At 66.3% G+C, this 57,246-nt stretch carries 46 protein-coding genes and 7 tRNA genes (2 of these 53 only partly in view); 36 read left to right on the plus strand and 17 right to left on the minus strand.

All coding sequences use genetic code 11. The features are described from left to right. The 3 genes in view from AC1Q7O_RS02480 to AC1Q7O_RS02490 are tightly spaced (at most 4 nt apart) and all read right to left on the minus strand, a layout consistent with a single transcriptional unit that may run on beyond the window. Positions 1–108, minus strand: the 5' portion of a protein-coding gene (locus AC1Q7O_RS02480) for a DUF3106 domain-containing protein (RefSeq protein ID WP_492658573.1). The gene continues 714 nt to the left of window position 1, outside the view; the window shows 108 of its 822 coding nt (coding positions 1–108); the start codon lies at positions 106–108; its stop codon lies off the left edge, out of view. Positions 109–112: 4 nt separating this feature from the next. Further along, positions 113–592 (minus strand): DUF3619 family protein, encoded by a 480-nt coding sequence (locus AC1Q7O_RS02485; RefSeq protein ID WP_492658572.1) that lies wholly within the window; start codon positions 590–592, stop codon positions 113–115. Next, positions 589–1,155: an RNA polymerase sigma factor gene (locus AC1Q7O_RS02490; RefSeq protein WP_492658571.1), complete on the minus strand. Its 567-nt coding sequence runs from the start codon at positions 1,153–1,155 to the stop codon at positions 589–591. Before AC1Q7O_RS02490 ends, AC1Q7O_RS02485 begins: the two co-directional genes overlap by 4 nt. A gap of 230 nt (positions 1,156–1,385) precedes the next feature. Here AC1Q7O_RS02490 and AC1Q7O_RS02495 point away from each other — a divergent pair, with 230 nt between their 5' ends. From AC1Q7O_RS02495 to pbpG, 7 genes are all read left to right on the plus strand, one after another. Then, positions 1,386–3,173 (plus strand): acetolactate synthase 3 catalytic subunit, encoded by a 1,788-nt coding sequence (locus AC1Q7O_RS02495; protein WP_492658570.1) that lies wholly within the window; start codon positions 1,386–1,388, stop codon positions 3,171–3,173. A gap of 163 nt (positions 3,174–3,336) precedes the next feature. Continuing rightward, positions 3,337–3,828: an acetolactate synthase small subunit gene (ilvN, locus tag AC1Q7O_RS02500; RefSeq protein ID WP_268168339.1), complete on the plus strand. Its 492-nt coding sequence runs from the start codon at positions 3,337–3,339 to the stop codon at positions 3,826–3,828. A gap of 47 nt (positions 3,829–3,875) precedes the next feature. After that, positions 3,876–4,892 carry a ketol-acid reductoisomerase gene (gene ilvC / locus AC1Q7O_RS02505; RefSeq protein ID WP_492658569.1) on the plus strand — a complete coding sequence of 339 codons (1,017 nt, stop codon included), beginning with the start codon at positions 3,876–3,878 and terminating at the stop codon, positions 4,890–4,892. 77 nt (positions 4,893–4,969) lie between these two features. Next, entirely contained in the window at positions 4,970–5,794 is an 825-nt protein-coding gene (gene pssA, locus AC1Q7O_RS02510; protein ID WP_492658568.1) for a CDP-diacylglycerol--serine O-phosphatidyltransferase, read from the plus strand. Between the two features lie 204 nt (positions 5,795–5,998). Next, positions 5,999–7,687: a 2-isopropylmalate synthase gene (gene leuA / locus AC1Q7O_RS02515; RefSeq protein WP_492658567.1), complete on the plus strand. Its 1,689-nt coding sequence runs from the start codon at positions 5,999–6,001 to the stop codon at positions 7,685–7,687. Beyond that, positions 7,684–9,225: a 2-isopropylmalate synthase gene (locus AC1Q7O_RS02520; protein WP_492658566.1), complete on the plus strand. Its 1,542-nt coding sequence runs from the start codon at positions 7,684–7,686 to the stop codon at positions 9,223–9,225. Before leuA ends, AC1Q7O_RS02520 begins: the two co-directional genes overlap by 4 nt. A 359-nt stretch (positions 9,226–9,584) precedes the next feature. Next, the gene (gene pbpG, locus AC1Q7O_RS02525; protein WP_492658659.1) at positions 9,585–10,562 is read left to right on the plus strand and encodes a D-alanyl-D-alanine endopeptidase; all 978 of its coding nucleotides are present in this window, start codon (positions 9,585–9,587) and stop codon (positions 10,560–10,562) included. An 85-nt stretch (positions 10,563–10,647) separates the two neighbouring features. Here pbpG and AC1Q7O_RS02530 read toward each other — a convergent pair whose 3' ends face one another. Beyond that, the gene (locus AC1Q7O_RS02530; RefSeq protein WP_492658565.1) at positions 10,648–11,415 is read right to left on the minus strand and encodes an IclR family transcriptional regulator; all 768 of its coding nucleotides are present in this window, start codon (positions 11,413–11,415) and stop codon (positions 10,648–10,650) included. Between the two features lie 34 nt (positions 11,416–11,449). On the opposite strand from AC1Q7O_RS02530, the gene AC1Q7O_RS02535 reads away from it, so the two are divergent. Continuing rightward, positions 11,450–12,550, plus strand: a complete 1,101-nt coding sequence (locus AC1Q7O_RS02535) for a TIGR03790 family protein (protein ID WP_492658564.1) — start codon at positions 11,450–11,452, stop codon at positions 12,548–12,550. On the opposite strand, the gene hpnE is transcribed toward AC1Q7O_RS02535, so the two are convergent. Genes hpnE through hpnC form a run of 3 tightly spaced genes read right to left on the minus strand, consistent with a single transcriptional unit; the run spans position 12,487 to position 15,430 of the window. Then, complete coding sequence (gene hpnE / locus AC1Q7O_RS02540) at positions 12,487–13,797, minus strand: hydroxysqualene dehydroxylase HpnE (RefSeq protein ID WP_492658563.1); 1,311 nt, start codon at positions 13,795–13,797, stop codon at positions 12,487–12,489. The two genes, AC1Q7O_RS02535 and hpnE, sit on opposite strands and share 64 nt — an antisense overlap. After that, entirely contained in the window at positions 13,761–14,609 is an 849-nt protein-coding gene (hpnD, locus tag AC1Q7O_RS02545) for a presqualene diphosphate synthase HpnD (RefSeq protein WP_492658562.1), read from the minus strand. Before hpnD ends, hpnE begins: the two co-directional genes overlap by 37 nt. Further along, complete coding sequence (gene hpnC / locus AC1Q7O_RS02550) at positions 14,606–15,430, minus strand: squalene synthase HpnC (protein WP_492658561.1); 825 nt, start codon at positions 15,428–15,430, stop codon at positions 14,606–14,608. The genes hpnD and hpnC overlap by 4 nt, the downstream gene beginning before the upstream one ends. A 143-nt stretch (positions 15,431–15,573) precedes the next feature. Between hpnC and AC1Q7O_RS02555 the strand changes: the two genes are divergently transcribed. The 17 genes from AC1Q7O_RS02555 to AC1Q7O_RS02635 all read left to right on the plus strand — a co-directional run bounded on the left by AC1Q7O_RS02555 (position 15,574) and on the right by AC1Q7O_RS02635 (position 32,532). Continuing rightward, positions 15,574–16,701 (plus strand): efflux RND transporter periplasmic adaptor subunit, encoded by a 1,128-nt coding sequence (locus AC1Q7O_RS02555; RefSeq protein WP_492662659.1) that lies wholly within the window; start codon positions 15,574–15,576, stop codon positions 16,699–16,701. Positions 16,702–16,714: 13 nt separating this feature from the next. Then, on the plus strand, positions 16,715–19,900 hold the full coding sequence (locus AC1Q7O_RS02560) for an efflux RND transporter permease subunit (RefSeq protein ID WP_492658559.1): 3,186 nt from the start codon (positions 16,715–16,717) through the stop codon (positions 19,898–19,900). 287 nt (positions 19,901–20,187) lie between these two features. Further along, a tRNA-Leu gene (locus AC1Q7O_RS02565) sits at positions 20,188–20,274 on the plus strand. Between the two features lie 28 nt (positions 20,275–20,302). Further along, the gene (tig, locus tag AC1Q7O_RS02570) at positions 20,303–21,616 is read left to right on the plus strand and encodes a trigger factor (protein WP_492658558.1); all 1,314 of its coding nucleotides are present in this window, start codon (positions 20,303–20,305) and stop codon (positions 21,614–21,616) included. A gap of 107 nt (positions 21,617–21,723) precedes the next feature. Beyond that, positions 21,724–22,332: an ATP-dependent Clp endopeptidase proteolytic subunit ClpP gene (gene clpP / locus AC1Q7O_RS02575; protein ID WP_492658557.1), complete on the plus strand. Its 609-nt coding sequence runs from the start codon at positions 21,724–21,726 to the stop codon at positions 22,330–22,332. Between the two features lie 124 nt (positions 22,333–22,456). After that, positions 22,457–23,725, plus strand: coding sequence for an ATP-dependent Clp protease ATP-binding subunit ClpX (gene clpX, locus AC1Q7O_RS02580; RefSeq protein ID WP_394397098.1), 1,269 nt, complete (start codon positions 22,457–22,459; stop codon positions 23,723–23,725). Between the two features lie 69 nt (positions 23,726–23,794). Continuing rightward, positions 23,795–26,209 (plus strand): endopeptidase La, encoded by a 2,415-nt coding sequence (gene lon, locus AC1Q7O_RS02585; RefSeq protein WP_492658556.1) that lies wholly within the window; start codon positions 23,795–23,797, stop codon positions 26,207–26,209. Between the two features lie 116 nt (positions 26,210–26,325). Next, positions 26,326–26,401: transfer RNA gene (locus AC1Q7O_RS02590), tRNA-Gly, on the plus strand. A 72-nt stretch (positions 26,402–26,473) separates the two neighbouring features. Next, positions 26,474–26,547, plus strand: a tRNA-Cys gene (locus AC1Q7O_RS02595). A gap of 10 nt (positions 26,548–26,557) precedes the next feature. Further along, positions 26,558–26,633: transfer RNA gene (locus AC1Q7O_RS02600), tRNA-Gly, on the plus strand. A 49-nt stretch (positions 26,634–26,682) separates the two neighbouring features. Beyond that, positions 26,683–26,758, plus strand: a tRNA-Gly gene (locus AC1Q7O_RS02605). Between the two features lie 75 nt (positions 26,759–26,833). Then, positions 26,834–26,911: transfer RNA gene (locus tag AC1Q7O_RS02610), tRNA-Leu, on the plus strand. 80 nt (positions 26,912–26,991) lie between these two features. Then, positions 26,992–27,077, plus strand: a tRNA-Leu gene (locus AC1Q7O_RS02615). A gap of 32 nt (positions 27,078–27,109) precedes the next feature. Further along, the gene (locus tag AC1Q7O_RS02620; protein ID WP_492658555.1) at positions 27,110–28,540 is read left to right on the plus strand and encodes a site-specific integrase; all 1,431 of its coding nucleotides are present in this window, start codon (positions 27,110–27,112) and stop codon (positions 28,538–28,540) included. Then, positions 28,537–30,228, plus strand: a complete 1,692-nt coding sequence (locus tag AC1Q7O_RS02625; protein WP_492662660.1) for a hypothetical protein — start codon at positions 28,537–28,539, stop codon at positions 30,226–30,228. The genes AC1Q7O_RS02620 and AC1Q7O_RS02625 overlap by 4 nt, the downstream gene beginning before the upstream one ends. Then, a complete protein-coding gene (locus tag AC1Q7O_RS02630; protein WP_492658553.1) occupies positions 30,225–32,162 on the plus strand; it encodes a hypothetical protein in 1,938 nt (645 codons plus the stop codon). Before AC1Q7O_RS02625 ends, AC1Q7O_RS02630 begins: the two co-directional genes overlap by 4 nt. After that, the gene (locus AC1Q7O_RS02635; protein WP_492658552.1) at positions 32,155–32,532 is read left to right on the plus strand and encodes a hypothetical protein; all 378 of its coding nucleotides are present in this window, start codon (positions 32,155–32,157) and stop codon (positions 32,530–32,532) included. The genes AC1Q7O_RS02630 and AC1Q7O_RS02635 overlap by 8 nt, the downstream gene beginning before the upstream one ends. A gap of 275 nt (positions 32,533–32,807) precedes the next feature. Here AC1Q7O_RS02635 and AC1Q7O_RS02640 read toward each other — a convergent pair whose 3' ends face one another. Both AC1Q7O_RS02640 and murI read right to left on the minus strand, forming a co-directional pair. Further along, positions 32,808–33,023 carry a putative motility protein gene (locus tag AC1Q7O_RS02640; protein WP_492658551.1) on the minus strand — a complete coding sequence of 72 codons (216 nt, stop codon included), beginning with the start codon at positions 33,021–33,023 and terminating at the stop codon, positions 32,808–32,810. A gap of 43 nt (positions 33,024–33,066) precedes the next feature. After that, positions 33,067–33,867, minus strand: coding sequence for a glutamate racemase (murI, locus tag AC1Q7O_RS02645; RefSeq protein ID WP_492658550.1), 801 nt, complete (start codon positions 33,865–33,867; stop codon positions 33,067–33,069). Between the two features lie 173 nt (positions 33,868–34,040). On the opposite strand from murI, the gene AC1Q7O_RS02650 reads away from it, so the two are divergent. The 5 genes from AC1Q7O_RS02650 (at position 34,041) to AC1Q7O_RS02670 (ending at position 40,761) form a co-directional block, all read left to right on the plus strand. Continuing rightward, positions 34,041–34,790 carry an electron transfer flavoprotein subunit beta/FixA family protein gene (locus AC1Q7O_RS02650; protein WP_492658549.1) on the plus strand — a complete coding sequence of 250 codons (750 nt, stop codon included), beginning with the start codon at positions 34,041–34,043 and terminating at the stop codon, positions 34,788–34,790. 78 nt (positions 34,791–34,868) lie between these two features. Next, a complete protein-coding gene (locus AC1Q7O_RS02655) occupies positions 34,869–35,801 on the plus strand; it encodes an electron transfer flavoprotein subunit alpha/FixB family protein (protein ID WP_492658548.1) in 933 nt (310 codons plus the stop codon). Between the two features lie 75 nt (positions 35,802–35,876). After that, complete coding sequence (locus AC1Q7O_RS02660; RefSeq protein ID WP_492658547.1) at positions 35,877–37,664, plus strand: acyl-CoA dehydrogenase; 1,788 nt, start codon at positions 35,877–35,879, stop codon at positions 37,662–37,664. A gap of 60 nt (positions 37,665–37,724) precedes the next feature. Next, positions 37,725–38,684 (plus strand): NAD(P)H-dependent flavin oxidoreductase, encoded by a 960-nt coding sequence (locus AC1Q7O_RS02665; protein ID WP_492658546.1) that lies wholly within the window; start codon positions 37,725–37,727, stop codon positions 38,682–38,684. Positions 38,685–38,997: 313 nt separating this feature from the next. Continuing rightward, entirely contained in the window at positions 38,998–40,761 is a 1,764-nt protein-coding gene (locus AC1Q7O_RS02670; RefSeq protein WP_492658545.1) for a beta-1,3-glucanase family protein, read from the plus strand. A gap of 21 nt (positions 40,762–40,782) precedes the next feature. Here the strand turns inward: AC1Q7O_RS02670 and AC1Q7O_RS02675 are convergent, their stop codons facing one another. From AC1Q7O_RS02675 to AC1Q7O_RS02705, 7 genes are all read right to left on the minus strand, one after another. After that, entirely contained in the window at positions 40,783–41,430 is a 648-nt protein-coding gene (locus tag AC1Q7O_RS02675; protein WP_492658544.1) for a trimeric intracellular cation channel family protein, read from the minus strand. 23 nt (positions 41,431–41,453) lie between these two features. Next, on the minus strand, positions 41,454–43,400 hold the full coding sequence (locus AC1Q7O_RS02680; RefSeq protein WP_492658543.1) for a UvrD-helicase domain-containing protein: 1,947 nt from the start codon (positions 43,398–43,400) through the stop codon (positions 41,454–41,456). A 58-nt stretch (positions 43,401–43,458) separates the two neighbouring features. After that, entirely contained in the window at positions 43,459–45,024 is a 1,566-nt protein-coding gene (locus tag AC1Q7O_RS02685) for an ABC transporter substrate-binding protein (RefSeq protein WP_492658542.1), read from the minus strand. Continuing rightward, the gene (locus AC1Q7O_RS02690) at positions 45,021–46,589 is read right to left on the minus strand and encodes an ABC transporter substrate-binding protein (RefSeq protein WP_492658541.1); all 1,569 of its coding nucleotides are present in this window, start codon (positions 46,587–46,589) and stop codon (positions 45,021–45,023) included. Before AC1Q7O_RS02690 ends, AC1Q7O_RS02685 begins: the two co-directional genes overlap by 4 nt. A 70-nt stretch (positions 46,590–46,659) precedes the next feature. Then, the gene (locus tag AC1Q7O_RS02695) at positions 46,660–46,950 is read right to left on the minus strand and encodes a hypothetical protein (protein WP_492658540.1); all 291 of its coding nucleotides are present in this window, start codon (positions 46,948–46,950) and stop codon (positions 46,660–46,662) included. Between the two features lie 21 nt (positions 46,951–46,971). Further along, positions 46,972–47,406, minus strand: coding sequence for a hypothetical protein (locus AC1Q7O_RS02700; RefSeq protein WP_492658539.1), 435 nt, complete (start codon positions 47,404–47,406; stop codon positions 46,972–46,974). A 200-nt stretch (positions 47,407–47,606) separates the two neighbouring features. Next, on the minus strand, positions 47,607–48,449 hold the full coding sequence (locus tag AC1Q7O_RS02705) for a 2OG-Fe(II) oxygenase family protein (RefSeq protein ID WP_492658538.1): 843 nt from the start codon (positions 48,447–48,449) through the stop codon (positions 47,607–47,609). Positions 48,450–48,818: 369 nt separating this feature from the next. On the opposite strand from AC1Q7O_RS02705, the gene AC1Q7O_RS02710 reads away from it, so the two are divergent. The 5 genes from AC1Q7O_RS02710 to AC1Q7O_RS02730 all read left to right on the plus strand — a co-directional run bounded on the left by AC1Q7O_RS02710 (position 48,819) and on the right by AC1Q7O_RS02730 (position 56,295). Continuing rightward, positions 48,819–51,674 (plus strand): 2-oxoglutarate dehydrogenase E1 component, encoded by a 2,856-nt coding sequence (locus AC1Q7O_RS02710; protein WP_492658537.1) that lies wholly within the window; start codon positions 48,819–48,821, stop codon positions 51,672–51,674. A gap of 88 nt (positions 51,675–51,762) precedes the next feature. Next, a complete protein-coding gene (odhB, locus tag AC1Q7O_RS02715) occupies positions 51,763–53,016 on the plus strand; it encodes a 2-oxoglutarate dehydrogenase complex dihydrolipoyllysine-residue succinyltransferase (RefSeq protein WP_492658536.1) in 1,254 nt (417 codons plus the stop codon). Between the two features lie 18 nt (positions 53,017–53,034). Further along, on the plus strand, positions 53,035–54,456 hold the full coding sequence (gene lpdA, locus AC1Q7O_RS02720; RefSeq protein WP_492658535.1) for a dihydrolipoyl dehydrogenase: 1,422 nt from the start codon (positions 53,035–53,037) through the stop codon (positions 54,454–54,456). A gap of 52 nt (positions 54,457–54,508) precedes the next feature. Then, the gene (gene zapE / locus AC1Q7O_RS02725; protein WP_492658534.1) at positions 54,509–55,609 is read left to right on the plus strand and encodes a cell division protein ZapE; all 1,101 of its coding nucleotides are present in this window, start codon (positions 54,509–54,511) and stop codon (positions 55,607–55,609) included. Beyond that, complete coding sequence (locus AC1Q7O_RS02730) at positions 55,606–56,295, plus strand: hypothetical protein (protein ID WP_492658533.1); 690 nt, start codon at positions 55,606–55,608, stop codon at positions 56,293–56,295. Before zapE ends, AC1Q7O_RS02730 begins: the two co-directional genes overlap by 4 nt. Before the next feature lie 5 nt (positions 56,296–56,300). Here the strand turns inward: AC1Q7O_RS02730 and AC1Q7O_RS02735 are convergent, their stop codons facing one another. After that, the gene (locus tag AC1Q7O_RS02735; RefSeq protein ID WP_492658532.1) at positions 56,301–57,074 is read right to left on the minus strand and encodes a PP2C family protein-serine/threonine phosphatase; all 774 of its coding nucleotides are present in this window, start codon (positions 57,072–57,074) and stop codon (positions 56,301–56,303) included. 62 nt (positions 57,075–57,136) lie between these two features. Between AC1Q7O_RS02735 and AC1Q7O_RS02740 the strand changes: the two genes are divergently transcribed. After that, positions 57,137–57,246 carry the 5' portion of a YdcH family protein gene (locus AC1Q7O_RS02740; protein WP_492658531.1) on the plus strand. 94 nt of this gene lie beyond the right edge of the window, so 110 of the gene's 204 nt are visible here — the first part of the coding sequence; the start codon lies at positions 57,137–57,139; its stop codon lies off the right edge, out of view.

The raw sequence follows: 57,246 nt of genomic DNA on the forward strand, positions 1-57,246 counted from the left end.
GTCTGTCGCCTGCGCAAAAGCAGAAAGCCCCGCTGCGCTGAGCAGCAGGGCGATCAGCAGGCGGGGTGGTCGGGCGGGCAGCGTGGTCGCGGCTCGGATCATGAACATCCGGTCATTCTTCACCATCTCTCAGGAATTCCGCGAAGCCGGGGTCGCTGAAGGCGGCAGGGGGCAGGTTGTCGCTGAGCAGCGCGGTGTCGACCTCGGCCTGCGCGGCGATCTGCTGGTTGAAGTGGCTTTGCTGCATGAGCAGCAGGCCGGCCAGCAGCAGCAGCAGGGGCAGCGCCGACACCAGCTTGGCCCACAGGCCGCCATCGCCACCACGCGGGCCGCCGTTCAGGGCCAGTGTGCTGCCACCGGCCTGCACCACCTGGGTGCTGGCCGGGGCCGTGGCGGTGCTGGCGGCCCGAGCCGCGGCGGCGCGGGCGAGCGCCTGCTCACGCGCGAAGCGCAGTCGCTCGGACACGTCGTGCGGCAGTGCAGCGCTGCGTTCGGTCAGGCCGGCCGCCACGCGCAGGCCGAAGCGCGTGACGCCGGCCTCCAGGCGGTCGTCCAGATCAGCGGACGGAGCGGAAAAATTCGGCGACTTCATAGCGTGATCCCCTTGGCCTTGAGCGCCTTGGCCAATGCATGAACGGCTCGGGAGCAGTGCGTTTTCACGCTGCCCTCCGAGCAGCCCATCACGGCAGCGGTCTCGGCAACATCCAGTTCCTCCCAGTAACGCAGCAGGAAGGCTTCGCGTTGACGCGTCGGCAGTGTTTCGACCTCGGCCTCGATTCTTTGCAAGATCTGCGCCCGGCTGACCTCGTCGGCAGCACTCAGCGCGCCCAGGGCGCCGTCCTGCGACTCGAGGATCTCCAGCAGGTCGAAATCGTCGTCGGACGAGGCGCCTTCGAAGTCCGACATGTTGGTCATGACCGCGTTGCGCGTCTTCTGGCGACGGAAATAGTCCATCGTCGCGTTCGACAGGATGCGCTGGAACAGCAGCGGCAGCTCCGCCGGGGGGCGGTCGAAGTAGTTCTCGGCCAGCTTGATCATGGCGTCCTGCACGATGTCCAGGGCGGCATCGTCATCGCGGACGAGGTAGGCCGTGCGCTTGAAGGCGCGGCGGTCCACGGTACGCAGGAAATCGTTGAGTTCTTTGTCGGTGGCCAAGGCGTGGGCGGGTCCGGACAGCAGCGCGGGATTATGGCATTCGTCTTATACGAAGGCTCAGGCGTTTTAGCCCGGCATAATACGGCTTCGCAATAGCGTTACTGGGTCTTTCGGTGGCTGCCCGACTCGGGCCCCATCTGTTGATCGCGCAGGTTCCGAATCCGCCTCACGAGGGTGCGAAGAGGAGCACCAATGGTTTTTCGTTAGAGAAATTCACAAAGGTTCTAAAAATGGACATGTCTGCCGCGGAAATTAAGCGCGCCGCCCTGGCGCAGCCGCACACCTCCTCCCCCAATTCCTCCACCGCGGAGCTCAACGGCTCCGAGATCCTCGTTCGCTGCCTGCAGGCCGAAGGGGTGCGCCATCTCTGGGGTTACCCCGGCGGCGCGGTGCTCTACATCTACGACGCGCTCTACAAGCAGGACAGCATCCAGCACGTGCTGGTGCGTCACGAGCAGGCCGCCGTGCATGCCGCTGACGGTTTTGCCCGCGCGAGCGGCGAAGTCGGCGTGGCGCTGGTCACGTCGGGCCCGGGCGTCACGAATGCCATCACCGGCATCGCGACCGCCTATATGGACTCGATCCCGATGGTCATCGTCACGGGTCAGGTTCCCACGCCGGCGATCGGCCTGGATGCCTTCCAGGAGTGCGACACGGTCGGCATCACGCGTCCCATCGTCAAGCACAACTTCCTCGTGAAGGACGTGCGCGACCTGGCGCTGACGCTGAAGAAGGCCTTCCACATCGCCCGCACCGGCCGCCCCGGCCCGGTGGTCGTGGACATCCCCAAGGATGTGTCCCTGGCCCGGACGACGTTCAGCTACCCGGACCGCGTCGAGATGCGGTCCTACAACCCGGCGAAGAAGGGCCACAGCGGCCAGATCCGCAAGGCCGTGCAGCTGCTGCTGCAGGCCAAGCGGCCCTACATCTACACCGGTGGTGGCGTCATCCTGGGTGAAGCGACGGCCGAGCTGCGCCAGCTGGTCGACATGCTGGGCTTCCCCTGCACGAACACGCTGATGGGCCTGGGCGCGATGCCCGGCACCGACCCGCGCTTCCTGGGCATGCTGGGCATGCATGGCACGTACGAGGCCAACATGACCATGCAGCACTGCGACGTGCTGCTGGCCGTGGGCGCGCGCTTCGACGACCGCGTCATCGGCAACCCCAAGCATTTCGGCTCGGTGGAGCGCAAGATCATCCACGTGGACATCGACCCGTCGTCGATCTCCAAGCGCGTGCGCGTCGACATCCCCATCGTGGGCGACGTGAAGGACGTGCTGCAGGAACTGATCGCCCAGCTGAAGGAGGCGCAGGCCAAGCCCGACGCGAACAGCGTCAACGCATGGTGGGGCCAGATCAACGAATGGCGCCGCCGCGACTGCCTGGCCTACAAGGGCTCGGACGAGGTCATCAAGCCGCAGATGGTGGTCGATACGCTGTGGAAGCTGACCCGCGAGCGCGACACTTACATCACGTCGGACGTCGGCCAGCACCAGATGTGGGCCGCGCAGTTCTACAAGTTCGACGAGCCGCGCCGCTGGATCAACTCCGGCGGCCTGGGCACGATGGGCGTGGGCCTGCCGTACGCGATGGGCATCAAGCTGGCCAAGCCGGAGTCGGATGTGTTCTGCATCACCGGCGAGGGCAGCATCCAGATGTGCATCCAGGAGCTGTCGACCTGCTTCCAGTACAAGACGCCGGTCAAGATCGTCTCGCTGAACAACCGCTACCTGGGCATGGTGCGGCAGTGGCAGCAACTCGACTACGAGGGCCGCTACTCGCACAGCTACATGGATGCGCTGCCCGACTTCGTGAAGCTGGCCGAGGCCTATGGCCATGTCGGCATCCTGGTCGAGAAGCCCAGCGACGTGGAACCCGCGCTGAAGGAGGCGATGCGTCTGAAGGACCGCACCGTGTTCCTGGACATCCGCACCGATCCGACCGAGAACGTCTGGCCCATGGTCAAGGCGGGCAAGGGCATTTCGGAAATGCTGCTGGGGTCGGAAGACCTGTGATCGGCTGACGCCGCAGGTGCTGGCGAGGGTTACCGCCCTCGCTGATGCCGACGGCAGATGGCGAACACAGCCGACGAAGGCAGACCTCCCTTTTTATCGAACCCGCCGCCAAGGCTCGCCGGTTACCGCCGGCGGCGCTGAAGAGCGCGAAGGACGAGATCCCATGAAACACATCATTGCTTTGCTCATCGAGAACGAGCCCGGTGCGCTGTCGCGCGTCGTCGGCCTGTTCTCCGCCCGCGGCTACAACATCGAGAGCCTGACCGTCGCGCCGACCGAGGACGCCTCGCTGTCGCGCATGACCATCGTGACCACCGGGTCCGACGAGGTCATCGAGCAGATCACCAAGCACCTGAACCGCCTCATCGAGGTCGTCAAGGTCGTCGACCTGACCGAGGGCAACTACACCGAGCGTGAGCTGATGCTCATCAAGGTGCGCGCCGTCGGCAAGGAGCGCGAGGAGATCAAGCGCACCGCCGACATCTTCCGTGGCCGCATCATCGATGTGACCGAGAAGACCTACACCATCGAGCTGACCGGCGACGCCGGCAAGCTCGACGCCTTCATCGACGCGATCGACCGCGCGGCGATCCTGGAAACCGTCCGCACCGGCGCCAGCGGCATTGGCCGCGGCGAGCGCATCCTGCGCGTTTGATCCGTCTTCACCCCCAACACCACCCTTTTTTCCTGGAGCGACCCATCATGAACGTCTACTACGACAAGGACGCCGATCTCAGCCTCATCAAGGGCAAGAACGTCACCATCATCGGCTACGGCTCACAAGGCCACGCCCACGCGCAGAACCTGAACGACAGCGGCTGCAAGGTCACCGTGGCGCTGCGCCGCGGCGGCGCGTCCTGGGCCAAGGCGGAAGGCGCCGGCCTGAAGGTCGCCGAGATCGCCGAGGCCGTGAAGTCGGCCGACGTCGTCATGATCCTGCTGCCCGACGAGCAGATCGCCGACGTCTACAACAAGGAAGTCGCCCCCAACCTGAAGGCCGGCGCCTCGCTGGCCTTCGCCCACGGCTTCAACGTGCACTACGGCCAGGTGCAGCCGCGCGCCGACATCGACGTCTGGATGGTCGCCCCCAAGGCCCCCGGCCACACCGTGCGCGGCACCTACCGCCAGGGTGGCGGCGTGCCCCACCTGATCGCCATCTACCAGGACACCACCGGCAAGGCCCGTGACCTGGCCCTGAGCTACGCTGCGGCCAACGGCGGCGGCAAGGCCGGCATCATCGAGACCTCGTTCCGTGAAGAGACCGAGACCGACCTGTTCGGCGAGCAGGCCGTGCTGTGCGGCGGTGCCGTGGAGCTGATCAAGGCGGGCTTCGAGACGCTGACGGAAGCCGGCTACGCGCCCGAGATGGCCTACTTCGAGTGCCTGCACGAGCTCAAGCTCATCGTGGACCTGATCTACGAAGGCGGTATCGCGAACATGAACTACTCGATCTCGAACAACGCCGAGTACGGTGAGTACGTGACCGGCCCGCGCGTCGTCACCGAGGACACCAAGAACGCGATGCGCCAGTGCCTGAAGGACATCCAGACCGGCGAGTACGCCAAGTCCTTCATCCTGGAGAACAAGGCCGGCGCCCCGACGCTGATCAGCCGCCGCCGCCTGACCGCCGAGCACCCCATCGAGCAGGTGGGCGCCAAGCTGCGCGACATGATGCCGTGGATCAAGGCCAACAAGCTGGTCGACAAGTCCAAGAACTGATCCTTCCGGCTCAGACACGAGGCCGCGCCCGCGAGGGCGCGGCCTTTGCTTTTTGCCGCTGCGCTATCCTGCCGCCCATGACCCCTGATCCCATCGAGGACGACGAGCCCAGCCTCGCCGTCCGCCCGCGCCGCAAAGGCATTTACGCGCTGCCCAACGCCATCACGCTGGGCGCACTGTTCAGCGCCTTCTACGCCATCGTCATGGCCATGAACGGCCGCTTCGAGGTGGCCTGCGTGGCCATCTTCGCCGCCGCCATCCTCGACAGCCTGGATGGCCGCGTCGCGCGCATGACCAACACGCAGTCCGCCTTCGGCGAGCAGATGGACAGCCTGTCCGACATGGTGGCCTTCGGCGCCGCGCCGGCGCTGATCGTCTACATGTGGGCGCTGAAGGACATGGGCAAGCCGGGTTGGATCCCGGCCTTCGTCTACATCGCCGGCGCGGCGCTGCGCTTGGCGCGCTTCAACGTCAACATCGGCGTGGTCGACAAGCGCTACTTCCAGGGCCTGCCGAGCCCCGCCGCGGCGGCGCTGGTCATCGGACTGATCTGGGCGGTCGTCGACCAGGCCAGCTACACCGGCGTGCAGCCGGGCAGCTGGGTCGCGTGGGCGGCCTACGGCATCACGCTGTTCGCCGGGCTTTCGATGGTGACGAACGCTCCCTTCTACAGCTTCAAAGTGTTCGACAGAAGGCGCTCCGTGCCTTTCTTTGTGCTGGTCGTGATCATGCTCGGCATCGGTCTCGCCGCACTCGATCCATCGCGCGTTCTCTTCGGTGTCTTCTGTGTTTACGGGCTGTCGGGCTATGTCATCTATGCCTGGCGCAAGGCCAAGGGCAAGCCCGTCAGCGTCATCTCCACGAGCACCGACGAGCCCGACGAGCGCGGCTTGCACCAGTAGGCTTTCGTGCTAGATTCCAGCCCCATGAGCCGCGTCACGCGAATTGAACTGCTACTAGCCCTAGAGGAACCACGGGTTCGCTAGTCAGTCGCGCACGCACCACGCTCACACCTGACCCCAACGGCCCGTTTGCAACCGCAGCGGGCCGTTCGTGTTTTCCAAGGCTGCCGGTTGCCCCCACTCCCCCCGGATGGAACAAGCACCATGTTGAAGCAACCGCAGCTCAAGTACCGCCCCTTCGCACCGATCGCACTGCCGGACCGCACCTGGCCCGATGCCGTGCTGACCCGCGCGCCGATCTGGCTGAGCACCGACCTGCGGGACGGCAACCAGGCGCTCATCGAGCCCATGGACATCGCGCGCAAGCTGCGCATGTTCCAGCAGCTCGTGAAGATTGGCTTCAAGGAGATCGAGGTCGGCTTCCCGTCCGCGTCGCAGACCGAGTTCGATTTCGTGCGCCTGCTCATCGACGGCGGTCACATCCCCGACGACGTGACCATCCAGGTGCTGACACAGGCGCGGTCCCACCTGATCGAGCGCACCTTCGAGGCGCTGGACGGCGCCAGGCGCGTCATCGTCCACGTCTACAACGCGGTGGCGCCCATCATGCGCCGCGTCGTGCTGGGGCAGGACGAGGACGGCATCGTCGAGCTGGCCGCCTCGCACGCCCGCCAGATCAAGGACCTGGCCGCCACGCGGCCGGGCACGGACTGGCGCTTCGAGTACTCGCCCGAGATGTTCTCGGGCACCGAGCTGGCCTTCAGCAAGCGCGTCGTCGATGCGGTCACCGCCGTGTGGGCGCCGACGCCCGAACGCAAGTGCATCATCAACCTGCCGTCCACGGTCGAGCACAGCACGCCCAACATCTTCGCGGACATGATCGAGTGGATGCACCGCCACCTCGAGCGGCGCGACAGCATCGTGCTGTCGGTCCATCCGCACAACGACCGCGGCACGGGCACGGCGGCCGGCGAGCTGGCGCTGATGGCCGGCGCCGACCGCGTCGAGGGTTGCCTGTTCGGCAACGGCGAGCGCACCGGCAACGTCGACCTCGTCAACATCGCACTGAATCTCTACACCCAGGGTGTGGACCCGCAGCTGGACTTCTCGGACATCGACGAGGTGCGCCGCTGCGTTGAGCACTGCACGCAGATCCCGGTCCACCCACGCCATCCGTACGTGGGCGATCTCGTGTACACCTCCTTCTCGGGCTCCCACCAGGACGCCATCAAGAAGGCCTTTGCGGCCCGCCAGCCCAGCGACATCTGGGACATGCCCTACCTGCCCATCGACCCCAAGGACCTTGGGCGCAGCTACGACGCGGTCATTCGCGTCAATAGCCAGTCGGGCAAGGGCGGCATCGCCTACCTGCTGGAGACCGAGTACGGGCTGGAACTGCCGCGCCGGCTGCAGATCGAGTTCAGCCAGGTCGTGCAGCGCGTCATGGACGACGCCGGCAAGGAGCTGACGGCTGCGGACATCCATGCCATCTTCGAGCGCGAGTACGGCATCGGCAGCGCTGCCGCCGCCGTCGTGCAGCCGCAGATGACCGAGGTGGCGGGCGGCGCGATGCGGCTGTCGGCCGAGGTCGTGCTGGGCGGCTGGATGGGCCACGTGCAGGGCGAGGGCAACGGGCCCATCGACGCCTTCGTCAACGCGCTGTCCGCCCGCCTGGGCCAGGAAGTCCGCGTGCTGGACTACCACGAGCACGCCATCGGCAGCGGCGCCGACGCGCGCGCGGTGGCCTACCTGGAGCTGCGCGTGGGCGACGTGACGCGCCACGGCGTCGGCATTGATGGCAGCATCGTGCGTGCATCCATGCAGGCCATCCTGTCCGGCCTGTCCCGCGCACCCGTCACGGTGCCCCAGATTCGAGAGGAAAACGTGCGATGACCGACAAGCTCATCATCTTCGACACCACGCTGCGCGACGGCGAGCAGTCGCCCGGCGCGTCCATGACGCGCGAGGAAAAGCTGCGCATCGCGCGCCAGCTGGAGCGCATGAAGGTCGACGTCATCGAGGCCGGCTTCGCGGCGTCCAGCAACGGCGACTTCGAGGCCGTGAAGGCCATCGCCGCGGCCATCAAGGACAGCACCGTCTGCTCGCTGGCCCGCGCCAATGACCGCGACATCTCGCGCGCCGCCGAGGCGCTGGCCGGCGCCAGCAGCGCGCGCATCCACACCTTCATCGCCACCAGCGAACTCCACATGGAGAAGAAGCTGCGCATGACGCGCGAGCAGGTGCTGGACCAGGCGACGCTGGCGGTGCGCTTCGCGCGCAACCTGTGCGGCGACATCGAGTTCTCGCCCGAGGACGGCTACCGCTCCGACATCGACTTCCTGGCCCGCGTCTGCGAGGCGGTGATCCGCGAGGGCGCCGGCACCATCAACATCCCCGACACGGTGGGCTACGCCATCCCCGAGCTGTACGGCGACTTCATCCGCCGCCTGCGCGAGAAGGTGCCCAACAGCGACCAGGCCATCTGGAGCGTGCACTGCCACAACGACCTGGGCATGGCCGTCGCGAACTCGCTGGCCGGCGTGAAGCTGGGCGGCGCGCGGCAGATCGAGTGCACGATCAACGGCCTGGGCGAGCGGGCCGGCAACTGTTCGCTCGAAGAGGTCGTCATGGCCGTGCGCACGCGGCGCGACTACTTCGGCCTGGACGTCGGCATCGAGACGGCGCAGATCGTGCCCGCATCCAAGCTGGTCTCTCAGACCACCGGCTTCGTCGTGCAGCCCAACAAGGCCGTCGTCGGCGCCAACGCGTTCGCGCATGCCAGCGGCATCCACCAGGACGGCGTGCTCAAGGCGCGCGACACCTACGAGATCATGCGCGCCGAGGACGTGGGATGGGCGGCCAACAAGATCGTGCTGGGCAAGCTGTCGGGCCGCAACGCGTTCAAGCAGCGGCTGCAGGAACTGGGTATCGAGCTGGAGAGCGAGGCCGAGGTCAACGCCGCCTTCGTGCGCTTCAAGGACCTGGCCGACCGCAAGAACGAGATCTTCGACGAGGACATCATCGCGCTCGTCATGGACGAGTCGGTGACGGCCGAGCAGGAGCACTTCCGGCTGCTGTCGCTGTCGCAGCGCAGCGAGACCGGCGAGCGCCCGCATGCGGCCATCGTCTTCGCGATGGGCGCGCAGGAGCACCGCGCCGAGAGCGACGGCAACGGCCCGGTGGACGCGACGCTGCAGGCCATCGAGTCGGTCGTGCAGTCCGGCGCCGAGATGCTGCTGTACTCCGTCAACGCCATCACCGGCGGCAGCACCGAGTCGCAGGGCGAGGTGACGGTGCGGCTGCAGCATGCCGGCCGCGTCGTCAACGGCGTGGGGGCCGACCCGGACATCGTCGTGGCCTCGGCCAAGGCCTATCTGTCGGCGCTGAACAAGCTGCAGAGCAAGGCCGAGCGGGTCGCGGCCCAGGGGTAGCCGCCGCCCGGGCGCTGTAACCGGCGTGACCCGCGTCACGCCGGCCGCAATCGTTACCTGCCGGTGTGGAATCTGGCGCGAATTCGCCCCGCTGCTCGCGCTTCCCGCACCGGGCGCCGGCCACAGAATCGCGCCAAGGCCACCCGCGGGCAGCGTGCGGGACGGGCCGGTGGGCCATCTGGGGCTGATCCTGATACACGTCGTCTGTCAGCCCAGGCCTACTTGCGAACGTTGGACCCGCTGCAACGCGATGGGACCGGCACGAGACCTCACTTGAGGTATCTGGCCTAAGTTCTTATCTTGTCAGTGATTTTGGCGTCACGTACACTGCCGCCCTGCCGTTGGGGACCCCGTTGAAGATTCCATTCGCCGCCGTATTCCTGAGCCTCAGCCTGCTGGCCGTGACCGGCACGGCCGAGGCCGCCGCCAGCAAATCCACCAAGGCCAAGGCGTCCGCCACGCAGACGCGCAAGGTCAAGTCCGTCGTGCTGCGCAAGCAGGCCGCGCCGGTGGTGCGCGCCGTGCCCACGTTCGGTCAGGTGGCCGGCCTGCACGAGGCGGACGACCCGCTGTCGCTGAAGTCCAGCGTCGCCTACGTGCTGGACCAGAACACCAACGAGGTGCTGTTCTCCAAGAACCCGCAGGCCGTGCTGCCCATCGCGTCCATCACCAAGCTGATGACGGCGCTGGTGGTCGTCGAGTCCGGCCTGCCGCTGGACGAGAAGCTGACGGTCACCGACGAGGACAAGGACACCGAGAAGAACACGGGCTCGCGGCTGGCCTTTGGCACCACGCTGACGCGCGGCGAGATGCTGCACCTGGCGTTGATGTCCAGCGAGAACCGCGCTGCCCACGCGCTGGGCCGCAACTATCCCGGTGGCCTGTCGGCCTTCGTCACGGCCATGAACGCCAAGGCCGTGGCCCTGGGCATGACGGACACGCACTACGTGGAGCCCACCGGCCTGTCCAGCAGCAACCAGAGCAGCGCGGCCGACCTGGCCAAGCTCGTCAACGTGACCAGCCAGGTGCCCATCCTGCGCGAGCTGTCCACGTCGCGCGAGGCGCGCGTGTCGCTGGGCAAGCGCCTTGTGCAGTTCCGCTCCACCAACGGCCTGCTGTCCAACCCGCTGTGGGACATCGGCCTGCAGAAGACCGGCTTCATCAACGAGGCCGGCAAATGCCTGGTTATGCAGGCCAGCATGGCGGGCCGCAAGTTGATCATGGTGTTCCTGGATTCCAGCGGCAAGGCGTCGCGGATCGCCGATGCCGAGCGCATGCGCAAGTGGCTGGCGTCCCAGCCGGGCGAGCAGGCGGCGACGGTGTCGACCAAGTTCTGACGGTTGATCCGTCCATGAAAACGGCGCCTCACGGCGCCGTTTCTGTTTCCGAAGCGCGGGCTGAACGGGTCGAGAGGCCCCTGTTTCAGGCCCGGTAGCCCAGCGCCGTGGAGATCTGCGCGGCCGTCTCCTTCAGTCGCACCACCCAGCCTTCCTCCAGCCGGTCGGCCGGGGCCGAGATGGACAGGCCGGCCACCAGCTTGGCCTGGTCGTCGTAGATGCCGGCGGCCATGCAGCGCACGCCCAGCTCCAGCTCCTCGTCGTCGCGGGCGATGCCGCGCTGGCGCACCATGGCCAGCTCGCGCTCCAGCGCGCCGATGTCGGTGAGGCTGTTGCGCGTGTGGCCCGACAGCCCCGTGCGCGTCGCGTAGGCGCGCACGCGCGGGCTGTCGTCGCTGGCCAGGAACAGCTTGCCCACCGACGTGAGATGCAGCGGCGCGCGGCCGCCGACGGCGCGCACGACCTGCATGCCCGAGCGCTCGGAGTAGGTGCGCTCGATGTAGACGATCTCGTCGCCCTGGCGCACCGACAGGTTGACCGGCTGGTGGGTGAACTTGTGCAGCTCGCGCATCGCGGGCAGCGCGGCGTCGCGCACGTCCAGCCGTGCCTTCACGAGGTTGCCCAGCTCCAGCATGCGCATGCCCAGGCGGTAGCTGCCGGCTTCGGGGCGGTCGACGAAGCGACCCAGCGTCAGGTCATTGAGAATGCGGTGGGCCGTCGACGGGTGCAGGCCGGTCGACTCCGACAAGGCCTTCAGCGACACCGGGTCCTGGTGCTGGGCCAGCACGTCCAGCAGCGCAAACATGCGCTCCAGCACCTGGATCGCCGGGGTTTGCGCTTCTTTGGATTTCATGCCGTCATTGTGGGGGAGATTGCTGGTGTTTTGTATGGCGAAAGCGGGCTTCAGAACGTGGCAAGCCCTGGGGGTGCTGCTGCTGTGCGCCGGCGCGGGCCTGGCCCAGGCGGCCGACGCGTCCGCGGCGTGGCTGCGCATGCCCAAGCTGTACGGCCGCATCACCGCGGCGGAACTGGGCCTGGTCATCAACACGGCCGACCCGTACTCGGTGACCATTGGCGAGTACTACGCCCGGCGCCGCGGCATCCCGGACGCCAACGTCGTGCGCGTGCAGCTGCCGCAGCGCGCCAGCCTGACGCGTGACGAGTTCACCGCGCTGAACGACGCCCTCCGCAGCCAGTTGCCCGAGAGCGTCAACGGCCTGGCGCTGGCCTGGGTGCAGCCCTACGCGGTGGACTGCAATTCGCTGACCAGTGCGCTAGGCCAGGGGCTGCAGCCCGACGTCTGCGCCAACAGCTGCGCGCCCACGCGGCCCAGCGCCTACGTGAGCTACTTCGGCGCCCGGCCGTGGGTGGTGCTGGGGCTGAGGCCGGCCATGCAGCTGGCGGCGCGCTCGGTGCCGGCCGCGATGGCGATGATCGAGCGCGGCATCGCGTCGGACCACCTGCTGGCCGCCGGCGCGGTGCAACCCGTGGTGGCCTACCTCGCCGCCACGCCCGACGCCAACCGCAACGTCCGCGAGCGGCTGTTCCCGCCGGCGGGCCCGGTGCCGGGCGTGGCCGGCTTCGAGGTCGCACGGGTCAGGAGCGACGCGCTGCCGGCCATGCGCCGCACGCTGGTCTACCAGACCGGCCTGGCCCGCGTGCCGGCGCCGCTGGGTGGCGAGTGGCTGCCCGGCGCGCTGGCCGACCACCTGACGTCGTTCGGCGGGCAGCTGGACCGCCCGGTGGGCGAGGGCCAGATGAACATCCTGGACTGGATCGACGCTGGCGCCACGGCCAGCTACGGCACGGTCAGCGAGCCCTGCAACCACCTGCAGAAGTTCCCGCACCCGCAGGTGCTGATCCAGGCCTACGCGCAGGGCGTCAGCGCGCTGGAGGCCTACTGGCACAGCGTCGCCTGGCCGGCTCAGGGCGTGTTCGTCGGCGAGCCCCTGGCTGCGCCGTTCGCGCCGGTGCCGGCGACGCCCTGAGCGGCGTCGCGCCCCGCGCGCACAGCGCCTTCCAGCGTGGCCGGGTAGGGGCCGTCGACGTAGTCCCCGGCCGCCCACAGGCCCGGCGCGATGAAGGCCGGCGGCCGTGCGAGGCCGGGCGTGCACGCGAAGGTGGCGCGCTTCTCGGTCAGCACCTTGTCGACGACGGGTGGCGTGGCCCAGGCCAGCTCGCGCGTCGCCTGCGCCAGCACGGCGTCGGCGCAGCCGCCGCGCGCCACCCACGGCGCGGCGCCGCTGACGACGAAGGCGAAGCGGCCCGGCGCGCCGCCTAAAGCGCCATGGTCGAAGACGAACTGGGCCGGTGAGTCCGCGCCCTCGCGCAGCGCCAGCATCGGCGAGGGCAGGGCGCTGCCGGGGCTGTGCAGGTAGACGGTGATGATGGGCTCGAAGCCCAGGCCTTGTGCCGTGGCCGACCAGGCGGGCGCGATGCCTGCAGTCAGCCGCGCGGCCTCCACGCTGGTGCAAGCCAGCACGACCGCATCGAAGGCCTCGCCGTCCACGCGCCAGCCGGGTTCGAGGGCGTGCACCCGCGCGCCCAGCCGCAGCCGCTCGCCCAGCCATGCCGTTGCCGGGCCGGCCAGCAGCTCGGACAGCGGTCGCCGCGGCAGCAGCAGGTCGGCGCTGCCGGCGCCGCTGAACAGCGCGTCCTTCAGCACGCGCAGGAAGACACGGGCGCTGGCCTGGGATGCCGGCGTGTTCAGTGCCGCCACGCACAGCGGTTCGATCAGGTCGCGCTTGACCGGCCCAGGCAGGCCTGCGCACAGCTGGGCGACGCTCAAGGCCGCGTCGCAGCGGAAGCCTCGCGCCAGCCAGCCGCCGGCCGCCAGCAGCAGCCCCAGCCGCGCGCCGAGCGGCCAGCCGCCGTGCGCCAGCACGCCGCGCGTGAAGGCGACGAGTGGCGGGCCCGGCGGCAGCCGCAGTCCCGGCTCGCCGGGATAGGGCAGGGCCAGCGGCAGGCGCTTCAGCACCGCGTTCGGGTCCACGCCCAGGCGGCGCATCAGCGCGAGGCTGTCGCGGTAGGCGCCGATGAGAATGTGCTGGCCGTTGTCGTAGTCAGGCGCCCCGGCCACGCTGCGCGCGCGGCCGCCGAGCTGCGGCGCCATCTCGAAGACGGTGGTGTTATGGCCCGCATCGGCCAGCGTGACGGCGGCCGAGATGCCGGCCCAGCCGCCTCCGACGACGGCGACCTTCAACGTCCGCGCCAGTTGGTTTTCATCGCGATCCACAGCTTGCGCACCGGCGTCAGCGAGATGCGCTGGTGCAGCACCTGGAAGTTCTCGCGCTCGATCTCGACGAGCAGCGCGCGGTAGATGTTGGCCATCATCAGCCCGGGCTTCTGCGCGGCGCGGTCGGCGGCGGGCAGCAGCGCCAGCGCCTCGTCGTAGAGCTGGTGCGCGCGCTGGGCCTGGAACTGCATCAGCGCCGTGAAGCGCTCGCTGTAGCCCCAGGGCTTGCTGCGCAACAGGATCTCGTTGGCCTTCACGCCGAACTGCTGCAGCTCGTTCACCGGCAGGTAGATGCGGCCGCGGCGCGCGTCGTCGCCGACGTCGCGGATGATGTTGGTCAGCTGCATGGCCAGGCCCAGCTTGTGGGCGTACTGCACCGTCTGCGGCTGCGTGCGGCCGAAGATGCCGCTGGCCACCTCGCCGACGATGCCGGCCACCAGGTGGCAGTAGCGCTGCAGGCCGGCGTAGTCCAGGTAGCGCGTCTGCTGCAGGTCCATCTCGCAGCCTTCGATGACGGCATTCAGGTGCTCCAGCCGGATGTCGTAGGCCGCCACATGCGGCATCAGCGCCTTCATGGCCGGGTGGCTGGGCTGGCCGGCGAAGGCGGCCGTGGCTTCCTTGCGCCACCAGGCCAGCTTGGTGGCGGCGACGCCCGGGTCCTGCGTCTCGTCGACGACGTCGTCGACCTCGCGGCAGAACGCGTAGAAGGCCGTGATGGCCGCGCGCCGCGGCGGCGGCAGGAACAGGAAGGCGTAATAGAAGCTGGAGCCGCTGGCGGCGGCTTTCTCCTGGACGTATTGCTCTGGGGTCATGATGTGGCCCGCATTGTCAGCGCACGCCACAGCAGCCGGGGCAGGTCCCAAGCGGTGACGGCGGGGCGGCGCAACAGGCTGTCGTGGCCGCCGGCGGCGATCTTGTCGAGGATCAGCAGCCCGCCCTGCACGACCAGGCGCAGCTCCCAGCCGGCGCGGCCGGGCAGCGTGCGGGCCAGCGGCGCGCCGGCGCGCATCAGTGCGCGGGCCCAGCCGCAGAGGTCGGCGATCAGCGCGCGGGCTGCCGCGCTGTCCCGGCAGGCCAGCACGTCGTCGGCGGTGAGGCCGTGGCGGTCCAGGTCGTCCTGCGGCACGTAGAGCCGGCCGTTGGGGCCGTCGCGGGTGAAGTCCTGCCAGAAGTTGATGAGCTGCAGCGCCGAGCAGATCGCGTCCGAACGGCGCAGCGAGTCGGCGTCGGTCACGCCGTACAGCCCCAGCAGCAGGCGGCCGACCGGGTTGGCCGAGCGGCGGCAGTAGTCCAGCAGGTGGGGGCGGTCGCGGTAGCGGGGCGGCGCCAGGTCCTGCTCGAAGGCGTCCAGCAGGTCATGCAGCAGTGCCGGCTGCAGGCGGTGCATCTCGCGCGCCAGCGGCGTGAAGACCCGCGGCCAGCGCGGCGACGGCGGCCGGCCGGCGACGGTGGCGGCCAGGTCGGCGCGGTAGTCGTGAAGCGCCTGGCGGCGCTCGGCGGTGCTGGCGTCGCCCTCGTCGGCCAGGTCGTCGGCGGTGCGGGCGAAGTGGTACAGGGCCACGACGGCCGGTCGCAACGCGGGCGGGCACAGCACGGAGGCAACGGGGAAGTTCTCGTAGTGGTCGACGCTCAAGCTGTTTCTCAACTTCCGCTTGCAAATGCCCGCCGTTCCAGCGAACCTCTTCGAGGTTTGACAGTCGTCACAGGGTCTGAATACATTACTGACCCGCCGGTCATTAAATTTAGAGGCTGGCGCCCATCTCTGCCGAGGTCTGCATGCCCCATCTTTTGCGTCTCGCGCCGCCCCTGTTGTTGGCGGTACTGCTTTCGGCCTGCGGTAAGCAAGCTGCCGCGCCGGAGCCCGAGCGCGCGGTTCGGACCCAGCTGGTCAATGCCGGCGTGGCGAGCGCCAGCCATGAGTATGCGGCCGAGGTGAAGGCGCGGGTCGAATCGCGGCTGTCCTTCCGCGTCAGCGGCAAGCTGCTGGAGCGCCGCGTGAACCTGGGCGATACCGTGAAGGCCGGCCAGGTGCTGGCGCGCATCGACGGGCAGGACCTGAAGCTGGCCGAAGCGGCGGCCACCGCCGGCGTGGCCGCGGCGCGTACCAACCGCGACCAGATGGGCGCCGACTACAAGCGCTTCGTCGACCTGCAGCGCCAGGGATTCATCAGCACGGCCGAGCTGGAGCGGCGCGATTCGGCCTTCAAGGCGGCCCAGGCCCAGCTGGAGCAGGCCAAGGCGCAGGCCGATGTGCAGGGAAACCAGGCGGCTTACGCGCAGCTGCTGGCCGACGGCGCCGGCGTCGTCACCGGCGTCAATGCCGAGCCGGGCCAGGTGCTGGCCGCCGGTACGCCGGTGTTCAGCGTCGCGCTGGACGGCCCGCGCGACGTCGTCTTCTCGGTGCCCGAGGACCAGATCGCCCGCGTGAAGGCCGCGGCCAGCCTGCCTGGCGCGCTGAAGGTGCGGCTGTGGGGCAGCGACAAGACCGCGCCTCTGACGCTGCGCGAGATGGCCGCCGCGGCGGACCCGGTCACGCGCACCTTCCTCATCAAGGCCGACGCCGGCAAGCTGGACGTGAAGCTGGGCCAGAGCGCCACCGTCGTGCTGGACCTGCCGCAGATGGCCGGCGTCATCAAGCTGCCGCTGGCGGCGGTGCTGCAGCAGGAGGGCAAGACCTCGGTGTGGCTGCTGGACCCGGCGTCCATGACCGTCAAGGCCCAGCCGGTGCAGGTGGGGGGCGCCGAGGGCAACGACGTGGTCATCGCGGGTGGCCTGAGTGCCGGTCAGGAGGTCGTCGTGGCCGGGGTCCACGTGCTGGCGCCGGGGCAGAAGGTCAAGCGCTACGTGCCGCCGCGCGCGGCCGCGGCCGCGGCCCCGCCCGCCGCTGCGGCAGCCTCTCGCTGAGCCGGGAGCGCGCATGAACATCCCTCCCGACAAGGCCGCGCTGGGCGACCGCTTCAACGTTTCGCGCTGGGCGCTGGAGCACCCGGCGCTGACGCGCTACCTGATGGTGGTGCTGATGGTGATGGGCTTCGCCGCCTACTTCCAGCTGGGCCAGGACGAAGACCCGCCGTTCACCTTCCGCGCGATGGTCATCCAGGCCTTCTGGCCGGGCGCCACGGCGCAGCAGATGGCCGACCAGGTCACCGACAAGATCGAGAAGACGCTGCAGGAGGTGAACCACGCGGACAAGATCCGCTCGTACACCAAGCCGGGCGAGTCGCTGACGGTGTTCCAGGTCAAGGACAACACGCCGCCCAAGGAGGTGTCCGAGACCTGGTACCAGGTGCGCAAGAAGATCGGCGACATGCGCGTCACGCTGCCGCAGGGCGTGCTGGGCCCCGTCTTCAACGACGAGTTCGGCGACGTCTACGGCTCCATCTACGCGCTGTCCGCCGACGGCTTCAGCCGCGAGGAGCTGCGCGAGCACGCCGACCGCATGCGCCAGGCGCTGCTGCAGGTGAAGGACGTGGCCAAGGTGGAGATCTTCGGCGTGCAGCCCGAAAAGCTCTTCATCGAGGTGTCGCAGAAGCGCCTGGCCCAGCTGGGCCTGGACTTCAGCCAGGTCATCGCGCAGATCGGCGCGCAGAACGCCGTGGAGAGCGCCGGTGTGCTGAACGCCGGCAGCGCGAACTTCCAGATCCGCGTGCAGGGGCAGTTCACGTCGGCCCAGGCGCTGGCCGAGGTGCCCATCCGCGGCGTCAACCCGCAGACCGGCGTGGCCAGCCAGCTGCGCCTGGGCGACATCGCCGAGATCAAGCGCGCCTACGTGGACCCGCCAGCGGTCACGGTGCGCCACCAGGGCAAGGAAGTGCTGGCCCTGGGCATCTCCATGGCCAAGGGCGGCGACATCATCGCCATGGGCAAGGCGCTGAACGTGGCTGTCAAGGCCTTCGAGCGGGAACTGCCGGCCGGCATCCAGCTGGAGCAGGTGCAGGACCAGCCCAAGGCCGTCACCACGTCGGTGGGCGAGTTCGTGCACGTGCTCATCGAGGCCGTCGTCATCGTGCTGGCCGTGAGCTTCATTTCGCTTGGCCTGCACACGCGGCCGCTGCGCATCGACGTCTGGCCGGGGCTGGTGGTCGCCATCACCATCCCGCTGGTGCTGGCCATCACCTTCGTCACGATGTTCTATTGGGGCGTGGGCCTGCACAAGATCTCGCTCGGGTCGCTGATCATCGCGCTGGGTCTGCTGGTGGACGACGCCATCATTGCCGTCGAGATGATGGTGCGCAAGCTCGAAGAGGGCTACGACAAGATGCACGCCGCCACCTTCGCCTACGACGTGACGGCCATGCCCATGCTGACCGGCACGCTGATCACGGCGGTGGGCTTCCTGCCCATCGGCCTGGCCAAGTCCACCGTGGGCGAGTACACGTTCGCCATCTTTGCCGTGACGGCCGCGTCCCTCGTCATCTCGTGGGTGGTGTCGGTCTACTTCGTGCCCTACCTGGGCGCGCTGCTGCTGAAGAGCAAGCAGCACGGGGAGGGCGAGGTGCACGAGCTGTTCGACACGCCGTTCTATAACCGCTTCCGCAGGGTGGTGCGCTGGTGCGTGGAGAACCGCTGGAAGACCATCGGCATCACGCTGCTGGTGTTCGCTCTGGGCATCGTCGGCATGGGCCGTGTGCAGCAGCAGTTCTTCCCCGACTCCAGCCGGCCCGAGGTGCTGGTGGATCTGTGGCTGCCGGAGGGCTCCACCATCCAGGAGACCGAGGCGCTGGCCAAGCGCTTCGAGGCGCGCATGCTGAAGGAACCCAGCATCTCGACCGTGACCGCCTGGGTGGGCTCGGGCCTGCCGCGCTTCTACCTGCCGCTGGACCAGATCTTCCCGCAGGCCAACGTGACGCAGTTCATCCTGCTGCCCAAGGACCTGGCGGCCCGGGAGGAGTTGCGCAAGCGTCTGCCCATCGTGCTGGCCGATGAGTTCCCGGACGCGCGCGGGCGGGTCAAGCTGCTGCCCAACGGTCCGCCCATCCCGTACCCCGTCCAGTTCCGGGTCACCGGGGCCGACCCCAAGGTCGTGCGCGACTGGGCCGACAAGGCCAAGGGCATCCTGCGCACCAGCCCCAACATGCGCGGCGTCAACGACAACTGGAACGAGAACGTCAAGACGCTGCGTCTGACGGTGGATCAGGACAAGGCGCGGGCGCTGGGGGTCAGCAGCCAGGTGCTGGCGCAGTCGGCGCGCACGATGCTGTCGGGCAACGTCATCGGCCAGTACCGCGAGGCCGACAAGCTCATCGACATCGTGCTGCGCCAGCCGGCCGACGAGCGCGCCGTCATCACCGACATCGCCAACGCCTACGTGCCGACGAGCACCGGCCGTGCCATCCCGCTGACGCAGATCGCCAAGGTCGAGTTCGACTGGGAGCCGGGCGTGATGTGGCGCGAGAGCCGGCTCTACGCCGTCACCGTGCAGGGCGACGTTGCCGAAGGCCTGCAGGGCGCGACGGTCACGAAGGAGGTCTGGCCCAAGCTGGACGAACTGCAGAAGCAGATGCCTACCGGCTACAGCATCCAGATCGCCGGTGCGGTCGAGGAGAGCAGCAAGGGCCAGGGCTCCATCGCCGCGGGCGTGCCCATCATGCTGTTCATCACCTTCACGCTGCTGATGCTGCAGCTGCACAGCTTCAGCCGCGCGATGCTGGTGTTCCTGACCGGGCCGCTGGGCATTGCCGGCGTCGCGATGGCGCTGCTGCTGCTGAACCGGCCATTCGGCTTCGTCGCGCTGCTGGGCGTCATCGCACTGATGGGCATGATCATGCGCAACTCGGTCATCCTGATCGACCAGATCGAGCAGGACCGCGCCCGCGGCGTGCCGGACTGGTCGGCCATCGTCGAGTCGGCGGTGCGGCGCTTCCGCCCCATCGTGCTGACGGCCGCGGCGGCCGTGCTGGCCATGATCCCGCTGTCGCGCAGCGTGTTCTGGGGTCCGATGGCCGTGGCCATCATGGGCGGCCTCATCGTCGCGACCGTGCTGACGCTGCTGGCGCTGCCGGCCATGTACGCGGCCTGGTTCCGCGTCGTGCGGCCGCGCGAGGAAGAGCAGAGCCGCCTGCACAGCCAGTTCGTCGACAGCGAAATTCCCGACCCGGCTTGAACTTCGTGTTCGGGCCGAGCGCTGGGCCGCTCCCGAGCCGGCCCGCTTGGGGCTGCTGGCGGCTCGATGCCGCGAGCAGCCGCGTCCCCGCGGGGGACCGGCCGGACTGGCCCGCGTTCAGCGGCGCCAGGCTGGACGAGGGGCTCACTTTTCCTAGGGTTTTGCCGCCCCGCACGCCGGGGCGGCTGGCAAGTCGTGCGAGGTCGCTACAATCGCCGGTTTGCCGAATCGCCCGAATCGTGTCTAAAGGGTTGCTCCCGTAGCAGCCCAACCAGAACCAACCCGTTGCGCGGGTGGCGAAATTGGTAGACGCACCAGGTTTAGGTCCTGACGCCTTCACGGGCGTGCCGGTTCGAGTCCGGCCCCGCGCACCACTGTCCTTCAACTGTTCCCGAGTCCATCATGGCCGTCACCGTCGAAACCCTTGAAAAGCTGGAACGCCGCATCACCCTGCACGTGGCGGCCGCTGAGATCAACAGCGAAGTCGAAGCCCGCCTCAAGAAGCTGGCTCGCACCGTCAAGGCCGACGGCTTCCGCCCCGGCAAGGTGCCGATGAACGTCGTCGCCCAGCGCTACGGCTACTCGGTGCAATACGAAGTCGTCAACGACAAGCTCGGCGCCGCCTTCAACAACGCCGCCAACGAAGCGCAGCTGCGCGTCGCCGGCATGCCCCGCATCGAGCAGAAGGACCAGGCCCCCGAAGGCCAGATGGCCTTCGACGCCACCTTCGAGGTCTACCCCGAAGTCAAGATCGGTGATCTGGCCGCTGCCGAAGTCGAGCGCGTCACCAGCGAAGTCACCGAAGAAGCCATCGACAAGACCGTCGAGATCCTGCGCAAGCAGCGTCGCAGCTTCGCCCAGCGCGCCGCCGCCGACGTGGCTGCCGCCGGTGACCGCGTCACCATCGACTTCGAAGGCAAGATCGACGGCGAGCCCTTCCAGGGCGGCAAGGCCGAAGGCTTCCAGTTCCTGATCGGCGAAGGCCAGATGCTGGAGCAGTTCGACGCCGCCGTGCGTGGCATGAAGGCTGGCGAGAGCAAGACCTTCCCGCTGCAGTTCCCCGAGGACTATCACGGCAAGGACGTCGCCGGCAAGGAAGCCGACTTCCTGGTCACCGTCAAGAAGATCGAAGCCCAGCACCTGCCCGAAGTGAACGAGGCGTTCGCCAAGTCGCTGGGCATCAAGGACGCTTCCGTCGAAGCCCTGCGCGCCGACATCAAGAAGAACCTGGAGCGCGAGGTGAAGTTCCGCGTGCTGGCTCGCAACAAGGGCGCCGTCATGGACGCGCTGGTGGCCGTGTCCGAGCTGGACGTGCCCAACGCGCTGGTGCAGGGTGAGGCCGAGCGCATGGTCGGCCAGGCCCGTGAAGACCTGAAGAAGCGTGGTGTGAAGGACGCCGACAAGGCCGAGATCCCCGCCGACATCTTCAAGCCCCAAGCCGAGCGCCGCGTGCGCCTGGGCCTGGTGGTTGCCGAACTGGTGCGCGCCAACAACCTGCAGGCCAAGCCGGCCCAGCTGCAGTCGCACATCGAAGAGCTGTCGCAGAGCTACGAGAAGCCCGCTGAAGTCATGCGCTGGTACCTGAGCGACCGCGAGCGCATGGCCGAAGTCGAGGCCGTCGTCGTCGAGAACAACGTCACCGACTTCGTGCTTACCACCGCCAAGGTCACCGACAAGGCCCTGCCGTTCGACGAGCTGATGGCCCAGGGCAACTGAAAGCCCTTCGCATGACGAAGGCGCCGCGCCGCAAGGCCCGGCGCCTTTTTACTTGCGTGGCCATAATCCGCCCCCATAACAGACGTAATTGATTTCCAAGGACCTGAATGAGCGCGCTTGAAACCAGCAACCTGGGCATGGTGCCCATGGTCATCGAACAGTCGGGACGCGGCGAGCGCGCCTACGACATCTACTCGCGCCTGCTGCGCGAGCGCATCATCTTCCTGGTCGGCCCGGTCAACGACGCGGTTGCCAACCTGGTCGTCGCCCAGTTGCTGTTCCTGGAGAGCGAGAACCCCGACAAGGAAATCTCGCTCTACATCAACAGCCCCGGCGGCAGCGTGTCGGCCGGCATGTCCATCTTCGACACGATGAACTTCATCAAGCCCGAGGTGTCGACGCTGTGCATGGGCATGGCGGCCAGCATGGGTGCGTTCCTGCTGGCGGCCGGCGCCAAGGGCAAGCGCTTCTCGCTGCCCAACGCCAAGGTGATGATTCACCAGCCGCTGGGCGGCGCACAGGGCCAGGCGACCGACATCGAGATCCATGCGCGTGAAATCCTGAAGACTCGCGAGGCGCTGAACCGCATCCTGGCCGAGCGCACGGGCCAGACGCTGGAGAAAATCCAGTCGGACACCGAACGCGACTACTTCATGTCCGCCGCCGAGGCGCAGACCTACGGCCTGATCGACCAGGTGCTGGAACATCGCCCCTGAGTCCTGAAGGGCCGTCGCCGGCCTCCGGAATCACAGCGAAATCGGGACCCTTATCCCCACAAGGGTCCCGAGATCGTTTGGACTATCATCATTCGAGGCATTCCGCCTCTCATTGAGCAGTTTCATGGCCGAGAAAAAAGGCACCTCCAGCGAGAAAGTTCTGTACTGCTCCTTCTGCGGCAAGAGCCAGCACGAGGTGAAGAAGCTGATCGCCGGCCCGTCCGTCTTCATCTGCGACGAGTGCATCGAGCTGTGCAACGACATCGTCCGTGACGAGATCCCCGCGCCGGCTCCCGCTGCGCGCGCTGGCAAGTCCGACCTGCCCGTGCCCAGCGAGATCAAGTCCAGCCTGGACCAGTACGTCATCGGCCAGGACGTCGCCAAGCGCACGCTGGCCGTGGCCGTCTACAACCACTACAAGCGCCTGCGCCACATGGCGACGGCCAAGGAATCGGTCGAGCTGTCCAAGAGCAACATCCTCTTGATCGGCCCCACCGGCTCCGGCAAGACGCTGCTGGCGCAGACGCTGGCGCGCCTGCTGAACGTGCCGTTCGTGATCGCCGATGCGACGACGCTGACCGAAGCCGGCTACGTCGGCGAGGACGTCGAGAACATCATCCAGAAGCTGCTGCAGAACTGCAATTACGACGTCGAGCGTGCGCAGCGCGGCATCGTCTACATCGACGAGATCGACAAGATCTCGCGCAAGGCCGACAACCCGTCCATCACGCGCGACGTGTCCGGCGAAGGCGTGCAGCAGGCGCTGCTCAAGCTCGTCGAAGGCACGATGGCGTCGGTGCCGCCGCAGGGCGGCCGCAAGCACCCGAACCAGGATTTCCTGCAGATCGACACGACCAACATCCTGTTCATCTGCGGCGGCGCGTTCGACGGCCTGGAGAAGGTCATCCAGAACCGCAGCGAGAAGTCCGGCATCGGCTTCGGCGCTACCGTGAAGAGCAAGTCCGACAAGAAGGTCGGCGAGGTCTTCCGCCAGTGCGAGCCCGAGGACATCATCAAGTTCGGCCTCATCCCCGAACTCGTCGGCCGCCTGCCCGTCGTCGCCACACTCGGCGAGCTGACCGAAGACGCGTTGGTGCAGATCCTCACCGAGCCCAAGAACGCGCTGGTCAAGCAGTACCAGCAGTTGTTCGAGATGGACGGCGTCGAGCTCGAAATCCGCAAGCCGGCCCTCGCCGCCATCGCCCGCAAGGCGTTGGCGCGCAAGACCGGTGCGCGGGGGCTGCGCTCCATCATGGAGCAGTCGCTGATCGACACCATGTTCGACCTGCCGGCGCTGGAAGGCGTCGAGAAGGTCGTGCTGGACGAGCACAACATCGAGGACGCGTCGGCACGTCCCTTGCTGGTTTACCGCGAACAGAAGGCCAGCGCGTAAACCGCACCAAGCCCTCAACTTGCAATCGCCCCCTCAGGCCGCACATCGGCCTGAGAAAGAGAGGTCTTCATGTCCGGACACCCCATCCTCCCCGCCGACCCGATCACGCTGCCGCTGCTGCCGCTGCGTGACGTGGTCGTGTTCCCGCACATGGTCATCCCGCTGTTCGTCGGGCGCCCCAAGTCCATCAAGGCGCTGGAAGCCGCGATGGAAGCTGGCCGCCAGATCATGCTGGTGGCCCAGAAGGCCGCCGGCAAGGACGAGCCCAAGCCCGAAGACATGTTCGAGGTCGGCTGCGTCTCCAGCATCCTGCAGATGCTGAAGCTGCCCGATGGCACCGTGAAGGTGCTGGTCGAGGGCCTGCAGCGCGCCACCACCAGCGCCATCACGGAGCCGGGCGAGCACTTCGTCGCCGAAGTCACGCCCATCCCGCCCGAGACCGAGCATGCGCCCGAAGTCGAGGCCCTGCGCCGCGCCGTGACGCAGCAGTTCGACCAGTACGTCAAGCTCAACAAGAAGATCCCGCCCGAGATCCTCACGTCCATCGGCGGCATCGACGATCCGGGCCGCCTGGCCGACACCATCGCCGCGCACCTGCCGCTCAAGCTCGACGCCAAGCAGGCCGTGCTGGACTTGGCCGACGTCGCCAAGCGCCTGGAGAAGCTGCTCGATCTGCTCGAGCACGAAGTCGACATCCTGCAGGTCGAAAAGCGCATCCGTGGCCGCGTCAAGCGCCAGATGGAGAAGAGCCAGCGCGAGTACTACCTGAACGAGCAGGTCAAGGCCATTCAGAAGGAACTCGGCGACGGCGAAGAAGGCGCCGACATGGAGGAGCTCGAGAAGAAGATCCTCGCCGCCAAGATGCCCAAGGAGGCGCGCAAGAAGGCCGACGCCGAGCTGAAGAAGCTCAAGCTGATGTCGCCGATGTCCGCCGAAGCCACGGTGGTGCGCAACTACATCGACACGCTGGTCAACCTGCCCTGGAGCAAGAAGACCAAGATCAAGCACGACCTCAAGAACGCCGAGGACGTGCTGAACGAAGACCACTACGGCCTTGAGAAGGTCAAGGACCGCATCCTTGAATATCTCGCGGTGCAGCAGCGCGTCGACAAGGTCAAGGCGCCCATCCTGTGCCTGGTCGGCCCTCCGGGCGTCGGCAAGACGTCGCTCGGCCAGAGCGTGGCGCGTGCCACCGGCCGCAAGTTCATCCGCATGGCGCTGGGCGGCGTGCGCGATGAAGCCGAGATCCGTGGCCACCGCCGCACCTACATCGGCTCCATGCCGGGCAAGGTGCTGCAGTCGCTGACCAAGGTCGGCACGCGCAATCCGCTGTTCCTGCTCGACGAGATCGACAAGCTGGGCATGGACTTCCGCGGCGACCCGTCGTCGGCGCTGCTGGAGGTGCTGGACCCCGAGCAGAACCACACCTTCGGAGACCACTATATCGAGGTCGACTTCGACCTGTCCGATGTGATGTTCGTGGCCACGTCGAACTCGATGAACATCCCGCCGGCGCTGCTGGACCGGATGGAAGTGATCCGCCTGTCGGGCTACACCGAGGACGAGAAGGTCAACATCGCGCAGACCTACCTGCTGCCCAAGCAACGCAAGAACAACGGCGTGCTGGATGAGGAACTGGACGTCACCGAGTCGGCCGTGCGTGGCGTGATCCGCTACTACACCCGTGAAGCGGGCGTGCGTTCGCTCGAGCGCGAGATGTCCAAGATCTGCCGCAAGGTGGTCAAGGGCATCCAGCTCAAGACCTACGACAGCAAGGTCGTCGTCACGGAAGACAACCTCCACGAGTTCCTCGGCGTGCGCAAGTACGACTTCGGTCGTGCCGAGAAGAAGAACCAGGTCGGCCAGGTTGTCGGCCTCGCGTGGACCGAAGTGGGCGGTGACCTGCTGACCATTGAAGCCACCGCGATGCCGGGCAAGGGCAACATCATCCGCACCGGCTCGCTGGGCGATGTGATGAAGGAGTCCGTTGAGGCCGCCCGCACGGTGGTGCGTTCACGCGCCCGCCGCCTGGGCATCAAGGACGAGGTCTTCGAGAAGCGCGATGTTCACGTGCACGTGCCGGACGGCGCCACGCCCAAGGACGGCCCGAGCGCGGGTGCGGCGATGACGACGGCCTTCGTGTCGGCACTGACCGGTATTCCCGTGCGTGCCGACGTCGCGATGACCGGCGAGATCACGTTGCGTGGTGAAGTCACCGCCATCGGTGGCCTGAAGGAGAAGCTGCTGGCGGCTCACCGCGGCGGCATCAAGACCGTGATGATCCCGGAAGAGAACGTCAAGGACCTGCAGGACATTCCGGAGAACGTGAAGAACCAGCTCGAGATCGTGCCGGTTCGCTGGATCGAGCGTGTGCTGGAAGTCGCCCTGGAAGCCGTGCCGACACCGCTGCCCGACGAGGAAGTGCCCGTCGCGGCGGCCAAGCCGGAAGAGGGCGCGGCCAAGAGCGCGACGGTGCCGCACTGAAAAATTGCGATTCGCTTGCAATCCGGCCTAAAACTGGATTAAACTTCCAGCTTCGCTAGATCGCTGACAGCAATCGAAGAGATGTAGCGAAATTGCCCGGCGAAAGTCGGCGCAATGCGGGTGTAGCTCAGTTGGTAGAGCGCAACCTTGCCAAGGTTGAGGTCACGAGTTCGAGCCTCGTTACCCGCTCCAGTTTTAAGAAAGGGAAGCCCCGGCTTCCCTTTTTCGTCAAAGTCGCACCAACGGCTTTGATTCGGTTTTTTTGGCGCGATAGCAAATCGGTTATGCCCCGGATTGCAAATCCGGTTAGCCCGGTTCGACTCCGGGTCGCGCCTCCAAAGCACTCAAGCGGGTGTAGCTCAGTTGGTAGAGCGCAACCTTGCCAAGGTTGAGGTCACGAGTTCGAGCCTCGTTACCCGCTCCAGTTAAAAATCGGTCGCACCGATGTTTGATCGCGAGATCAGGCGAAATGCGCGGGTGTAGCTCAGTTGGTAGAGCGCAACCTTGCCAAGGTTGAGGTCACGAGTTCGAGCCTCGTTACCCGCTCCAAATTCACGGGAGATTCGAGCAATCGAGTCTCCCGTTTTCTTTTGTGCGGCCGCAGATAATCCGGCCCGCGGCCCGGGTGGCGAAATCGGTAAACGCAGCGGACTTAAAATCCGCCGCCCTCAACAGGCGTACGGGTTCAAGTCCCGTCTACGAGCATCTTTTGACCCCTGGCACGGTACGAGCATCTTCCTGTAAAGTGGACAGCTACGCATAGTCGTCGATGTCCATCCAAGGCTGGGGTGGCGAAATCGGTATACGCAGCGGACTTAAAATCCGCCGAGGGTAAATCCTCGTACGGGTTCGAGTCCCGTCCCCAGCACATAGGGTAGGCATTGACTCTTCGGAGCAAGAATGCCTATCACGCCGAGCGCCGAGCGCTTGCCAGTGCTGCAAATCACTCGCGTCTCTGAAACGCCGCAATTGAATGCGAAGAGTGTCCAGCTATCTGCGGGAGGCAGAGAGCGCCACTATTACCGCGCTGTAGTAGATTCAAAAACTACTCGCGGGACAAAGTTCTTCAAGTTCCCAGTAGTTAAGAATGGCGATGGCAGCCCCTGGGCGGTGGCTTGCTTGTACCTGCTTGATCGCGCGAAACTGCGCCCGTGGGCGATGGAGACGCTAGGCTCTATTGCCAGCGATCTCGCCCATTACAAAACTTTTCTCGAAGACTTCGGGTTCGAATGGGACGAGTTTGATTCCGCAGAACCGTTTTCATTGCCTACGTATCAGTATCGAGCGCACCTGCTTCACGAGCTGAAGATCGGCAACGTGGGGCAGAGCGTCGCTAGTCGAAGAATGTCCGCGGTAATAGCGCTGTACCGGCATCTTCAAAAGCAGGAGCGATACGGATTTCGGCCAGCATTCTCTCCCTGGCAAGACAAGTCTGTGAGCATCACTTTCAGAGATGCTCAGGGCTTTGAGCAAAGCATGGGAGTAACAACGACCGACATTAGTATCGCAGCGCCGCTCTCATCTGATCCTTGGGATACTTCCATCGATGACGGCGCGAAGCTACGACCTCTCCCTCAAGTAGAGCAGCAGGCATTAATTTCCGCGCTTCAGGAAATCGGAAATACCGAGATGTCGCTTATCCATGAGACGGCGCTACTTACCGGGGCGCGAGCGCAAACAGTTCTGACGTTTCGCTTGAAGCACTTCAGTCGAGCCCCAAGCGAAATCAGAGGCGACTACAAGTTGCGCTGCGGGCCTGGCACAGGTATAGATACGAAGCGAGGAAAACCCGGCGTCTATCTAACCATTCCAAAGCCATTTTACGAGCGGCTCTACACCTATATGCAGAGTGAAAGGGCGCGGCGGCGTCGAGACAAGTCTGCGCTCAAAGATTCAGACGAAAACTACTTTTTCCTTACGCAGCACGGCAACCCTTTCTACGAAGGTGTTGATGACCGAAACGGTGAGCGGGAAAATGACAAACCGCTGAAGTCAGCGAAGATTGCACAGGGGGTGCGAAACTTCATCCTAGAGCGCGTGATACCTCTGATGAGGCATAAGCTTTCAAACCCAAATTATTCGTACCGATTTCATGATATGCGGGCGACGTTTGGAATGAACTTCGTGGACTTCTTTGAAAAAGAAGTGGACGGAAATCCAGAAAAGCGAAAGTGGGTCATGAACCAGCTGCGAGAGCTGATGTGGCATAAGAACGTGCAAACGACAATGAAATACATTGACTACCGCCGCAATCTTCACATGCTTACAAGTGCCGAAGAGGGTTGGGGGGCGCACCTGATCAAAATGCTTTCGGAGAAAGCAGAAGAATGACCTTCGCGAAGGAGGCGTTAAAGAGTCGCGTCATACTGAAATTCCCCTTTGACGTGATACCGGACATCCTAACGCCGTCCAAGCTGGTGCTTGAGATAAGCGGATCTAGGAGCTCTCATGTTTGGACTTGGTGCTATCTGAACAGAGACACAACTAACAGGCATCCGCAGAATTGGATCATCGATCCCTCGTCTCGCTGCGACAAGCGAGCTGCAGGAATCGCAAAGGTGCTCCCACTTATTAGCCGGCAAGCCGAAACAGCCGGGTGGCGACCGCGGACAATCGAAACTCATCTCGGGGACTTTGGATCTTTCCTAGCTTGGGTGGATCGCGAAGAGCACGCAAATAGATACGATAGGATTTTCGAAGACGCATCATGCGCATTGGGAGCCCTCGGCGCCTACAACGAATACGGCAAATCATTGGTTCGCAACGGAGCACGAAAAAACAATTCAGTAGCTCAGCCTATTCAGACAACTCACAAGTTTCTTCAGCTGACTCACGGGCGAAATTTCGCTGAGAGCCTATCGCTATTGATGAGTAAGAGAAGGTCGGGTTCTACTGCAGTTCCATTGCAGAGTGACAGCGAGGCTTATCTGAGGATCGTCGCTCAGTTCTTCGATCAATCAGTAGAAGCAGTCTTATCATCAGACCCGATGGCGAGCACCGCAAAAGCTGCCGATGCTGACGTTTCTGATAGAAAGGCAGGCGGCAAGTGGGATACGGCAATCGCTGCTTCGTTGTGCATCGCCGCCCTGGCACTTGCCGATTCTGGTGCAAACCTTGCGCAGTTTCTGGGTCTGCAATTCGATGACGAGATTGTTGAGCAACTGCAGAAGCCCGAAGTGTCCACAGCTCGAAAGAGGGTGGTGAAGTTTCGAGCCGGTGGCAAGCTTGTGCCGCTTACGTTTACGCTGGCGACAGTGACACGTTTGAGGAAATACCTGCCTCTGCGTGAGTGGATGCTGAAAGGGCAACAGTGCGAGGCGCTCTTCATCGCTCAGAACCGTGAGCGAAAACCCGTTGGCATCGCTAGAAACTTCTTGCCTGCGCTGCGTCGGCACCTGGGGACGCGCGGACTAGAACTGGCCAACATATCCGCCAGGGAGTGGCGATCGCACAAGCAGGACTACCTCGTCCGCAACGAGCCGCTGCCGGTCGCGGCAGCGATCATGGGCCACTCAATCGAAACCGCGTTGAGGGCGTACAGCAATGGCCGCAGAGGCGACCAGGCGGATGAACTCGGCGACTTTCTCGAGTCACTGGCCAAGCGCGCAACAGAAGGCTCTAGGACTCACGAAGAGACGCCCACTCCCGTTGGCGGGTGCTCGGGACACGGCGCGCCTGTCCCCGCGGCCTCCTCGGTGCCAATCGTCCCCGATTGCAAGCGCCAGGAAGGCTGTCTCTTCTGCAAAAAGTACCGTGTCTATGCAGACGAAATTGACATGAGGAAATTGCTGAGCTTCAGATACGCCCTTCGAAAGATTCATTGGATGCAGGGCACTAACGAACTTGTTGACCAAATCTACAGTCACGTGTCTAGCGTCTTGGATGGTTTGACGGCTGAATTGAAGGCTAAGAATGAACTACTGTTCTCTCGCGTTGAGGTGGAAGTCGATCAAGAGCACAAGTTGACGCCGTACTGGGCCGCGAAAATGCAGCAACTCGCTTTTCTAGGTTTCGCATGAACTTGCCACTGCTTCAACACGATAGTGGGATCGAGACAGGCGCTCCCAAGGTCTATTTCGATCCGGAAACTGTGACCACTCGGGACAGGCAAGGGAATGCCCTTTCGCGGTATCACGAAGATGTTTGGGACTACTCGGCTTCAACCAAACAAAAGAGTAAGCGCCTATATCACCTGACTGGATTTGAAGAGGGCGTGCAAGGCGACACGTCACAGCATGAGCGCGACTCACTACAGAAGTTGATTTTGGTGCAGACCAAGGCGCTTTTGTGGACATACATCCGGTCGAAGAACAAGGCTCCGGCGTTCGGAACTATCTACGGCGTCAACGTGACACTTAAGAAGTGGGCAATTCGCGCGATGGACGACCGCTTGTCTCTTTTCGACTTGTTGCGAGACGCGCAACTAGTTCTAGCGAAGATAGACACGGCGAATGATGGCGAGCTCGCTACGACGAGTGTTCTCTTAAAAACGCTCTATAAAAGCCGAGCGATATTCGGCGTGTCATTTGACGTGGAGGGCATACAGCAGGAAATCTCCAGGTTGCGCGAGGATTGCCCAGAGGATAAGCAAACACCGCTAATTCCGTCTGCTATTTATACGTCTATCCTCGGCGCCCTGATTACAAAGCTTGGCGAAATTGAATCGAGCCTAGATGATCTTCTTGATGCATTTGTTGAAAGCAGAAAAGCAACCGCGGCGATTCCAGACGAATTGACCGGCAGTGCAAGGGGGCGCTATCGCAAGCAAGCCCTTGAGGGAGTTTTCAGTTTTGCGCACAAGCTTGGGAAAGAGCCACGTAGCGGCACTGTTCACAACTTCCTTTGCTCGAAGATCGTGGAATGTCAGACAGCGCTGGTGGCAATCTGTCTCGCCTTTACCGGGATGCGTATTGGCGAAGTACTTCATCTTCCAAGAGACTGCCTTGTGTCTTTTGAGCATGGCGGAAAGCGTCATTGGCTTGCTCGCGGCATCACCTACAAGCTTGAGAATGGAGAGGCTCGTGAGACAAGCTGGGTAACCAACGACATAGGTCGTCGAGCCCTAGTTGCCGCCCAAAGGATCTCCATCGCGATGACCTCCGTCGCGGCAACTGGAACCCGCGAGGTTGAATATCCTTTGCTATTTTGCGGAACTGAGTCTGAATACTCTCGCCTGTCAAGTAGGTGGAAAGACCGCTGGGTTGAGCTCGTCGAGAGTGTTTGCCCAATTGTTTCAGAAGCTGACTTGTCTGAACTTGAACGAATGCAATTGGGTCGTGATTGGGAGCTGACTGGAATCCACATTGGCTTACGTTGGCCCATGAAGCCGCATCAATTCCGCCGAGCGCTGGCCGTCTACGCACACCGCAGTGGAATGGTCACCTTGCCTTCCCTGAAGGCACAGTTGCAGCACATCACCGAAGAGATGTCCATGTACTACTCTGCGGGATTCCAGAAGGCGGCTTCTCTGGTGTTCGACCCGGATCATTTCTCACACGAATGGAACTCTTCAAAAGCCGAATCGAGTTATTTTGGCTATGTGCTTGGGTTGCTGCTAAACGACGATGAACTCTTTGGCGGTGCAGCGACGTGGGCGCGCAGCGAGAAGGTGAGAGAGTCGTCTGTATCGGTTCATTCGCGCGAGCACGGTTTAGAGCTATTTAAACGCGGCGAGATGGCCTACCGCGAAACACCCCTAGGTGGATGCACGGCAACGGAAGAGTGCAAGACCAGTCCGCTCGCAGCGATTCCGTATGAATGCCTCAAAACGAACTGCAAGAACTTGGCAGTATTTGGCAAGCGTCTTGCACGTGTGATTGAGTCGCAGGAAGTCGTTGTTGCGGCGCTCGCTTTGTCAGATCACGGCTCTGTCGAGTACCGACTCGAAGCGGAGAACCTGCAAACGCTCTTGAGTGCCAGAACAAAGCTGAAGGAGGCGCCGGCGAATGTCTGATGCACTGGACGCCTATTACGCAGCGTTAGAGCGCCTTAAGAAGCGCGGAGCAAAGATCAATAACGACACGGTCGCGCTCGAAGCAGGCAATAAGAAGGGCTCGATAAAGCGCTCACGGCCGGTTTTCGATGAACTGATCAAGGCGATTGATGTAGCTGCGGCTGAGGTTGCGGAAAAGCGCGCGCAGCCGACAGCCAAGATCAAACAACTCAAGGACGATAAAAAGAGTTTGCAGCAGCTTCTCGATGAATCTATCGAGCGCGAAATCAATCTGCTAGATGAGATATATACCTTGAAGGCGCAGCTTGCGGCCTATGCCGCTGGCAAGATAGTGCCAATCAAGGGCGCCAAAGATTCCTCGAGACAATAATCTTTGAGAAGATATACCGGTGTAGAGAAGCATCGGTCGCTTGCCCCTGCAGAGCAGGGGGCGCGCGGTCAGCCCGCGCGACGACATGCGACGAACTACGGGCTCAGGAATGGACAATCCCGGGCTTTGTTGTCCATTTTGGCAGAAATTTGATGGACACACCTCTGCGCCCTAAGCTGTTGATTTTATTGGGCGCGTGCCTGTCCATTTTTGCGAAAGGCGCTAGTACCCGTCCCGGGCACCATCGTTGCGCTGAGCCGGCCGGGAGGTCGGTGTCAGGCGAACGTGTTCACATGGCGACCGACATTGCCCTGTGTGGCCAGTGCGGGCTGCTGGGGCAGGGCGTTCAGCAGCGCGACGGCGCCTTCGGCTTGCGTCTGCAGGGCCTGCTTGAGCATCAGCATGCTGGCGGCGGCCTGGACGGTGCCGGGCTCGCCGTTGGAGGCGCTGTTCGCGACCGCGGTGACGCTGGCGGAATTGGCGATGTTCATTTGTTCCCTATCGGCCGTCCCGGCGCCGACTTGAGTGCCGAATTCAGCGCGCCGCCGGCCAGCGGCGCACGTCCGGTTCGCGCCAGCCCAGCACGTGCTCTATCCAGCCACGCAGCGCAGTCGGGTCGCCACTGGTGTCGATGTGCAGTGTGGGCGGTCCGGTGTCTGGCTGCCACAAGTCTGCGGCCCGGCGGGCGACGGCCGTCTCGATGCGCAGCAACTGCACGTCGGCGCCCAGCGCTTCGCGCCACAGGGGCTCGATCAGCGGGTAATGCGTGCAGCCCAGCAGCGCCGTGTCGACGCCCGCCGCGCGCAGCGGCTCGCAGTGCTGCTGGACCAGCGTGCGCAGTTCGGCGCTGTCGAGGTCGCCGGCTTCGATGTGGTCGACGACGCCAGGGCAGCCCTGGACGATGACCTGTCGGTCGCCGGCATGGCGTTCGATCAGCGCACGCAGCCGTGCGCTGGCCGCCGTGGCGGCCGTGGCCAGCAGGCCGATGCGGCCGTTGCGCGAGGCCGCGACGGCGGGCTTGATGCCGGGTTCGGTGCCGACGAAGGGCAGGTCGGGCCAGCGCGCGCGCAAGGCCTCGATGGCATGGGCCGTCGCCGTGTTGCAGGCAATCACGATGAGGCCAGCACCTTGCTCGATGAGGTGCTCGGTGATGGCGAAGCTGCGGGCGCGGATGTCGTCCGGCGTGCGGGGGCCGTAGGGGGCGTAGGCCGTGTCGGCCAGGTAGCGCAGCCGGGCGCCGGGGATCAGCGTGCGCAGCTCGCGCAGCACCGTGAAGCCGCCGACGCCGGAATCGAAAACGCCGATCTCGCGGCGCGTGGGGGAGTCTGTCTGCATGGGCAAAAGCAGTCTAGCTTCACGGATTCGAGAGGCCTCTCCAAAAAGACTTGTCTCGACGCCGACGGCGCCATGGCTAGAATCGAACGATCGTGCTTTTTTCTGCACGGCTCCGCCCGGAGCGCCCCGTAGAATCCGATTAACGTTTACGTCAATTCGAGCTGGAGTTTTCGATGAAGGTCTTGGTCCCTGTCAAACGTGTCGTGGACTACAACGTCAAGGTGCGCGTGAAGAGCGACGGCACGGGCGTTGATATCGCCAACGTCAAGATGTCGATGAACCCCTTCGACGAGATCGCCGTCGAAGAGGCCGTGCGCCTGAAGGAGAAGGGCGCCGTCACCGAGGTGATCGCCGTGTCCTGCGGCGTCACGCAGTGCCAGGAAACGCTGCGCACGGCGATGGCCATCGGCGCCGACCGCGCCATCCTCGTCGAGACCGACGCCGAGCTGCAGCCGCTGGCCGTCGCCAAGCTGCTGAAGGCGCTGGTGGATAAGGAGCAGCCGGGCCTGGTGATCCTGGGCAAGCAGGCCATCGACGACGACTGCAACCAGACCGGCCAGATGCTGGCCGCGCTGGCGGGCCTGCCGCAAGGCACGTTCGCGTCCAAGGTGGAAGTGGCCGGCGACAAGGTCAACGTGACGCGTGAGGTGGACGGGGGCCTGGAGACGGTGTCGCTGAGCCTGCCGGCCGTGGTGACGACCGACCTGCGCCTGAACGAGCCGCGCTACGTGACGCTGCCCAACATCATGAAGGCGAAGAAAAAGCCGCTGGAGACCGTGAAGCCCGCCGACCTGGGCGTGGACGTGGCGCCGCGCATCAAGACGCTGAAGGTCAGCGAGCCGCCCAAGCGCGGTGCTGGTGTGAAGGTGGCCGACGTCGCCGCCCTGGTTGCCAAGCTCAAGACCGAAGCCAAGGTCATCTAAGCCATCTGAGAACTTTGCGGGACAGACCGCCGCGGCGCAGCCGCAAGCGCTGTCCTCAACTGACTAGGAACCATTGAGATGACCGCACTCGTCATTGCTGAACACGACAACGCCGCCATCAAGGGCGCCACGCTGAACACCGTCGCCGCCGCGGTCGCCCTGGGTGGCGACGTGCACGTGCTGGTGGCCGGCCACAACGCAGCCGCCGCCGCCGCCGCCGCCGCGCAGATCGCCGGTGTCGCCAAGGTGCTGCACGCCGACGCCGCCGCGCTGGGCGAAGGCCTGGCCGAGAACGTCGCCGCGCAAGTCATCGCGCTGGCGTCGGGCTACAGCCACCTTCTGTTCCCCGCCACCGCGGCGGGCAAGAACGTGGCGCCGCGCGTCGCCGCGCTGCTGGACGTGGGCCAGATAAGCGACATCACCAAGGTCGTCAGCGCCGACACGTTCGAGCGCCCGATCTACGCCGGCAACGCCATCGCCACGGTGCAGAGCAGCGATGCGACCAAGGTCGTCACCGTGCGCACGACCGGCTTCGACCCGGCTGCCGCCACCGGTGGCTCGGCCGCCGTCGAGACCGTGGCTGCCGCGGCGGATGCCGGCAAGAGCAGCTTCGTCGGCCGTGAGGTGACGAAGAGCGATCGCCCCGAGCTGACCGCTGCCAAGATCATCGTGTCGGGCGGCCGCGCGCTGGGTTCGAACGAGAAGTTCATGGAAGTGCTGACGCCGCTGGCCGACAAGCTGGGCGCGGCCCTCGGCGCCTCGCGCGCCGCCGTCGACGCGGGCTACGCGCCCAACGACTGGCAGGTCGGCCAGACCGGCAAGATCGTCGCGCCGCAGCTCTACATCGCGGCCGGCATCTCGGGCGCCATCCAGCATCTGGCCGGCATGAAGGACTCCAAGGTCATCGTCGCCATCAACAAGGACCCGGAAGCGCCGATCTTCTCGGTGGCCGACTACGGCCTGGAAGCCGACCTGTTCACGGCCGTGCCGGAACTGGTCAACGCGCTGTAAACCGCACGCCGACTGCACCGGGCGCCCCGACTCCGGTCGTTGCGGCGCCCTTTTTGTATCCGCCCGGAGGAACAAATGAGTTACCAAGCCCCCGTCAAGGACATGCTCTTCAACATCCAGCACCTCGCTGGGCTGGAAGCGCTCACGCAACAAGTCCCCGCTTTCGCGGACTTCGGCCTGGACACGGCCGGGGCCGTGCTGGAGGAGTGCGCCAAGCTGACGCAGGACGTCATCGCGCCGCTGAACTTCGAGGGTGACAAGAACCCGTCGAGCTGGAAGGACGGCGTGGTCACGACGACGCCTGGCTTCAAGGACGCCTTCCGCGCCTACGCCGAGGGCGGCTGGCAGGGGCTGGTGCATCCGGCGGAGTTCGGCGGCCAGGGCGCGCCCAAGACGATCGCCGCGGCCTGCAACGAGATGCTGCAGTCGGCCAACATGAGCTTCGCGCTGTGCCCGCTGCTGACGGACGGTGCCGTCGAGGCGCTGCTGACCGCGGGCAGCGATGAACAGCGCAACCTGTTCATCCCGAAGCTGCTGGACGGCTCGTGGACCGGCACGATGAACCTGACCGAGCCGCAGGCCGGCTCGGACCTGGCGCTGGTGCGCACCCGCGCCGAGCCGCAGGGTGACGGCACGTACAAGATCTTCGGCACCAAGATCTTCATCACCTATGGCGAGCACGACATGGCCGAGAACATCGTCCACCTCGTGCTGGCCCGCGTGGCCGGTGCGCCGGAGGGCGTGAAGGGCATCAGCCTGTTCCTGGTGCCGAAGTTCCTGGTGAATGCCGATGGCTCGCTGGGCGCGCGCAATGACGCGCACTGCGTGTCCATCGAGCACAAGATGGGCATCAAGGCCAGCCCCACCGCGGTGCTGCAGTTCGGCGACCACGGCGGTGCCATCGGCACGCTGATCGGCCAGGAGAACCGCGGCCTGGAGTACATGTTCATCATGATGAACGCGGCCCGCTACGGCGTGGGCATCCAGGGCATCGCCATCGCCGACCGCGCCTACCAGAAGGCCGTGGGCTACGCGAAGGACCGCGTGCAGTCGCGCCCGGTGGACGGCTCGGTCGCTGGCAGCGCCGCCATCATTCATCACCCGGACGTGCGCCGCATGCTGATGACGATGCGCTCGCTGACCGAAGGCTGCCGCGCGATGGCCAGCACCGCTGCCGCTGCGTTCGACGCGGCCCACCACCACCCGGACGCCGAGGCCCGCAAGCAGAACCAGGCCTTCTACGACTTCATGGTGCCGCTGGTGAAGGGCTACAGCACCGAGATGAGCCTGGAGGTCACGTCGCTCGGCGTGCAGGTGCACGGCGGCATGGGCTTCATCGAGGAGACCGGCGCGGCGCAGTACTACCGCGACGCCAAGATCCTGACCATCTACGAAGGCACGACGGCCATCCAGGCCAATGACCTCGTGGGCCGCAAGACGGCACGCGACGGCGGCCAGCTGGCCCGTGCGGTGGCCGGGCAGATCGAGGTGACCGAAGCTGAACTGGCGAAACGCAGCAGCGCCGCCGCCCAGGCCATGCTGAAGGCGCTGCGCGCGTCGCGCGAGGACTATCTGGCGGTCGTCGACTTCATCGCGGCATCGGCCAAGGGCAACCCCAACGCGGCCTACGCCGGCTCGGTGCCCTACCTGATGCTGGCGGGCAACCTCGTCGCCGGCTGGCAGCTCGCGCGTGCGTTGCTGGCCGCCGAAGACGCGTTGGCGACTGACAAGGCGTTCATGGACGCCAAGATCACGACGGCGCGTTTCTATGCCGAACACATCCTGCCGCGCACCGGCGCGCTGCGGTCCGCAATAGTCGGCGGCGCCGACAGCGTGACCGCCCTCAGCCTCGAAGCATTCTGATGTTCTTGCGGGTTGGACCACGCGCAAGGCGCGTGCTCCGACCTCAACTGTCTTGGAGTATTGAACTTGGCCCTGCCTCCCATCCTGCAGAACCTGCCGCTGCCCGTCATCGGCTCGCCGCTGTTCATCATCAGCAACCCCAAGCTCGTCATCGAGCAGTGCAAGGCCGGCGTCGTCGGCTCCATGCCGGCGCTGAACGCGCGCCCGGCCGAGCTGCTCGACGAGTGGCTGGCCGAAATCACCGAGACGCTGGCGGCCTACAACAAGGCCAACCCTGACCGTCCGGCCGCGCCGTTCGCGATCAACCAGATCGTGCACAAGAGCAACGAGCGGCTGGAGCACGACATGCAGGTGTGCGCCAAGTACAAGGTGCCCATCATCATCACGAGCCTGGGCGCGCGTGAAGACGTGAACCAGGCGGTGCATGGCTGGGGCGGCATCGTGCTGCACGACATCATCAACAACAAGTTCGCGAAGAAGGCCATCGAGAAGGGCGCCGACGGCCTCATCGCCGTGGCGGCCGGCGCGGGCGGCCATGCCGGCGTGAAGAGCCCGTTCGCGCTGATCCAGGAGATCCGCGAGTGGTTCGACGGCCCGCTGGCGCTGTCGGGCGCCATGGGCACGGGCGACGCGGTGCTGGCCGCGCAGGCCATGGGTGCGGACCTGGCATACATCGGCTCGGCCTTCATCGCGACCGAAGAGGCGCGCGCCAGTGACGACTACAAGCAGATGATCGTCGCCAGCAACAGCGACGACATCGTCTACAGCAACCTGTTCACCGGCGTGCACGGCAACTACCTGCGCGGCTCGGTCGTGGCCGCGGGCCTGGACCCGGACAACCTGCCCGAAAGCGACCCCAGCAAGATGAACTTCGGCGGCGGCGCGGCCAAGGCCTGGAAGGACATCTGGGGCAGCGGCCAGGGCATCGGTGCCGTCAAGCAGGTGCTGCCGGCAGGCGAGCTGGTGGCGCGCCTGAAGCGCGAATACGCCGCTGCGCGGGCGCGCCTGGCGTTGAACTGAGCACGCCACGCCCGCGTCGGACGGCCGCCTTCGGGCGGCCGTTTGCTTTGGTGGGTTTCCTGTCCCTGAAGCGGGCGACTCATGAAAACGGCACGCACGGGTTTCCCATGAAACCGCTTTCTTGTCGTTCCCGGGAGGATGCGCCGCGAAACTGAAAGCGCTTTCAGATTCGATGTGAACGTGACCTGACCCGGGCAGCGGCTGTCTGCCAGGGCGTGCGGTAGGTCTCTGCAGCCAGAAAACGGGCCCTTGGGAATCGCGTCGTTGGGGCCTCTGCACGACCCGCCGTCCACGTGCGGGCAAGGAGACAAAAGTGAGTCTTGTTCTGCGTTGTCTGCGCCTGTTCGGCGCCTGCTGGTGGCTGGCCCTCGGCCTGCTCGGCACCACCCCGGCCCTGGCCCAGGATTACACCCAGGGTGTCGACGTCAGCGGCACCACCGCGACGATCTGGTTCAAATCCAACGTGTCGACCAGCTGGGTCGACGCGCACTACAGCGTCAACAACGGCGCGCAGCAGAACATCCGCATGACGGCCGCCAACGGCCGCTACGAGCAGAAGGTGACGGTCGCCAGCGGCAACGTCATCGGCTACTGGTTCACATACAACAACGGCACGCCGGCGTACGACACGCCGAAGTTCACGTACACGGTCGGCGGCGACACGGCGGCGACCGGCCCGGTCTGCTTCTACGCCGACATCAACTACACCGGCGCCAGCCTGTGCGTCAGCGCCGATTCGAGCTGGATCGGGTCGGCCTGGAACGATCGCGTGTCGTCCGTCAAGGTGCAGGCCGGCTACCAGGTCACGCTGTTCAACGACATCAACTACGGCGGCAGTTCGCTGGCGCTGACGGCCAACGAGCCCAACCTCGTCAACCGCGGCTTCAACGACCTGGCTTCGTCCTACCGCGTGTCCACCAACACCGGCAGCTGGAACGGCCGCACGACGTTCAACATCGTCAACCAGACCGGCGGCCGCTGGACCGATGACCAGGTCTACTGGGCCATCATTGGCAAGGACTGGAGCACCGGCAAGTTCGTGCGTGTGGACGCGGCGGGCAACCTCATCCCCATGTCCACGGCCGACAACGGCGCGCTGACGAAGAACGGCGTCACCTACACCAACTACTTCCACAAGCTCAGCAACACCCGCGCCATCACCATCCCGGCGCTGGACTCGGCGCGCGTGATGATGTCGGTGGGCTCGCCGATGTACATCCGCGTCGTCCTCGACGGCAACGGCAACGTCGGCTACGCCGGCGCCAACATCGAGAACCCGACCGATCCCAACATCGACGTCTACTTCGACTTCGGCGAGATGGCCATCATCCCGCCCGGCCGCCCCGACCCCGGCATCTTCATCAACACCACGCGCGTGGACCACTTCGGCTTCCCGCTGAAGCTGCGCGTGCAGGGCCTGGGCGGCTACGACCAGACCGTGGGCGAGGCGCTGGCCGAGACGCGCGACCAACTGTTCAGCAAGTTCATCGCCGAGGTGCCGTCGCAGTTCAAGCATCTGGCGCAGGTGCCGTACGCGCCTTACCGCATCATGGCGCCGGCCCACGCCACCTTCAAACCCGGTGCCGCCAATGCCAACTACCTGCAGCCCTACATCGACGCCGTGTGGGCCCGCTATCGCAACGAAGACCTCGTCTTCACGCTGCAGAACCTGGGCACCTTCCGCGGCCGTGTAAGCGGTGACCGCTTCACGTTCACCGGCGGCTCGCCGGCCGGCACGTTCTACATCAACGGCAGGCCCGACACGGCCATGGTGCTGCTGGGCGCCGGCCTGCTGGCCGACGCGAGCGGCAACCCCACCAACATCGGCACGCAGCTGCAGATCCAGGCGCAGATCTGCGCCGCACTGAACCGCCATGTGATGGAGCAGCCGGCCAACTGGTACGTGCAGTCCGCGCACTACCCGGCGGGCCAGCTGGGCAACTGGTTCGCCAAGTTCTGGCACGACCACAGCATCAACAAGAAGGCCTATGGCTTCGCCTACGACGATGTGGGCGACTTCAGCCCGTCGCTGCACACGCAGGCGCCGACGACGGTGACCTACACGATCGGCTGGTGACGAGGGGGGGCGGGCGCGCGGTCAGCGCTTGTTGATGCGCCAGACCGGCAGCGTCCAGCCCGTCCACAGCGCCAGGCCGCGCAGCGCCACCGCCGTCGCGGCGGCGGCGCTGATCGTGGCCCACTGCGGCCAGCCCAGTGCGACGGCCGCCACGACCACCCAGCCGCCGACGAAGCTGCACAGCGCGTAGGGCCGGTGGTCGTGGAACGCGGCCGGGATCTCGTTGCAGACGATGTCGCGCAGCACGCCGCCGAAGGTGGCCGTGATGACGCCCATCAGCACGGCGACGATGGCCGGCATGCCGGCGTCCAGCGCCACCAGCGCACCGTTGGCGGTGAACAGGCCCAGGCCCAGCGCGTCGGGCCACTGGATGGCGCGCTCGGTCAGCGCCAGGTGGCGGCGGCGCATGAACAGCATCGCCGCCAGGCACAGGCCCATCAGCACCCACAGCCAGTCGGCGTGCTCCACCCAGAAGAACGGGCGCCGGTCCAGCAGCACGTCGCGCAGCGTGCCACCGCCGAAGGCCGACAGGCCGGCGACGACGCACAGGCCGACGACGTCCAGCTGCTTGCGCGCCCCGGCCAGCAGCCCCGACAGCGCGAACGCCACCGTGGCGGCGATCTCGACGGTGGACTGCAGCGTCGAGAAGTTGATGACGGGAGGCTTCATGGGGCGGGATCTTCGTTGCTGGCTCAGGCGATCAGCGCCGCGTCCTTCAGGAAGCGCGACGGGCGGCGCGGATCGAAGGTCAGCGTGAGTTGCCGGCACGCGCGCGTCATGGCCACGTAGAGCAGGTTGCGCGTCTCGGTCGAGCCGTCGCCGAACTCGCCGGCAGACAGGTGCGGCACGATGACGTGATCGAACTCCAGCCCCTTGGCCGCCTCGATGCTGGACAGCATCACGCGGTCGTTGCTGCGCAGGCGCCGCCGGGCGCTGTCCATGGCCGTGAACATGCGGAAGGCGCCGGCCACGCCGGCCTCCTCGGCGACGGCCACGCGGTGCAGCTGCGCGATGTTGTCGGCCACCTGGGCGGCATCGTCCTGGCGCACGAACACGCGGGCGGCCAGCGTCAGCGGGTCCAGCGCGTTCAGGAACGAGGCCTCGAAGGCCTCGGCGTCCTGCGTGCGCAGGATGGCCATGGCGGCCTGCAGCTGCCGCCGGGCGGCCGGGTGGGCACTGCGCAGCACGTGGGCGTCGATGAAGGCATGCGTCGTGTCGGCGCTGCCCGCGGCCTCGGCCACCGCCACGCGCTGGGCGTCGGCGCCGTCGAGGTGGCGCAGCTCGATGCTGTCCACGCGGGCGCCCGAGAACAGCAGCAGCGCGTCCAGCAGCGCGGTCCGCTGCGCCGGGGTCTCGAAGCCCGTGTAGTCCTGGCAGGCGCTGGCATGCAGGCCGCGCACCAGCAGCGTCTCGGGGCGCTCCAGGTAGGGCGCGAAGCCCGCCGCGTCGTACGGCACCCCGAGGCGCAGCAGCTCGTGCTCGATCAGCACGGACTGCGCGGCATGGCGAAGCAGCACCCGCAGGCTGGCCAGCGCCTTCTGCTGGTGGTGGGCCTGCGCCTGGCGGGCGATGAAGGCCGCGGCCAGCCGCGGCGTCTCGCAGTGCTCCAGCCGGATGACCGTCTGCAGCGCGTCGTCCGCCGCGTAGGGCTTGCCGGCCAGCGCACCCGCGTGGCGAGCCAGCTGCTGGCTGAAGCGGCGGCTGTGCGTCAGCGGCAGCACCTCGGGCATTCCGATCTCGGCGCGGAAGTGCTCGCGCATGAAGCCGGCCTCGGCGCCCGTCTGTGAGTGGATGACCTGGTCCCGGTCGCCCACGCCGACGAACGCGGCGCGCGGGTTGGCGGCCAGCACCGCCTTCAGCACGGTGAAGGCGGCGCGGTTCACGTCGTGCATCTCGTCGACGCAGATCAGCGTGAGGCCCTGCTGCAGCGCCGCGTCGCCGGCGTCGATCTCGCCGTTGAGCAGCGCACGGGCCAGGTCGTAGGCGCCGTCGCCCTGGAAGCGGAACTCCGGCCGGTCGGGGTGGCCGCCCTTGCGGGCGAACTCGTAGCAGGCCCAGGCGCGCATCGTCAGGTAGCCGAAGCCCAGCTCGTCGGCCAGCGCGGGCGTCATGCGCTGCTCGGGGTCGAGGTGCTCCACCACCATGCGGCCCTTGAGCACGTCGAACGACTTCAGCAGCCCTTCGACGAGGTCGTGCGGCTGGGCGTCGGCCATCAGGTCGTCGGGGTGGCGCTCGTCCGGCAGCGACTGCGCGCGCTCGATGGCGCGCACCACGTAAGGCCTGGCTTGCTCGGGCGACGCGATGACGCGCGTGGCCACGCCTTCCGCGGTCGTGAGCACGGCCAGGCTGAAGGCCTCGAAGGTCTGGATGCGCAGCTTCTGCACGACCGCCCGGGGCACGCCGATGCCCGCCAGCCGCTGCTGGAGCGCCGTGACGGCGGGCGCCGTGTACGTCAGGGCCAGCACGGTCTCGGGCTGGGCGCCGCGCTGCAGCGCCTGCGCGATGCGCAGCGCCAGCGTCGTCGTCTTCGCCGCGCCGGCGTTGGCCTCCACGAGCAGCAGGCGGGTTCTCAGCAGCTGGATGGCCAGCTGTTCGGCGCTGGGGGTGATGCCGGTGGGCTGGAAGGGGACGTCGCTCATCGAGCGGATTGTCCCGCGCCGCCTCGCCGGGTTCAGCGGTGCCGGGTGGCGGGCCGCGTCACTTGAGGGTCGCCCACTTGGCCTGCGGTGCGTCGTTGGCCGAATGCGGCAGGCTCACGCCGGCCCGCATCGCCCACGGGCGCACCTGGTGGTGCAGGGGAATGAACAGCACCTCGTCGCGCGTGCGCTTCAAGGCTTCCTGCATCAGCGCCAGCCGCTTGGGCACGTCGGTCTCGACCTTCATCTGCTGCACCAGCGCGTCCACCTTGGCGTCGCTCACGCGCGAGAAGTTGCCCTTGCCGTCGACGCCGCCGGTCTTGGTGTGCACGATGTCCTGCAGCGTGTACTGCGCGTCGAACGTCGTCACGCCCCAGCCGTACATGTACAGCGGCAGCTCGAAGCGCTGCATCGCGGCGGAGTGCTGCGTCATCGGCTGCGTCGTCAGCCTCGCCTTCACGCCGATGCGGGCCCACATGGCCACCACGGCCTGGCAGATCTCCTCGTCGTTGACGTAGCGGTCGTTGGGGCAGGCCAGCGGCACCTCGAAGCCCTCGGCGTAGCCCGCATCCGCCAGCAGCTGCTTCGCGCGCGCCACGTCCGGCTTGGCGACGGTGTCCAGCTCGGCCGACCAGCCGTAGGTCACCGGCGCCACCATGACGGCCGCCGGGATGGACAGCCCGCGCATCAGGCTGCGCCTGATGGCCTCGCGGTCGATGGCGATGGACAGCGCCTCGCGCACGCGCCTGTCCTTGAATGGGTTCTTGCCCTTGACGCTGCTGCCTTTGATCTCGTCGCTGCCCAGGTCCATCGCGAAGAAGATGGTGCGGTTCTCGGGGCCGTCGATGACCTTGAGCCGCGGGTCGGCCTTGAGCTTGGCGACGTCCTGCGGCGGCAGGTCGGTCAGCAGGTCCAGGTCGCCCGACAGCAGCGCGGCGACGCGCGTCGCGTCCGACTTGATCGGCAGGTAGGTCACCGCGCTGATGTTGCCCGACGGCTTGTCCCACCAGTCCTTGTTGGCCACCATCGTGATCTTCTGGTCCGGCGTCCAGCCGGTGATGCGGAACGGCCCCGTGCCCATCGCGTTGCGCGACGCGTAGGTGTCCTCCTTGGCCTTGAAGTCCTGCGGGTTCTCGTTGCGGTTCTTCTGCGCCCAGGCTTTGCTCATGATGCGCACGTAGGTGAGGTTGCGCGTCAGCACGGGGTTGGGGCCTTCGAGGATGAAGTCCACCGTATGGGTGTCGACCTTCCGCGCCTCCTTGATGCCGGAGGCGTAGATGATCATGTTGCTGGCCGGGTGCTTGATGCGTTGCAGGCTGAAGACCACGTCGTCCGCCGTGAACGGCGTGCCGTCGTGGAACTTCACGCCGCGGCGCAGGTCGAAGCGCAGCTGTGTGGGCGTCACGTAGGTCCACTTCGTGGCGAGCGCGGGCTCCACGTCGAACTTCTCGGTGTAGCGCGTCAGGCCTTCGTAGGCATAGCCCGTGATGGTGGCCGTGGCGGAGTGGTTCTGCGAGTGCGGGTCCAGCGTCTGCGCGTCGTTCTGCGCGGCCCAGCGCAGCGTGTTCGCGCCGGCCGGGTTGGCGGCCAGCAGCAGGGCGGCGGCGAGGGCGGCGAGCTTGCTCATTTGACGGTCGTGTAGCGGGCTTCGAAGTAGTCGTTCGAGCGGTGCGTGGTGTCCACGCCCGGCTTCATCGCCCACGGGCGGATCTGGTGGTGGATGGGGATGAACAGCGACTCGTCGCGGATGCGCAGCAGCGCCTCCCGGATCAGCGCGTTGCGCCTGGGCACGTCGGGCTCGAACTTGATCTTCTGGATCAGCTCATCGAGCTTGGCGTCGCTGACCTTGCCGAAGTTGAAGTTGCCGTCGGCGCCGTTGGTGCGCGTGTGGCCCCAGGCCTGCATCGCGTACAGCGCGTCGTAGGTGGAGACGCCCCAGCCCAGCATGTAGAACGGCGACTCGCCGCGCTGGAAGGTCTGGCTGTGCGTGGAGAAGGGCGCGGCCACCAGCCGGGTCTTCACGCCGATCTTGGCCCACATGGACACGGCCGCCTGGCAGATCTGCTCGTCGTTGACGTAGCGGTTGTTGGGGCAGTGCAGCGGCAGCTCGAAGCCCTGGGCATAGCCCGCCTCGGCCAGCAGCTTGCGAGCCTTGTCGAGGTCGGGCTTGAGGGGCGCGTCCAGCGCCGCGTCGTAGCCGTTCACGCCGGGCGGGATCATCAGCGCCCCCGGCACCGACAGGCCGCGCATGATGCTGCGCTTGATCGCCTCGCGGTCCAGCGCCAGGTTCATCGCCTCGCGCACCCGCCTGTCCTTGAACGGGTTCCTGCCCTTCACGCTGGACTCGCGCAGTTCGTCGCTGCCCTGGTCCATGACGAAGAAGATGGTGCGGATCTCGGAGCCCTCCAGCAGCCTGACCTTGCCGTCCTCCTTGAGCTTGAAGAAGTCCTGCGGCGGCAGGTCGGTGACGAGGTCCACGTCGCCGGACAGCAGCGCGGCCACACGCGTCGGCGCGCTCTTGATGGGCAGGTAGCTCAGCTCGGTCACGTTGCCGGGGTTCTTGTCCCACCAGGCCGTGTTGGCCACCATCTTCACGGCCTGGTCGGGCTGCCAGCTCACCAGCTTGTACGGCCCCGTGCCGTTCGCGTTGCGCGACGCGTAGTTCTCTTCCTTGGCCTTGTAGTCCTGCGTGTTGGTCGTGTTGTTCTTCGTCGACCACACCTTGCTCATGATGGGGAAGCTGATGATGTTCTGCAGCAGCATCGGCGTGGGCGCCTCGAGGATCAGGTCGACGGTGTGGTCGTCGATCTTCCTGACTTCCTTGATGCCCGACACATAGGTCTGCTTGGTGCCCTGGGGCTGCGTGATGCGGCCGAAGCTGAACACCACGTCGTCGGCCGTGAACGGCGAGCCGTCGTGGAACTTCACGCCCTTGCGCAGGTCGAAGCGCACCTGCGTCTGCGAGAGGTACGTCCACTTGGTCGCCAGCGACGGCTCGGGGCGGTACTCCCTGCTCAGCCGGGTCAGCCCCTCGTAGATGTGGGTGCCGATGGCGTTGGAGGTGTTGTGGTCCTGCGAGTGCGGGTCCAGCGTCAGGATGTCGTTCTGCGCGGCCCAGCGCAGCGGGGCGGCCTGGGCGGCGCCGAGGGTGAGCGCGGCCAGCAGCGGCAGCAGGCGGAGCGTGGATTTCATGCGGCTTCCTTCATCGAGGTTGAGGGACGGCAGAAGCCAAAAAATGTAGCGGCGCGCGCCGGGGTTCTGGCTAGGGCTTGCCCGCGACTTCCAGTGAGCAATCGCAACCGCTGCCCGACGAGATCCAGCGCCTGACCAGCCAGCCGCGCACCCCGCTGGGTTGCGCCGTCAGTGCGCCGCACACATAGCGTGCACCGTCCCATTGCAGGGCGACGCAGGCACCTTTCAGGCGCCGGCTCAGCAGCGCGCCCAGCGGGCAGGGCTCGGCCAGGCAGCAGACGCCGCAGCCGTTGCAGGGCTCACCGACAGCGGGCTTCGCGGGCGCGTCGGCGTGGATGTGGATGACGCGGTGGGGTTTCACGCGCGATGCGCGGGTCGCAGATCAGCGCACCCTGCGCTTCAACCGCACGTAGGCCAACAGGGTGCCGCCGGCCAGTGCCAGGCACCACGGCGCGGGTTCGGGCACCGGGCTCACGCGGGCGTTCTGCATGGCCTCGGTCACCAGCGGCACGACGAACAAGCTGTCGGTCGCAGCGTCGGCGGGCGCCTTCTGCATCGCTTCCGTGATCAGCGGGACGGCGGCGGGAGCCTGCTCCACAGCGGTTGCAAACGTCGGGGTCTGCACTGCCTCGGTGATGAGCGGCACAACAAACAGGCCGCCCCCGGTTGCCGTCGGCGCCTGCTGATTCTGCATGGCCTCGGTGACCAGCGGCACGACAAACAGCGCGCCTGCCGTCGAGGGGGTATCGGCGGCACGTGCCTGCGAGGCCAGCAGCGTCAGTGGCAGGAGGCAGGCAAACAGGAGGCGTCGGGGCATGTCGGACCTTGCGGGTGAAGGAGATGCGCGACACGGGCATGGTGCCTGCAGCCGGGCGGGTAGGGCAGTCTATGCAGGTCGCCCGGCGCGACGCCTTGCGGCCTACCCTGATGAACGGGCATGGCGCGTCGGGCCCGTGAGGTCGACAAAAAAGGGCGCCTTGGCGCCCTTCGTGGAAGTTGATGTGCCGCGACCGGCGATCAAGTCTTCACACCCAGCTCGCGCAGGCGCTCGTTGAGGTAGGCGTCCGCCGTGTAGCGGTCGCTCAGCACGACGTTGTCGCGCGGATGCAGGAACAGCGGCAGCGACACGCGGCTCTTCTTCGCACCGTCGCCGGTGGGGTTGACGACGCGGTGCTGCGTTGACGGGTAGTAGCCCTCGGAGGCCTCCTGCAGCATGTCGCCGATGTTGATCGTCAACGTGCCGAAGTCGCAGGGCACGTCGTGCCAGGCGCCGTCGGTGCCCAGCACCTGCAGGCCCGGCTCGTTGGCGGCGGGCAGGATGGTCAGCAGGTTGATGTCGCCATGCGCCGCGGCGCGCAGCGAGCCGGCGGGCTCCAGCCCCGTCAGCGGCGGGTAGCGCAGCACGCGCAGCAGTGTCTTCGTGCTGCCCTGGATCATGTTCGACAGCGGCTCGCGGTAGCGGGCGGCGATCTCTGGCGGCGTGTACTTCTCGACCCAGCCCAGCAGTTCCTCCGCCAGCGCGTTGGCTTCGCGGTAGTAGGTGAGGGCGTCCGCCTTCAGTTGTTCAGGGATGCGGCCCCAGGGGTAGACGTGGAAGTACTCCTTGATGTCCTTCTGCGTCGAACCCTTCGCGGTCTCGGAAATCTCGGTTGAGAAATAGCCGTCCTGGGTTTCCTTTGAAAACGCAAACCCGTGCTTGGCCTCGCTGTTGAAGAAGGCCAGCCAGTCGGCGTAGATCTTCTCGACCAACGCCTGGCGGATGGGGTGGTTGGTCAGCACGCCGAACCCGGTTTCATGCAGGGAACGGGTGAACTTCTCGGCGGCGTCGGGTGCGCGGTAGTCGACGACTTGGACTTGCATCGGGGATCTCCTGAATGTCCCGGGGCTCGACCATTCAAATTCGGGGCCGGAGCGGCGTCAAGTTTACGAGTCAGTCAACTTTTCTTGCGCCTGATCAGTGAACTTTGTCGCACCCCCGTCACCTTGTCGGGCAAACCCGGGGTGCTAGAGTTCGGCCCCTGATGGAACCCGTCTGTTACTCAGAAGGCCTGCACCGACGTGGGTCGGCCTTTCGAGCAGCGGATGGTTTCCCGGTCCTTCCCGTCCCTTTTTCTGTGGCCACTGGCGGCAGAGAAGGTGGGTCGCAATCCGCCAATCGGTCGAGCCGTGTCGCGGAAGGTTCTTCAACCAGCCAACTCCCTGGAAACCGGGGCATGAGGTGAGCGAAAGATGATGCAGCAATACAGGTCGAACTCCTACCTGTTCGGTGGCAATGCCCCGTACGTGGAGGAGATGTACGAGGCTTACCTCGACAACCCGGGCTCCGTGCCCGACAACTGGCGCGACTACTTCGACGCCCTCCAGCACGTTCCCGCCGTGGACGGCAGCGAGGCCCGCGACGTCGCCCACGCGCCGGTCATCGAATCTTTCGCTCAACGGGCCAAGGCCAACGCCTTCGCCAACAAGGCCTCCAGCGCCGATCTGGCCGTCGCCCGCAAGCAGGTGCACGTGCAGTCGCTGATCGCGGCCTACCGCTTCCTCGGCAACCGCTGGGCCGAGCTGGACCCGCTCAAGCGCGCCGAGCGCCCCAAGATCCCCGAACTCGACCCCGCGTTCTACGACCTGACCGAGTCCGACATGGACATCTCGTTCAGCGCCGTGAACAGCTACTTCGGTGGCGAGACGATGACGCTGCGCCAGATCGTGCAGGCGCTGCGCGAGACCTACTGCGGCTCCATCGGCTCCGAGTTCATGCACGGCTCCGACCCGGCCGAGAAGCGCTGGTGGCAGGAGCGCCTGGAGAAGTCGCGCAGCAAGCCCAACTTCGGTGCCGAGAAGAAGAAGGCCATCCTGGAGCGACTGACGGCCGCCGAGGGCCTGGAGCGCTACCTGCACACCAAGTACGTCGGCCAGAAGCGCTTCTCGCTGGAAGGCGGCGAGAGCTTCATCGCCGCGATGGACGAGCTGATCAAGCGCGCCGGTGAACGCGGCGTGCAGGAAATCGTCATCGGCATGGCCCACCGCGGCCGCCTGAACGTGCTGGTCAACACGCTGGGCAAGATGCCCGCCGACCTGTTCGCCGAGTTCGAGCACAAGGCTGCCGAAGACCTGCCGGCCGGCGACGTGAAGTACCACCAGGGTTTCAGCTCCGACGTGTCCACGGCCGGCGGCCCGGTGCACCTGTCGCTGGCTTTCAACCCGTCCCACCTGGAAATCGTCAACCCGGTCGTCGAAGGCAGCGTGCGCGCCCGCCAGGACCGCCGTGGCGACACCGCCGGCGCCCAGGTGCTGCCGGTGCTGGTGCACGGTGACGCGGCTTTCGGTGGCCAGGGCGTCGTGCAGGAAACGCTGGCGATGGCCCAGACCCGTGGCTACCGCACGGGCGGCACGGTGCACATCGTCATCAACAACCAGATCGGTTTCACCACCAGCGACCCGCGCGACCTGCGCTCCACCTGGTACTGCTCCGACGTCGTCAAGATGGTCGAGGCGCCGGTGCTGCACGTGAACGGCGACGACCCGGAAGCCGTCGTCTACGCCATGCAGCTGTGCATGGACTACCGCGCCGAGTTCAAGAAGGACGTCGTCATCGACATCGTCTGCTTCCGCAAGCTGGGCCACAACGAGCAGGACACGCCGGCGCTGACACAGCCGCTGATGTACAAGAAGATCGGCGCCCACCCCGGCACCCGCAAGGTCTACGGCGACAAGCTGGTGGCCCAGGGCGTGCTGACGGCCGAGGGTCCGGACGAGATGGTCAAGACCTACCGTGCCGCCATGGACGAAGGCCGCCACACCGTCGACCCGGTGCTGACCAACTTCAAGAGCAAGTTCGCCACCGACTGGTCGCCCTTCCTGGGCAAGAAGTGGACGGACAGCTGCGACACCGCCATCCCCGTCACCGAGTGGAAGCGCCTGGCCGAGAAGCTGACGACGCTGCCCAAGGACTTCGCGCCGCACAACCTCGTCGCCAAGCTCTACGCCGACCGCGCCACGATGGGCCGCGGTGAGGTCAACATCGACTGGGGCATGGGCGAGTCCATGGCCTTCGCGTCGCTGGTGGCCTCGGGCTACCCGGTGCGCCTGTCCGGCGAGGACAGCGGCCGCGGCACGTTCACGCACCGCCACGCGGTGCTGCACGACCAGAACCGCACCAACTGGGACGACGGCACCTACATCCCGCTGCAGAACGTCGCCGACGGCCAGGCGCCGTTCACCGTCATCGACTCCATCCTGTCCGAAGAGGCGGTGCTGGGCTTCGAATACGGCTACGCCGCGGCCGAACCCAACACGCTGACCATCTGGGAAGCGCAGTTCGGCGACTTCGTCAACGGCGCGCAGGTCGTCATCGACCAGTTCATCGCCTCCGGCGAAGTGAAGTGGGGCCGTGCCAACGGCCTGACGATGATGCTGCCGCACGGCTACGAAGGCCAGGGCCCCGAGCACAGCTCGGCCCGCCTGGAGCGCTTCATGCAGCTGGCCGCGGACAACAACATGCAGATCGTGCAGCCCACCACGGCCTCGCAGATCTTCCACGTGCTGCGCCGCCAGATGCTGCGCATGTTCCGCAAGCCGCTGGTCATCATGACGCCCAAGAGCCTGCTGCGTGCGAAGGACGCGACGTCGCCGCTGGCCGAGTTCACCAAGGGCGAGTTCAAGACCGTCATCGGCGAGCGCGACGAGGCGATCGTGGCCGACAAGGTCAAGCGCGTCGTCGTCTGCTCGGGCAAGGTGTACTACGACCTGGTCAAGACCCGTGCCGAGAAGAAGCACAACGACGTGGCCATCATCCGTGTCGAGCAGCTGTACCCCTTCCCGCACAAGGCCTTCGCGGCCGAGCTGAAGAAGTACCCGCACGCCACCGACATCGTCTGGTGCCAGGACGAGCCGCAGAACCAGGGCGCCTGGTTCTTCGTGCAGCACTACGTGCACGAGAACATGGTCGAAGGCCAGAAGCTCGGCTACGCCGGCCGTGCCGCCAGCGCCAGCCCGGCCTGTGGCTACGCCCACCTGCACCAGGAGCAACAGAAGGCGCTGCTGGATCAGGCCTTCGCCAAGCTCAAGGGCTTCATCCTCACCAAATAAGACCCGCCACGCAGCGCCCTGAACAGGCGCTGCGTTCGCTTGCGCCTGCGCATCTCACACCCAAATACAAGACACGGAGCCTCACATCATGGCCATCGTTGACGTCCAAGTTCCCCAGTTCTCCGAATCCGTTTCCGAAGGCACGCTGCTGACCTGGAAGAAGAAGCCCGGCGAAGCCGTCACGGTTGACGAGACCCTCGTCGAGATCGAGACCGACAAGGTCGTGCTGGAAGTGCCGGCACCGGCTTCCGGCGTGCTGACCGAGATCGGCGTTGCCGACGGCAGCACCGTCACCAGCCAGCAGCTGCTGGCCAAGATCGACACCGAAGCCAAGGCCGGCGCCGCCGCCGCGGCACCCGCTGCCGCCGCGCCGGCTGCTGCCCCGGCCACGGCCGCTGCACCCGCTGCCACCGGCGGCAGCAAGGGCGACGTGGCCATGCCCGCCGCCGCCAAGATCCTGGCCGAGAAGGGCCTGGCGGCCACCGACGTCGCCGGCTCCGGCAAGGACGGCCGCGTGACCAAGGGTGACGCGCTGGCCGCCTCGGCCAAGCCTGCCGCCGCCCCGCTGGTCGTGCCCGCCGCGCCCGCCGTCGCCAAGCCGCTGCCCAGCGTCGCCGCCCCCGGCCTGCAGAGCCTGGGCGACCGCCCCGAGCAGCGCGTGCCCATGACCCGCCTGCGCGCCCGTATCGCCGAGCGCCTGCTGCAGTCGCAAGCCACCAACGCCATCCTGACCACGTTCAACGAAGTGAACATGGCCCCGGTGATGGAGCTGCGCAAGAAGTTCCAGGACAGCTTCACCAAGGAACACGGCACCAAGCTGGGCTTCATGAGCTTCTTCGTGAAGGCTGCCGTGCACGCGCTGAAGAAGTACCCGGTGCTGAACGCCTCGGTCGATGGCAACGACATCGTTTACCACGGCTATTTCGACATCGGTATCGCCGTCGGCTCGCCGCGCGGCTTGGTCGTGCCCATCCTGCGCAATGCCGACCAGATGAGCTTCGCCGACATCGAGAAGAAGATCGCCGAGTTCGGCAAGAAGGCCCAGGAAGGCAAGCTCGGCATCGACGAGATGAGCGGTGGCACCTTCTCCATCTCCAACGGCGGCACCTTCGGCTCCATGCTGTCCACGCCCATCATCAACCCGCCGCAGTCGGCCATCCTGGGCGTGCACGCCACCAAGGACCGTGCCGTCGTGGAGAACGGCCAGATCGTCATCCGCCCGATGAACTACCTGGCCATGTCCTATGACCACCGCATCATCGACGGCCGCGAAGCCGTGCTGGGCCTGGTTGCCATGAAGGACGCGCTGGAAGATCCGTCGCGCCTGCTGTTCGACATCTAAGCCGAGGACACGATCAGCATGACTACCAAGCAATTCGACGTCGTCGTCATCGGCGGCGGCCCCGGCGGCTACATCGCGGCCATCCGCGCGGCGCAACTCGGCATGAACGTCGCCTGCGTCGACGAATGGAAGAACGACAAGGGCGGCCCGGCCCCGGGCGGCACCTGCACCAACGTGGGTTGCATCCCGTCCAAGGCGCTGCTGCAGTCGTCGGAGCACTTCGACCACGCCGGCCACCACTTCGCCGAGCACGGCATCAGCCTGGACAACCTGAAGATCGACGTCGCCAAGATGGTGGGCCGCAAGGACGCCGTCGTGAAGCAGAACAACGACGGCATCCTCTACCTGTTCAAGAAGAACAAGGTCACCTTCTTCCACGGCCGCGGCTCCTTCGTTGCCGCCAAGGATGGCGGTTATGAGCTCAAGGCTGGCGACGAGACCGTCTTCGCCAAGCAGGTCATCCTGGCCACCGGCTCCAACGCCCGCCAACTGCCCGGCGCGGAGTTCGACGAAGAGCTGATCCTGTCCAACGACGGCGCGCTGCGCATCCCGTCGGTGCCCAAGAAGCTTGGCGTCATCGGCTCGGGTGTCATCGGCCTGGAGATGGGCTCGGTCTGGCGCCGCCTGGGTTCGGAGGTCACCATCCTCGAAGCCATGCCGGCCTTCCTGGGCGCCGCCGACGAAGGCGTGGCCAAGGAAGCCGCCAAGGTCTTCAAGAAGCAGGGCCTGGACATCCAGCTCAGCGTCAAGATCAGCAAGGTCACCAAGGGCAAGAACGACGTCACCGTCGCCTACACCGACGCCAAGGGTGCCGAGCAGACGCTGGTGGTCGACAAGCTCATCGTCTCGATCGGCCGCGTGCCCAACACCATCGGCCTGGGTGCCGATGCCGTGGGCCTGAAGCTGGACGAGCGTGGCGCCATCGTCGTCGACGACGAGTGCAAGACCAACCTGCCGGGCGTCTGGGCCGTGGGTGACGTCGTGCGCGGCCCCATGCTCGCGCACAAGGCCGAGGAAGAGGGCGTGGCGGTGGCCGAGCGCATGGCCGGCCAGCATGGCCACGTCAACTTCAACACCATCCCCTGGGTCATCTACACCTCGCCCGAGATCGCCTGGGTCGGCAAGACCGAGCAGCAGCTCAAGGCTGAAGGCGTGGCCTACAAGGCGGGCCAGTTCCCGTTCCTGGCCAACGGCCGCGCCCGCGCGCTGGGTGACACGACCGGCTTCGTCAAGTTCCTGGCCGATGCCACGACCGACGAGATCCTGGGCGTGCACATCATCGGCCCGTTCGCGTCCGAGCTGATCTCGGAAGCCGTCGTCGCGATGGAGTTCAAGGCCTCGGCCGAGGACATCGCCCGCATCTGCCACGCCCACCCGTCGCTGTCCGAGGCGACCAAGGAAGCGGCGCTGGCCGTCGACAAGCGCACGCTGAACTTCTGATCGCGCACAGCGACACAAAAGGGGCGGCCGAACAGTCGCCCCTTTTTTTGCCATGACCACTGTCACCGAGCTCTACCAGCAGACACTCGCCGAGCGCGGCTTCAGGGCCGACGAGGCCCAGCTGCGCGCCATCCAGGCGCTGCAGCGCTGCCAGGACGAATGGATCGCCTACAAGTCGCGCCGCAGCAACGCGGTGACCAAGCTGCTGGTGCGCCCGCCGATCCCGCGCGGCGTCTACATGTACGGCGGCGTCGGCCGGGGCAAGAGCTTCCTGATGGACTGCTTCTTCCAGGCCGTGCCGCTGACGCGCAAGACGCGGCTGCACTTCCACGAGTTCATGCGCGAGGTGCACCGCGAGCTGCAGGAGCTCAAGGGCATCGCCGACCCGCTGGAAGAACTGGGCAAGCGCATCGCGCGGCGCTTCCGGCTGATCTGCTTCGACGAGTTCCATGTCGCCGACGTGACCGACGCGATGATCCTGCACCGGCTGCTGGACGCGCTGTTCCGCAACCGCGTCAGCATCGTCACCACCAGCAACTTCCATCCCGACGAGCTGTATCCGAACGGCCTTCACCGCGACCGCATCCTGCCGGCCATCGAGCTGCTGAAAGCGAATCTCGAAGTCATCAACGTCGATGCCGGCACCGACTACCGGCGCCGCACGCTGGAGGACATGAACCTCTACCTGACGCCGCTGAACGACGCCAGCGAGGCCGCGCTGACGCAAGCGTTCGAATCGCTCGCCGAGGCGCAGGACGAGGACCGCAAGCTGATGATCGAGCACCGCGCGATCTACGCGCGCCGGCGCGCCGGTGGCGTCGTGTGGTTCGACTTCCAGACGCTGTGCGGCGGCCCACGCTCTCAGAACGACTACCTCGAACTTGCCAGCCAGTTCCACACCGTGATCCTGTCCGACGTGCCCGAGATGCCCGTGCGGCTGGCCAGCGAGGCTCGCCGCTTCACGTGGCTGGTGGACGTGCTGTACGACCGCCGCGTCAAGCTCATCATCTCGGCCGCGGTGCCGGCGGAACAGCTCTACACCGAGGGCCCGTTGGCCCACGAGTTCCCGCGCACCGTGTCGCGCTTGCAGGAAATGCGTTCAGCGGAGTACCTTGCGCTGGCCCGGCGTGACGTCGACACATCGCTGACATGAGACCACCCCCTACGCGCTTCGCGCGCCCCCTCGAAGGGGGCACCACCGACGGTCCGGCAAAGCCGGTCCCGTGGTGGTCGCTTGATGATGCCCCCAGCTGGCGCGGCGGCCTGCTGCTCGTTGCCGTCCTGCTGAGCGGTGTGGCAGCCGCCCAGCCCGCCACGCGTGCCGAGGTCGCCGCCCAGCGCGCCGCCGTCGAGCAGCGCTTCGAGCGCGAGAAGGCCGAGTGCGAGGAGCGCTTCGCCGTCAGCCCCTGCCTGGAAGACGTGCGCCAGCGCCGTCAGGCCGCGCTGGCGCCGCTGGTGCGGCACGAGCATGAGCTGGCCGCCGAGGAGCGCCGCGCCCGCGCCCTGGCGCAGACGCAGCGCGTGAAGGAGCGCGAGCTGGCCGCCGCGCAGGAGGAGGGCCAGCGCCGCCAGCAGCTGCTGGCCGCCCCGCCGGCGGAGCCGCCCGCCGTGCCGGCCTCGCACGTCACGCGGGCCCGCAACCCTGAAGCCGCGGCGCGCGAACGCGACAAGGCCGCCAGCCAGGCGCAGGCCCAGGCCGCCGAGCGGCGTGACCGCGCGCAGCAGCGCCAGGAGCGGATGCGCGAACGCGTCACCGAGAACGAGGCCCGGCAGAAGCACCGCGGCAAGCCACCGGCCGCGCCGCTGCCCGTGCCGGGCGCGTCAGCCGCGTCGAAGTAGCCGGCTCAGTCGAGGTTCTCGAGCTTGACGATGGCGAGCGACAGGTTGTCGCCGCCGCCGCGCGCGCGCTGGCGCGCCTTGCTCACCAGCAGCTCGGCCGCCTCGCGCGGCGGGAGGCTGTACAGCACGCTGCCCAGCTCCTGGGCGGTGAAGTAGTGCCACAGCCCGTCGCTGCAGCACATCAGCGAGTCGCCCACCTCCAGGCCTTCGAAGCGCTCCGACGTGGACGTCGGGTCCTGCACCGTGCCCAGGCACGCGGTCAGCAGGTTGCTCTGCGGGTGCGAGCTGGCTTCGGCCTCGGTCAGCTGGCCCTCGTCGACGAGGCGCTGCACATAGGAATGGTCCATCGAGCGCTTCACGAGGCGCGCGCCGCGGAACCAGTAGATGCGCGAGTCGCCGGAGTGGATCCAGTGCGCGCAGCGGTCGCTGCTGACGACGAAGCCGGCGATGGTGCTGTGTGGCTCCTCCTCGGCGGAGATGGCCGTCAGCTTGATCATCAGGTGCGCCTCGGACGTGATCTGGCCCAGCAGCTCGGCGGGCGATTCGTCCTCGGGCGAGTAGCGCTCGAACAGCTGGCGCGCGGTCAGGATGACCTGGTCGGCTGCCTTGCGGCCGCCGCTCTTGCCGCCCATGCCGTCGGCCACGATGCCCATCACGCAGCCCTCGATGCGCGGGTGGGCGATGACGGCCACCTGGTCCTGCTGGTACGCGCGGTCCCCACGGTGGGTGCCCGTGGCGGCGTTGAGCCGGAATCCGGCGGCGGTGGAGGAAGGTGCCATGGCGAAAACTATACTGGCCCGCCCGCCGTCGCCCTGCCGCGAGCCGCCCAAGTCAACCCGGAATGGATGAACAACTTCACTCGCTGACGCGGCGGCTCATCGAGTTGCGCATCGAGCATGCCGACCTGGACGCGATGATCGACCGCATGGCCGGGCAGTCGCCGCTGGATGA

Source organism: Roseateles sp. GW823-FHT07B05 (assembly GCF_058794515.1).

Bases quoted from the DNA above. Each gene is read 5' to 3' on its own strand.
- clpP (WP_492658557.1), top strand. From the start codon at position 21,724: ATGAGCGCGCTTGAAACCAGCAACCTGGGCATGGTGCCCATGGTCATC.
- AC1Q7O_RS02705 (WP_492658538.1), bottom strand. From the start codon at position 48,449: ATGCAAGTCCAAGTCGTCGACTACCGCGCACCCGACGCCGCCGAGAAG.
- pssA (WP_492658568.1), top strand. From the start codon at position 4,970: ATGACCCCTGATCCCATCGAGGACGACGAGCCCAGCCTCGCCGTCCGC.
- leuA (WP_492658567.1), top strand. From the start codon at position 5,999: ATGTTGAAGCAACCGCAGCTCAAGTACCGCCCCTTCGCACCGATCGCA.
- AC1Q7O_RS02655 (WP_492658548.1), top strand. From the start codon at position 34,869: ATGACCGCACTCGTCATTGCTGAACACGACAACGCCGCCATCAAGGGC.
- AC1Q7O_RS02560 (WP_492658559.1), top strand. From the start codon at position 16,715: ATGAACATCCCTCCCGACAAGGCCGCGCTGGGCGACCGCTTCAACGTT.
- AC1Q7O_RS02625 (WP_492662660.1), top strand. From the start codon at position 28,537: ATGACCTTCGCGAAGGAGGCGTTAAAGAGTCGCGTCATACTGAAATTC.
- AC1Q7O_RS02530 (WP_492658565.1), bottom strand. From the start codon at position 11,415: ATGAAATCCAAAGAAGCGCAAACCCCGGCGATCCAGGTGCTGGAGCGC.
- AC1Q7O_RS02710 (WP_492658537.1), top strand. From the start codon at position 48,819: ATGATGCAGCAATACAGGTCGAACTCCTACCTGTTCGGTGGCAATGCC.
- AC1Q7O_RS02535 (WP_492658564.1), top strand. From the start codon at position 11,450: ATGGCGAAAGCGGGCTTCAGAACGTGGCAAGCCCTGGGGGTGCTGCTG.
- lpdA (WP_492658535.1), top strand. From the start codon at position 53,035: ATGACTACCAAGCAATTCGACGTCGTCGTCATCGGCGGCGGCCCCGGC.
- odhB (WP_492658536.1), top strand. From the start codon at position 51,763: ATGGCCATCGTTGACGTCCAAGTTCCCCAGTTCTCCGAATCCGTTTCC.
- AC1Q7O_RS02690 (WP_492658541.1), bottom strand. From the start codon at position 46,589: ATGAAATCCACGCTCCGCCTGCTGCCGCTGCTGGCCGCGCTCACCCTC.
- AC1Q7O_RS02685 (WP_492658542.1), bottom strand. From the start codon at position 45,024: ATGAGCAAGCTCGCCGCCCTCGCCGCCGCCCTGCTGCTGGCCGCCAAC.
- AC1Q7O_RS02675 (WP_492658544.1), bottom strand. From the start codon at position 41,430: ATGAAGCCTCCCGTCATCAACTTCTCGACGCTGCAGTCCACCGTCGAG.
- AC1Q7O_RS02495 (WP_492658570.1), top strand. From the start codon at position 1,386: ATGGACATGTCTGCCGCGGAAATTAAGCGCGCCGCCCTGGCGCAGCCG.
- AC1Q7O_RS02735 (WP_492658532.1), bottom strand. From the start codon at position 57,074: ATGGCACCTTCCTCCACCGCCGCCGGATTCCGGCTCAACGCCGCCACG.
- AC1Q7O_RS02650 (WP_492658549.1), top strand. From the start codon at position 34,041: ATGAAGGTCTTGGTCCCTGTCAAACGTGTCGTGGACTACAACGTCAAG.
- AC1Q7O_RS02730 (WP_492658533.1), top strand. From the start codon at position 55,606: ATGAGACCACCCCCTACGCGCTTCGCGCGCCCCCTCGAAGGGGGCACC.
- hpnD (WP_492658562.1), bottom strand. From the start codon at position 14,609: ATGACCCCAGAGCAATACGTCCAGGAGAAAGCCGCCGCCAGCGGCTCC.
- AC1Q7O_RS02635 (WP_492658552.1), top strand. From the start codon at position 32,155: ATGTCTGATGCACTGGACGCCTATTACGCAGCGTTAGAGCGCCTTAAG.
- AC1Q7O_RS02555 (WP_492662659.1), top strand. From the start codon at position 15,574: ATGCCCCATCTTTTGCGTCTCGCGCCGCCCCTGTTGTTGGCGGTACTG.
- AC1Q7O_RS02620 (WP_492658555.1), top strand. From the start codon at position 27,110: ATGCCTATCACGCCGAGCGCCGAGCGCTTGCCAGTGCTGCAAATCACT.
- lon (WP_492658556.1), top strand. From the start codon at position 23,795: ATGTCCGGACACCCCATCCTCCCCGCCGACCCGATCACGCTGCCGCTG.
- AC1Q7O_RS02680 (WP_492658543.1), bottom strand. From the start codon at position 43,400: ATGAGCGACGTCCCCTTCCAGCCCACCGGCATCACCCCCAGCGCCGAA.
- ilvN (WP_268168339.1), top strand. From the start codon at position 3,337: ATGAAACACATCATTGCTTTGCTCATCGAGAACGAGCCCGGTGCGCTG.
- zapE (WP_492658534.1), top strand. From the start codon at position 54,509: ATGACCACTGTCACCGAGCTCTACCAGCAGACACTCGCCGAGCGCGGC.
- clpX (WP_394397098.1), top strand. From the start codon at position 22,457: ATGGCCGAGAAAAAAGGCACCTCCAGCGAGAAAGTTCTGTACTGCTCC.
- murI (WP_492658550.1), bottom strand. From the start codon at position 33,867: ATGCAGACAGACTCCCCCACGCGCCGCGAGATCGGCGTTTTCGATTCC.
- ilvC (WP_492658569.1), top strand. From the start codon at position 3,876: ATGAACGTCTACTACGACAAGGACGCCGATCTCAGCCTCATCAAGGGC.
- AC1Q7O_RS02520 (WP_492658566.1), top strand. From the start codon at position 7,684: ATGACCGACAAGCTCATCATCTTCGACACCACGCTGCGCGACGGCGAG.
- AC1Q7O_RS02485 (WP_492658572.1), bottom strand. From the start codon at position 592: ATGAAGTCGCCGAATTTTTCCGCTCCGTCCGCTGATCTGGACGACCGC.
- tig (WP_492658558.1), top strand. From the start codon at position 20,303: ATGGCCGTCACCGTCGAAACCCTTGAAAAGCTGGAACGCCGCATCACC.
- AC1Q7O_RS02630 (WP_492658553.1), top strand. From the start codon at position 30,225: ATGAACTTGCCACTGCTTCAACACGATAGTGGGATCGAGACAGGCGCT.
- AC1Q7O_RS02640 (WP_492658551.1), bottom strand. From the start codon at position 33,023: ATGAACATCGCCAATTCCGCCAGCGTCACCGCGGTCGCGAACAGCGCC.
- AC1Q7O_RS02700 (WP_492658539.1), bottom strand. From the start codon at position 47,406: ATGCCCCGACGCCTCCTGTTTGCCTGCCTCCTGCCACTGACGCTGCTG.
- AC1Q7O_RS02660 (WP_492658547.1), top strand. From the start codon at position 35,877: ATGAGTTACCAAGCCCCCGTCAAGGACATGCTCTTCAACATCCAGCAC.